The 53616-nt window shown below is 72.4% G+C and carries 44 protein-coding genes, 1 tRNA gene and 1 rRNA gene (1 of these 46 only partly in view); 18 read left to right on the forward strand and 28 right to left on the reverse strand.

Features of this window, described 5'->3' with window-relative positions; genetic code table 11:
- On the reverse strand, positions 1-916 hold the 5' portion of the coding sequence (miaA, locus tag ACH4OW_RS31455; protein ID WP_398031189.1) for a tRNA (adenosine(37)-N6)-dimethylallyltransferase MiaA. 23 nt of this gene lie to the left of the window's left edge; only the first 916 of its 939 coding nucleotides appear in the window; its start codon is at positions 914-916; its stop codon lies off the left edge, out of view.
- 182 nt (positions 917-1098) lie between these two features.
- Between miaA and ACH4OW_RS31460 the strand changes: the two genes are divergently transcribed.
- Entirely contained in the window at positions 1099-1383 is a 285-nt protein-coding gene (locus tag ACH4OW_RS31460; protein WP_398031191.1) for a gliding motility protein, read from the forward strand.
- Between the two features lie 25 nt (positions 1384-1408).
- Positions 1409-1660 (forward strand): antitoxin, encoded by a 252-nt coding sequence (locus ACH4OW_RS31465; RefSeq protein ID WP_360133358.1) that lies wholly within the window; start codon positions 1409-1411, stop codon positions 1658-1660.
- A gap of 93 nt (positions 1661-1753) precedes the next feature.
- Here the strand turns inward: ACH4OW_RS31465 and ACH4OW_RS31470 are convergent, their stop codons facing one another.
- Both ACH4OW_RS31470 and miaB read right to left on the reverse strand, forming a co-directional pair.
- Entirely contained in the window at positions 1754-2467 is a 714-nt protein-coding gene (locus tag ACH4OW_RS31470; RefSeq protein WP_360133355.1) for a class III extradiol dioxygenase subunit B-like domain-containing protein, read from the reverse strand.
- A 75-nt stretch (positions 2468-2542) separates the two neighbouring features.
- Positions 2543-4027: a tRNA (N6-isopentenyl adenosine(37)-C2)-methylthiotransferase MiaB gene (gene miaB / locus ACH4OW_RS31475; protein WP_360133352.1), complete on the reverse strand. Its 1485-nt coding sequence runs from the start codon at positions 4025-4027 to the stop codon at positions 2543-2545.
- Between the two features lie 78 nt (positions 4028-4105).
- Between miaB and ACH4OW_RS31480 the strand changes: the two genes are divergently transcribed.
- Positions 4106-5104 (forward strand): TAXI family TRAP transporter solute-binding subunit, encoded by a 999-nt coding sequence (locus ACH4OW_RS31480; RefSeq protein WP_398031193.1) that lies wholly within the window; start codon positions 4106-4108, stop codon positions 5102-5104.
- Between the two features lie 67 nt (positions 5105-5171).
- Here the strand turns inward: ACH4OW_RS31480 and ACH4OW_RS31485 are convergent, their stop codons facing one another.
- The 4 genes from ACH4OW_RS31485 to ACH4OW_RS31500 form a co-directional block, all read right to left on the reverse strand.
- Positions 5172-6599, reverse strand: a complete 1428-nt coding sequence (locus tag ACH4OW_RS31485; protein ID WP_398031195.1) for a DEAD/DEAH box helicase — start codon at positions 6597-6599, stop codon at positions 5172-5174.
- Between the two features lie 198 nt (positions 6600-6797).
- Positions 6798-7001, reverse strand: coding sequence for a cold-shock protein (locus tag ACH4OW_RS31490; protein WP_030020343.1), 204 nt, complete (start codon positions 6999-7001; stop codon positions 6798-6800).
- Positions 7002-7240: 239 nt separating this feature from the next.
- Positions 7241-8650: a HAMP domain-containing sensor histidine kinase gene (locus tag ACH4OW_RS31495; RefSeq protein ID WP_360138829.1), complete on the reverse strand. Its 1410-nt coding sequence runs from the start codon at positions 8648-8650 to the stop codon at positions 7241-7243.
- A gap of 19 nt (positions 8651-8669) precedes the next feature.
- Entirely contained in the window at positions 8670-9410 is a 741-nt protein-coding gene (locus ACH4OW_RS31500; RefSeq protein ID WP_360138826.1) for a response regulator transcription factor, read from the reverse strand.
- Between the two features lie 343 nt (positions 9411-9753).
- Between ACH4OW_RS31500 and ACH4OW_RS31505 the strand changes: the two genes are divergently transcribed.
- The 8 genes from ACH4OW_RS31505 to ACH4OW_RS31540 all read left to right on the forward strand — a co-directional run bounded on the left by ACH4OW_RS31505 (position 9754) and on the right by ACH4OW_RS31540 (position 16599).
- Entirely contained in the window at positions 9754-10539 is a 786-nt protein-coding gene (locus ACH4OW_RS31505) for an amino acid ABC transporter ATP-binding protein (protein WP_360138823.1), read from the forward strand.
- A gap of 55 nt (positions 10540-10594) precedes the next feature.
- On the forward strand, positions 10595-11503 hold the full coding sequence (locus ACH4OW_RS31510; RefSeq protein WP_360138820.1) for a glutamate ABC transporter substrate-binding protein: 909 nt from the start codon (positions 10595-10597) through the stop codon (positions 11501-11503).
- Positions 11504-11772: 269 nt separating this feature from the next.
- Positions 11773-12420 carry an amino acid ABC transporter permease gene (locus tag ACH4OW_RS31515; RefSeq protein WP_360138817.1) on the forward strand — a complete coding sequence of 216 codons (648 nt, stop codon included), beginning with the start codon at positions 11773-11775 and terminating at the stop codon, positions 12418-12420.
- A complete protein-coding gene (locus ACH4OW_RS31520; protein WP_398031196.1) occupies positions 12417-13379 on the forward strand; it encodes an amino acid ABC transporter permease in 963 nt (320 codons plus the stop codon). The genes ACH4OW_RS31515 and ACH4OW_RS31520 overlap by 4 nt, the downstream gene beginning before the upstream one ends.
- A 169-nt stretch (positions 13380-13548) precedes the next feature.
- Positions 13549-15489 (forward strand): FAD-dependent monooxygenase, encoded by a 1941-nt coding sequence (locus ACH4OW_RS31525; protein ID WP_398031198.1) that lies wholly within the window; start codon positions 13549-13551, stop codon positions 15487-15489.
- Between the two features lie 33 nt (positions 15490-15522).
- Positions 15523-15609, forward strand: a complete 87-nt coding sequence (locus ACH4OW_RS31530) for a putative leader peptide (RefSeq protein WP_324607239.1) — start codon at positions 15523-15525, stop codon at positions 15607-15609.
- A 76-nt stretch (positions 15610-15685) separates the two neighbouring features.
- Entirely contained in the window at positions 15686-16225 is a 540-nt protein-coding gene (locus ACH4OW_RS31535) for a cysteine dioxygenase (protein WP_398031199.1), read from the forward strand.
- Entirely contained in the window at positions 16222-16599 is a 378-nt protein-coding gene (locus tag ACH4OW_RS31540) for a rhodanese-like domain-containing protein (RefSeq protein ID WP_360138805.1), read from the forward strand. The genes ACH4OW_RS31535 and ACH4OW_RS31540 overlap by 4 nt, the downstream gene beginning before the upstream one ends.
- Before the next feature lie 314 nt (positions 16600-16913).
- Here the strand turns inward: ACH4OW_RS31540 and recX are convergent, their stop codons facing one another.
- The 4 genes from recX to ACH4OW_RS31560 form a co-directional block, all read right to left on the reverse strand.
- Positions 16914-17609 (reverse strand): recombination regulator RecX, encoded by a 696-nt coding sequence (gene recX, locus ACH4OW_RS31545; RefSeq protein ID WP_398031201.1) that lies wholly within the window; start codon positions 17607-17609, stop codon positions 16914-16916.
- 6 nt (positions 17610-17615) lie between these two features.
- Positions 17616-18743, reverse strand: a complete 1128-nt coding sequence (gene recA / locus ACH4OW_RS31550; protein WP_360138799.1) for a recombinase RecA — start codon at positions 18741-18743, stop codon at positions 17616-17618.
- Between the two features lie 364 nt (positions 18744-19107).
- Positions 19108-20379: an AI-2E family transporter gene (locus ACH4OW_RS31555; RefSeq protein WP_398031204.1), complete on the reverse strand. Its 1272-nt coding sequence runs from the start codon at positions 20377-20379 to the stop codon at positions 19108-19110.
- A gap of 135 nt (positions 20380-20514) precedes the next feature.
- Complete coding sequence (locus ACH4OW_RS31560; RefSeq protein ID WP_360138793.1) at positions 20515-20709, reverse strand: DUF3046 domain-containing protein; 195 nt, start codon at positions 20707-20709, stop codon at positions 20515-20517.
- Positions 20710-20966: 257 nt separating this feature from the next.
- Between ACH4OW_RS31560 and ACH4OW_RS31565 the strand changes: the two genes are divergently transcribed.
- Complete coding sequence (locus tag ACH4OW_RS31565; protein ID WP_398031206.1) at positions 20967-21893, forward strand: hypothetical protein; 927 nt, start codon at positions 20967-20969, stop codon at positions 21891-21893.
- Positions 21894-22060: 167 nt separating this feature from the next.
- A complete protein-coding gene (locus ACH4OW_RS31570; RefSeq protein ID WP_398031208.1) occupies positions 22061-23422 on the forward strand; it encodes an MFS transporter in 1362 nt (453 codons plus the stop codon).
- 65 nt (positions 23423-23487) lie between these two features.
- Here the strand turns inward: ACH4OW_RS31570 and ACH4OW_RS31575 are convergent, their stop codons facing one another.
- The 3 genes from ACH4OW_RS31575 to ACH4OW_RS31585 all read right to left on the reverse strand — a co-directional run bounded on the left by ACH4OW_RS31575 (position 23488) and on the right by ACH4OW_RS31585 (position 25623).
- Positions 23488-23796 carry an AzlD domain-containing protein gene (locus ACH4OW_RS31575; RefSeq protein ID WP_398031209.1) on the reverse strand — a complete coding sequence of 103 codons (309 nt, stop codon included), beginning with the start codon at positions 23794-23796 and terminating at the stop codon, positions 23488-23490.
- Complete coding sequence (locus tag ACH4OW_RS31580; protein ID WP_398031236.1) at positions 23793-24626, reverse strand: AzlC family ABC transporter permease; 834 nt, start codon at positions 24624-24626, stop codon at positions 23793-23795. The genes ACH4OW_RS31575 and ACH4OW_RS31580 overlap by 4 nt, the downstream gene beginning before the upstream one ends.
- Before the next feature lie 106 nt (positions 24627-24732).
- Positions 24733-25623 carry an AraC family transcriptional regulator gene (locus tag ACH4OW_RS31585; RefSeq protein ID WP_398031211.1) on the reverse strand — a complete coding sequence of 297 codons (891 nt, stop codon included), beginning with the start codon at positions 25621-25623 and terminating at the stop codon, positions 24733-24735.
- Positions 25624-25757: 134 nt separating this feature from the next.
- Here ACH4OW_RS31585 and ACH4OW_RS31590 point away from each other — a divergent pair, with 134 nt between their 5' ends.
- Both ACH4OW_RS31590 and ACH4OW_RS31595 read left to right on the forward strand, forming a co-directional pair.
- Positions 25758-30581 carry an ATP-dependent helicase gene (locus tag ACH4OW_RS31590; protein ID WP_398031212.1) on the forward strand — a complete coding sequence of 1608 codons (4824 nt, stop codon included), beginning with the start codon at positions 25758-25760 and terminating at the stop codon, positions 30579-30581.
- Positions 30582-30643: 62 nt separating this feature from the next.
- Entirely contained in the window at positions 30644-31477 is an 834-nt protein-coding gene (locus tag ACH4OW_RS31595) for an Fpg/Nei family DNA glycosylase (protein ID WP_398031214.1), read from the forward strand.
- Between the two features lie 344 nt (positions 31478-31821).
- Here ACH4OW_RS31595 and ACH4OW_RS31600 read toward each other — a convergent pair whose 3' ends face one another.
- Positions 31822-32160 (reverse strand): hypothetical protein, encoded by a 339-nt coding sequence (locus ACH4OW_RS31600; RefSeq protein WP_398031216.1) that lies wholly within the window; start codon positions 32158-32160, stop codon positions 31822-31824.
- A 332-nt stretch (positions 32161-32492) separates the two neighbouring features.
- Between ACH4OW_RS31600 and hemC the strand changes: the two genes are divergently transcribed.
- Together hemC and ACH4OW_RS31610 are read left to right on the forward strand one after the other, a co-directional pair.
- Complete coding sequence (gene hemC / locus ACH4OW_RS31605; protein ID WP_398031217.1) at positions 32493-33470, forward strand: hydroxymethylbilane synthase; 978 nt, start codon at positions 32493-32495, stop codon at positions 33468-33470.
- A 91-nt stretch (positions 33471-33561) separates the two neighbouring features.
- Positions 33562-34071 (forward strand): hypothetical protein, encoded by a 510-nt coding sequence (locus ACH4OW_RS31610; RefSeq protein ID WP_398031219.1) that lies wholly within the window; start codon positions 33562-33564, stop codon positions 34069-34071.
- Positions 34072-34187: 116 nt separating this feature from the next.
- Here the strand turns inward: ACH4OW_RS31610 and ACH4OW_RS31615 are convergent, their stop codons facing one another.
- From ACH4OW_RS31615 to ACH4OW_RS31660, 10 genes are all read right to left on the reverse strand, one after another.
- Positions 34188-34607, reverse strand: coding sequence for a PPOX class F420-dependent oxidoreductase (locus tag ACH4OW_RS31615; protein ID WP_398031221.1), 420 nt, complete (start codon positions 34605-34607; stop codon positions 34188-34190).
- A gap of 263 nt (positions 34608-34870) precedes the next feature.
- Positions 34871-35341, reverse strand: a complete 471-nt coding sequence (locus tag ACH4OW_RS31620) for a DNA starvation/stationary phase protection protein (RefSeq protein ID WP_360138760.1) — start codon at positions 35339-35341, stop codon at positions 34871-34873.
- Between the two features lie 210 nt (positions 35342-35551).
- Complete coding sequence (locus ACH4OW_RS31625; protein WP_030024638.1) at positions 35552-35935, reverse strand: helix-turn-helix domain-containing protein; 384 nt, start codon at positions 35933-35935, stop codon at positions 35552-35554.
- Positions 35936-36044: 109 nt separating this feature from the next.
- Positions 36045-36593, reverse strand: a complete 549-nt coding sequence (locus tag ACH4OW_RS31630; protein ID WP_398031238.1) for a CinA family protein — start codon at positions 36591-36593, stop codon at positions 36045-36047.
- Positions 36594-36638: 45 nt separating this feature from the next.
- Positions 36639-37328, reverse strand: a complete 690-nt coding sequence (gene pgsA, locus ACH4OW_RS31635) for a CDP-diacylglycerol--glycerol-3-phosphate 3-phosphatidyltransferase (RefSeq protein ID WP_398031222.1) — start codon at positions 37326-37328, stop codon at positions 36639-36641.
- A complete protein-coding gene (gene rimO / locus ACH4OW_RS31640; RefSeq protein ID WP_360138754.1) occupies positions 37325-38818 on the reverse strand; it encodes a 30S ribosomal protein S12 methylthiotransferase RimO in 1494 nt (497 codons plus the stop codon). The genes pgsA and rimO overlap by 4 nt, the downstream gene beginning before the upstream one ends.
- Positions 38819-38898: 80 nt before the next feature.
- Positions 38899-39717, reverse strand: coding sequence for a RodZ domain-containing protein (locus tag ACH4OW_RS31645; RefSeq protein WP_360138751.1), 819 nt, complete (start codon positions 39715-39717; stop codon positions 38899-38901).
- A 332-nt stretch (positions 39718-40049) separates the two neighbouring features.
- On the reverse strand, positions 40050-42848 hold the full coding sequence (locus ACH4OW_RS31650) for a DNA translocase FtsK (RefSeq protein WP_398031224.1): 2799 nt from the start codon (positions 42846-42848) through the stop codon (positions 40050-40052).
- A gap of 204 nt (positions 42849-43052) precedes the next feature.
- Positions 43053-43709 (reverse strand): response regulator, encoded by a 657-nt coding sequence (locus ACH4OW_RS31655; protein WP_360138745.1) that lies wholly within the window; start codon positions 43707-43709, stop codon positions 43053-43055.
- Positions 43710-43992: 283 nt separating this feature from the next.
- Positions 43993-49497, reverse strand: a complete 5505-nt coding sequence (locus ACH4OW_RS31660) for a HAMP domain-containing protein (protein WP_360138742.1) — start codon at positions 49495-49497, stop codon at positions 43993-43995.
- A gap of 288 nt (positions 49498-49785) precedes the next feature.
- Between ACH4OW_RS31660 and ACH4OW_RS31665 the strand changes: the two genes are divergently transcribed.
- Entirely contained in the window at positions 49786-52428 is a 2643-nt protein-coding gene (locus ACH4OW_RS31665; RefSeq protein ID WP_360138739.1) for a SpoIIE family protein phosphatase, read from the forward strand.
- An 88-nt stretch (positions 52429-52516) separates the two neighbouring features.
- On the opposite strand, the gene ACH4OW_RS31670 is transcribed toward ACH4OW_RS31665, so the two are convergent.
- From ACH4OW_RS31670 to rrf, 3 genes are all read right to left on the reverse strand, one after another.
- Positions 52517-52592, reverse strand: a tRNA-Thr gene (locus ACH4OW_RS31670).
- Between the two features lie 130 nt (positions 52593-52722).
- Complete coding sequence (locus ACH4OW_RS31675) at positions 52723-53409, reverse strand: DegT/DnrJ/EryC1/StrS family aminotransferase (protein WP_398031226.1); 687 nt, start codon at positions 53407-53409, stop codon at positions 52723-52725.
- Positions 53410-53523: 114 nt separating this feature from the next.
- Positions 53524-53616, reverse strand: a 5S ribosomal RNA gene (gene rrf, locus ACH4OW_RS31680); the annotation flags it as partial.

Consider the following 53616-nt stretch of genomic DNA (forward strand, 5'->3'; position numbering starts at 1 on the left):
CCAACGCCAGCGCCCGTCCCCGGAGTTCCCCGAGGTCCGTGGCGGCGCCGCTGAGCCAGTGGACGCGGGGGTCCCTGCGGAACCAGGAGTCCTGGCGGCGCGCGAACCGCTTGGTGGCCCGGACCGTCTCGGCTCTGGCCTCCTGTTCCGTGCACTCCCCCGCCAGCTGCGCGAGCACCTGCTGGTAGCCGAGGGCACGGGAGGCGGTACGGCCATCGCGCAGCCCCTCGCCCTCCAGGCGGCGCACCTCGTCCACCAGGCCCTGGTCCCACATCCGGTCCACCCGCCGCGCGATGCGCTCGTCCAGTTCGGGGCGCGGTACGTCGACGCCGATCTGCACGGTGTCGTAGACCGACTCGTGCCCCGGGAGGTTTGCGGTGAAGGGGCGTCCGGTGATCTCGATGACCTCCAGGGCGCGCACGATACGGCGCCCGTTGCCCGCCAGGATGGCGCGGGCCGCCTCCGGGTCGGCGGCGGCGAGCCGGGCGTGCAGCGCGCCGCTGCCCCGCTCTTCGAGCTCGGCCTCCAGGCGGGCCCGTACCTCGGGGTCCGTGCCGGGGAAGTCGAGGGCGTCGAGGGCGCCGCGCACGTACAGGCCGGAGCCGCCGACGAGGACGGGGGTGCGGCCGGCGGCGAGCAGCCGGTCGATCTCGGCGCGGGCCAGCCGCTGGTACTCGGCGACGTTGGCGGCGCGGGTGACGTCCCAGATGTCCAGGAGGTGGTGTGGCACCCCCTGGCGTTCGGGCACCGTCAGCTTGGCGGTGCCGATGTCCATACCTCGGTAGAGCTGCATGGAGTCGGCGTTGACGACCTCGCCGCCGAGGTGGCGGGCGAGCGCGACGCCCAGATCGGACTTTCCGGCCGCGGTGGGACCGACGACGGCGATGACCCGGGGTGCGGGAACTGCGTTGTTCACCGGCCCAGTCTCGCAAACCTCCGGGGCACATCTCGAACGAGCGACGTGACGGCTCGCCTTCGTGTTCGTTGCCTGTTGCGAGGTTCCGGCCGCCGGTTCACGGACCGGAGCCCGCGGGCGGCGCAATGGGACGCTCCGGGCGTCCCGGGATTTCGCCCACACGAGTAAGGTATGGAGCAGATATGGGTGTGTTTTCACGGTTTCGCCGTCGTAAGGACGAGTCGTCCACCGAGGAGGCGGCCGCCGCTGCGCTGACGGCGGAGCCGGAGGGCGCGGAGACCGACGCGTCCGCGGCGCGGGAGGCGGCCGGGGCCGGCCCCTCGGGGCAGCGGGACGAGCCGGCGGGCGCGGAGACGTCCGCGGAGGACGCCGGCGAGGCCGCTGCCGCCGAGGGCGTCGAGATCCCCAAGCAGCAGTCGGCCGGCGAGGCCGCCGACAGCGAGGCCGGGGAAGGCGCCCGCAAATAGCACGGCGTACGAAGGAAGGTGGCCCATGGGCCTGCTGGACAACCTCAAGGCCAAGCTCGGTCCCTTGAAGGGCAAGGCCGGTGACCTGGCGCAGCAGCACGGGGACAGGATCGGGCAGGGGCTCGACAAGGCTGCGCGCGCGGTCGACGAAAAGACCAAGGGCAAGTACAGCAGCCAGATCGGAACCGGCGCGGGCATGGCGAAGGACGCCCTCGGCCGGCTGTCCGAGGAGTCCCGCCGCTCCGGCGGCACCGGCTCCCGGGGGCCGGCTTCCTGATGTTCCCGTAGGCCCCGGCCCTGGGGGTGCCGGGCGGCCGACGCGGCGCGACGGCCGCGGAGCGACGCGCTCCGCGGCCGTCGCGCGTGCGGCCTACGACCAGGCCGCCACGAAGTAGCCCACGCCGTACGGCGCCTCTTCGCGCAGCAGTTCGCCGCGCAGACCGGCGTCCTGGGCTGCGCCCGCCAGGACCTGCCAGCAGGCCCGTCCCGACGCCTTGAGCGCGTACGCCAGTTCCGCGTCCAAGCCGGCCAGCGCGGCGGTGTCGGCGGCGCCCAGAGCGCGTGCCACAGCGGCGTCGAAGTCCTCGGCGCGCTCGTCGTAATAGCCCGGCGCCTTGACCGTCCGGCACGCGCTGCCGTCGCCCATGACCAGCAAGGCGACCCGCTCGGCCGAGGCCGCGATCTCCCGGCCGACCTGTGCGCAGCGGTCGCCGGACAGCGGTTCGCCGACGCCCAGCCCCTCGACCGGCGCGTCGGCGAAGTCCGTGCGGGCCAGCAGCCAGGCGCCGACGGACAGCGACGGCGGAAGCCGGCGTTCCGGGGCCGGTCCGGCGGCGGCGCCCAGGCTCACTTCCAGGTCCACGCCGAAACCGCGGAACGAGCCCACCGCGCCCTGCCCGTGCGGTCCGCGGCCGGCCTGTTCGGCCGGGCCGACGACGACGAGCCGGTCAGGGCGGGCCGCCGCGAGCACGCCGACCGCGTCGAGGGCGGCGGCCCGCAGGCCGTCCAGCTCGGGTGCGGCGCCGGAGGCGACCTCGGGAACGAGCACCGGCGGGCAGGGGCAGACGGCTGCGGCGACAAGCATGGCTGGAACCCTAGCAAGGCGGCTGTACCGGCCACGGAAGCTCCGGCGCTGAGCACGCCGCGCCGCCGGGGCGTGTCAGTCGCAGCCGCAGCCCGCCGCGGGGGCCGGCGACGGGGCGGGCGCGCCGATCGTCGGCAGGCCGAGCATGACACCGGCCGGCTGGGCGGCCGGCGCGGCGTTGCGCTTCTCCCAGGCGTCGCCCGCGCGCGTACGGCGGACGGCCCGGGCCGGGCCCTCGGCGAGCAGGTGGTGCGGCGCGGCGTAGGTGATCTCGACGGTCACCATGTCGCCGGGGCGCACCGGCTCCTCGGGGCGGGTGAAGTGCACCAGGCGGTTGTCGGGCGCGCGGCCCGACAGGCGGCGCGTGGCGTCGTCCTTGCGCCCCTCGCCCTCGGCGACCATGACCTCCAGCGTGCGGCCGACCTGCTTCTTGTTCTCCTCCCAGGAGATCTCCTCCTGGAGGGCCACCAGCCGCTCGTAGCGCGCCTGGACGACCTCCTTGGGGATCTGGCCCTCCATCGTGGCGGCCGGGGTACCGGGGCGCTTGGAGTACTGGAAGGTGAAGGCCTGCGCGAAGCGGGACTCGCGGACCGTGTGCATGGTCTGCTCGAAGTCCTCCTCGGTCTCGCCGGGGAAGCCGACGATGATGTCCGTGGAGATGGCGGCGTCCGGCATGGCGGCGCGCACCTTCTCGATGATCCCGAGGAAGCGCTCCTGGCGGTACGAGCGGCGCATCGCCTTGAGGACCGTGTCGGAGCCGGACTGGAGCGGCATGTGCAGCTGCGGCATCACGTTCGGCGTCTCGGCCATCGCGGCGATGACGTCGTCGGTGAAGTCGCGGGGGTGCGGCGAGGTGAAGCGGACCCGCTCCAGGCCCTCGATCTTCCCGCAGGCGCGCAGCAGCTTGCTGAACGCCTCGCGGTCGCCGATGTCGGAGCCGTACGCGTTGACGTTCTGGCCGAGCAGGGTGATCTCGGAGACGCCCTCGCCGACCAGTGCCTCGATCTCGGCGAGGATGTCGCCGGGGCGGCGGTCCTTCTCCTTGCCACGCAGGGCCGGGACGATGCAGAAGGTGCAGGTGTTGTTGCAGCCGACGGAGATGGAGACCCACGCCGCGTAGGCGCTCTCGCGGCGGGTGGGGAGCGTGGAGGGGAACGCCTCCAGCGACTCGGCGATCTCGACCTGCGCCTCCTCCTGGACGCGGGCGCGCTCCAGGAGCACCGGCAGCTTGCCGATGTTGTGCGTCCCGAAGACCACGTCGACCCAGGGGGCCTTCTTGACGATGGTGTCGCGGTCCTTCTGGGCCAGGCAGCCGCCGACGGCGATCTGCATGCCCGGCCGCGCGGCCTTCTTCGGCGCGAGCTGGCCGAGGTTGCCGTAGAGCCGGTTGTCGGCGTTCTCCCGCACCGCGCAGGTGTTGAAGACGACCACATCGGCGCCGTCGGCGTCCTTGGGCGCGGGCACGTATCCGGCGTCCTCCAGCAGGCCCGACAGCCGCTCGGAGTCGTGGACGTTCATCTGGCACCCGTAGGTGCGCACCTCGTATGTCTTCGCACTCATCTCAATCGACCAGGGTACGTGCTCCCGCCACCGGCTCGCCCCTCCCTTTCCGGTTGCGGGGCTGGCAGGATCCCGTTCATGGTCTCAGCTCTCCCCCGCACCGGCGGCCGCCGGGCGCTGCTCGCGGCGGCCGCCGCGCTGGCGGCGCTCGGCCTGCTGCTCTGGTGGCTGCTGCCGCTGGGCGGCCCGCCCGGCCCGAGCGGGCAGGTGACGCTGGCCACCGGTGTGCGGTCGGGGGTGTACGCGCGCTACGGCGAGCTGCTCGAACAGGATCTGCGCAAGGACCTGCCACGGGTGGACGTGCGGCTGATGAACACCGCGGGGTCGCTGGACAACCTGGGGCGGCTGGCCTCCGGGCGGGCGCAGTTCTCGATAGCGACCGCCGACGCGGTGGCCGAAATGCAGCGCGTCGACCCGCGGGGGGCGGCCCGGCTACGGGCCTGCGCACGGCTGTACGACGACTACATACAGCTGGTGGTGCCGGAGGGCTCCCCGGTCACCTCGGCGAAGGACCTCAGGGACCTGCGCGTCGGGGTGGGGGCGGACGGCTCCGGCGTACAGCTGGTCACCCGGCGGCTGATGGCGGCGGCCGGGCTCGACTTCGAGCAGGACATCGAGGCGGTGCGGGTCGGCATCGACCAGATGCCGCTGCTGCTGGAGGAAGGGAAGCTGGACGCCTTCTTCTGGTCGGGCGGGCTGCCGACGTCGGCCTTGCAGGAGGTGGCCGCGCGGCTGCCGATACGGCTCGTCCAGCTGGCGGACCTGATTCCGGCGCTGCACCGGCAGGGCGGGCGTGCCCGCTACTACCGGGCGGCCGTGATGCCCGCCGACGCGTATCCGCGGGTCCAGAAGGGGCAGGCGGTCAAGACGATCGCGGTCGCGAACCTTCTGGTGACCACCGACCGGCAGGACCCGGTACTGACGGAGGCCATCACCAAGACCGTCATAAGGAGCCGGGACTGGATCGGGCACAAGGTGCACGCCGCGCAGAACGTGGACCTGCGTACCGCGGTCTTCACCGATCCGCTGCCGCTGCACGAGGGCGCGCGGCGCTACTACCTGTCGGTGAAACCGTAGGAGGGCGGTGGCCGCCGGCCGGCAGCCCGGGGGCGCGCACGCAGAGCCGTACGCGCCCCGGCGCGCCTCATGCCTTGGGCGCCCTCGGGGTGCGCGGCCCCTTCGGACGGGAAGTGCGGCGGGCCGGACGGCCGCCGCCCGAGGCGCCGGAACCGGTGCCCGCCGAACCGCCGGAGCCGCCGCGGCGCGGACGCCGCCGCCCGCCGGAGCCCGCGGGCTTCTGCTGGGTCTGCTGCGCGGGGATGGCGAGCGCCACCGGCTGACCGCTCGGCGCCTGCGCGCCCGTGATGCGTATCAGCTCGCTGTCGCCCGGCCGGACCCGTGCCGTACCGGGAGTGATCTTCGCCCGGGACATCAGCCGGGTCATGTCGCGGCGCTGCGCGGGGGTGACCAGCGTGACGACGGTGCCGGACTCGCCGGCCCGCGCGGTACGGCCGCCGCGGTGCAGGTAGTCCTTGGCCTCGGTCGGCGGGTCGACGTTGACCACGAGGTCGAGGCCGTCGATGTGGATGCCGCGCGCCGCGACGTTGGTGGCGATCAGCGCGGTGGCCTGGCCGGTGCGGAACTGCTCCAGGGTGCGGGTGCGCTGCGGCTGGGACTTGCCGCCGTGCAGCGCGGCGGCCCGTACGCCCTGGGCCAGCAGGTGCTTGGTGAGGCGGTCGGCGCCGCGCTTGGTGTCCACGAACATGATCACGCGGCCGTCGCGGGCGGCGATCTCGGTCGCGGTGGCCCGCTTGTCGGTGTCGTCCACGTACAGGACGTGGTGCTCCATGGTGGTGACGGTCGCGGCCGACGGGTCCACGGAGTGGGTCACCGGGTCGGTCAGGAACCGGCGGACGAGCTTGTCGACATTGCGGTCGAGGGTCGCGGAGAACAGCATCCGCTGGCCGTTCGGGTCCACCTTCTCCATCAGGCGGGTGACCTGCGGCAGGAAGCCCATGTCGGTCATCTGGTCGGCCTCGTCGAGAACCGTGATGGCGACCTGGTCCAGCTTGCAGGCGCGGCGGTCCAGCAGGTCGGCGAGCCGGCCGGGGGTGGCGACCAGGATCTCGGCGCCCTTGCGCAGCGCCTCGACCTGGCGGTTGATGGAGGTGCCGCCGACGACCGTGGTCGTGCGCAGCCCGACCGCCGTGGCGTACGGCGCGAGCGCCTGGGTGACCTGGGTCGCCAGCTCGCGGGTGGGCACGAGGACCATCGCCAGGGGGCTCTTGCTGTCCGCGCGCCGGCCCGCCGTACGGCTGAGCATCGCCAGTCCGAAGGCCAGGGTCTTGCCGGAGCCCGTCCTGCCGCGGCCGAGGACGTCCCGGCCCGCGAGGGTGGCGGGCAGCGTCGCGGCCTGGATCGGGAACGGCTCGGTGACGCCCTGCGCGCGCAGCGCGGTGAGAAGGGCCGGGGCCAGCGGCAGCTCGTCGAAGGAGACGGCGGGCGGCTGGGTGGACGTCTGCGCGGACGTCCTCGGTGCGGCGCTCTGTCGCGGTGCGGTCGCTCGGGTCACTGAAAGCCCTTCTGTGGCGGGTGGGCCGAGCGCGAGCGGCATGGGGCCGTCCGTCTCGGGCCGCACGGGTACGGGGCGTACGCATGCGGGTCGTGCGGCTGCGGTGCTCACGTGCGGGGGGGCGCGGCCTCAGGCCGCACGGATGCGGACGGGGCCCGCACCGGCCGGTGCGGGCCCCGTCCACGGACGCTGTGTCCGTCAGGCGGGGACGATGTTCTCCGCCTGCGGGCCCTTCGGGCCCTGGGTCACGTCGAAGCTGACCTTCTGGCCCTCCAGGAGCTCACGGAAGCCCTGAGCCTGGATGTTCGAGTAGTGGGCGAAGACGTCGGGGCCGCCGCCGTCCTGCTCGATGAAGCCGAAGCCCTTTTCCGCGTTGAACCACTTCACGGTGCCGGTGGCCATGTGTTTCTCCTTCTTGGGGCGCAAACCGGAGACCGCACTGCACGGCCTCCCTGTCGCTGAGATGATCGCCCCACACCGGAGAGAAGTCCGGTAAAAACAAGGAACGCCCGGGGCTTCCAGCCTCCGGGCGCGCACAAAGTTCATGGGTACCACAACTGCAACATCTCCAACGGTAACACACGTCCGTGTTCCCGGCGGATCCGTACGGGCGGGGCGGCCCTGGGCGCGGGTGACGGCCGTCACGGCGCGGTGCGCGGCACCTCGACGGTCACCCGCAGCCCGTGCGGCCGGTGCGGCGCGAAGGTCATGGTGGCGCCCCCGGCGGCGAGCAGCGCGCGGCTGATCGACAGGCCCAGCCCCGAGCCGGAGACGTTCTGGTGGCGGCCGCTGCGCCAGAAGCGGTCGCCGACGCGGGCGAGTTCCTCCTCGGTAAGGCCGGGGCCGTGGTCGCAGACGGTGATGCGTACGCGCTCGCCGTCCGGGGCCGCGGACACGGTGACCCGCTCCCCGGCCGGGGTGAACTTCAGCGCGTTGTCCACCACGGCGTCCAGGGCGCTGGACAGGGCGATGGGGTCCGCCCAGCCGGTCGCGGCCCGCTGTCCCTCGTAGGACAGCAGCACCCCTTTGCCGCCGGCCAGCGGGCGCCAGGAGTCGACCCGTTCGGCGGCCAGCGCGGCGACGTCGATGAGCTGGAGGTCGGCGGCGGCGTGCTCGGCCAGGGCGAGGTCCAGGAGGTCGTCCAGCACCCGGGCCAGCCGCTTGCCCTCGGTGCGGACCGAGGCGATCTCGTCGTTGCCCTCGGGGAGTTCGAGCGCGAGCAGCTCGATGCGCAGCAGCAGCGCGGAGAGCGGGTTGCGCAGCTGGTGCGAGGCGTCGGCGACGAAGGCGCGCTGCTGCTCCAGCACGTTCTCGACGTTGTCCGCCATCTCGTTGAACGAACGGGCCAGGCGGCGCAGTTCCGGCGGCCCGGAAGCGGCGGCGACGCGGGACTTCATCCGGCCGGTCGCGATGTCGTGGCTCGCCGCGTCCAGGACGCGCACCGGGCGCAGCACCCAGCCGGTGAGCCGGAAGGCCGCGGCGACGGCGGCGAGCATGGCGGCGCACTCCCCCGCGCCGATCAGCAGCCAGCTGTGCAGGATGCGCGAGCGCATCTGCCCGGTGGGCGAGTCGGTGACGACGACGGCGACCACGTCGCCGTCCCGCACGACGGGCGAGGCGACGGGGATGCGGCCGCCGTCGTCCCAGGGCCAGACCTGGCGCGGGTCGTGGCTGCGGCGGCCCGCCAGCGCCTCGGTGAAGGCCCGGTCGCTCTCCCCGGTGGCGGGTACGGACCAGTCGGCGGGCGCCGCCGCCATGGGCGTGCGGTCGCGGAAGAAGACGCCGGCGCGGATGCCGTACAGCTCGTGGTAGCGCCTGAGCTCCGCGCTCAGCGTCGACTGGCGCTCGTCCTCGTCGGGCGTCTTGCCGCCGGCGCCAGGGCGGGCGGTGACGTACTGGGCGAGGGAGGCGAAGCGCGCCGCGTCGTCGATCCGGTCGACGACCACCCGCTGCTGTTCGACGCCGGCGGTGATGCCGGCCAGCGGGAAGCCCAGTGCGAGCAGCAGTCCGGCCAGCAGGACGATCAGGAGCGGGAGGAGTCGGGTACGCACGGGGAGGCGCCGCGGGCCTTCAGGACGCCGGGCCGGCCGGCGTCACGGCGGCCGGGGGTGCCACGAGCCGGTACCCGACCCCGCGCACCGTCTCGATCAGCGCGGGCATCCGCAGCTTCGCGCGCAGCGAGGCGATGTGCACCTCCAGCGTGCGGCCGGTCCCCTCCCAGCTCGTGCGCCACACCTCGCTGATGATCTGCTCCCGCCGGAAGACCACGCCGGGGCGCTGCGCGAGCAGGGCCAGCAGGTCGAACTCCTTGCGGGTCAGCGGTACGGCGGTGCCGCACACGGAGACCTGGCGGGTGGGCAGTTCGATGGTGACGGTGCCCAGCCGCAGCGCCTCCTGAGGGGCGCCCTCGTCGGCGGGCGGTTCGCCGGGGGCCGGCGGCGCCGTCGTGTTGCGGCGGCTGACGGCGTGGATGCGGGCCAGCAGTTCGCCGGTGTCGTAGGGCTTGACCACGTAGTCGTCGGCGCCGAGGTTCAGGCCGTGGATCCGCGACCGTACGTCGGAGCGCGCGGTCACCATGATCACGGGGCTGCTGCTGATCCGCCGGATGCGCCCGCACACCTCGAAGCCGTCCTGGTCGGGCAGGCCCAGGTCGAGCAGGACCACGCCGAAGGGCGACTGCTCGCCGGGGAGCACGGCCCGCAGGGCCTCCTCGCCGCTTCGCGCGTGCGTGACGTCGAAGCCGTGCCGGGACAGCACCGCGGACAGGGCGGCCGCGACATGGTCGTCGTCCTCCACGAGCAACAGCCGCATCGGCCCCCCTTTCCCGTAAGCGCATACCCGGACGCGCATATCCGGGCGCGTGGGTGCATAAGTGTGCGCCCGTACGCGGATGCGTGCGCGCGCCGGCCGTCCACCGACAGGCCACAGGGCATCTAGGACGATGGACGGTGCGCACGTCAAGAGCCTGCCCCCGGTTGGGCCGTTCCGTTATCCAGCCGGTACCGCGGCCCGCGGAAGCCCCCGCGCCCCCCTTCACGCCGCGTGCTGCCCCGCGGCCGTATCGTTATGCTCAAATCCCGCTCAGATGTAATGACGCTGGTCGCAGGCCGTTATTAGGGTCCTCCCCAACCGAGGAGGACGGAGCTGTACGCCGATGAGCGAAGTATCGGTGACCAAGAACGACAAGGGCCCCGCGCCGGCGGGCGACCCGTTGGTCGTGCTGGACAACGTGAACAAGCACTTCGGCGCGCTGCACGTACTCCAGGACATCGACCTGACCATCCGGCGCGGTGAGGTGGTCGTGGTGATCGGGCCCTCCGGGTCCGGCAAATCGACCCTGTGCCGCACGATCAACCGCCTGGAGACCGTCGACTCCGGGAGCATCACGATCGACGGCAAGCCGTTGCCGCAGGAAGGGCGCGAGCTGGCAAGGCTGCGCGCCGACGTGGGCATGGTCTTCCAGTCCTTCAATCTCTTCGCGCACAAGACGGTGCTGGAGAACGTGATGCTGGGCCAGACCAAGGTCCGCCGCACCGACAAGAAGGCGGCCGAGGAGAAGGCCCGGGCCCTGCTGGACCGGGTCGGCGTCGGCACCCAGGCGGACAAGTACCCCGCCCAGCTGTCCGGCGGCCAGCAGCAGCGGGTGGCCATCGCCCGGGCCCTGGCGATGGACCCCAAGGTCATGCTTTTCGACGAGCCGACCTCCGCACTGGACCCGGAGATGATCAACGAGGTGCTGGAGGTCATGCAGCAGCTCGCCCGGGACGGCATGACGATGGTCGTGGTCACGCACGAGATGGGCTTCGCCCGCTCGGCCGCCAACCGCGTCGTCTTCATGGCGGACGGCCGCATCGTCGAAGAGGCCGAGCCGAACCAGTTCTTCAACAACCCGCGCAGCGACCGGGCCAAGGACTTTCTTTCGAAGATCCTCCACCACTGACCACACGGCCGGTCATCATGATTGCCAACTTCCGCTGAACCAAAGGATGTTCACCATGAGGATTCGTAAGACGGCCGCGGCGGGTGCGGTGGCGCTCGCGCTGGCGGCGACGGCGACCGCATGTGGCGGCGAGTCGGGCACGGCCGGCGACAAGGCGTCCGGCGGGGAGGTCTACAGCGGGACGTACCCGGTCAACGACAAGGCGAACGTGAACTCGCCGGCCTGGAAGAAGGCCAAGCAGGCCGGGAAGATCGTCATCGGCGCCAAGGCCGACCAGCCCTACCTCGGCTTCCAGGACACCACCGGCAAGCGGACCGGCTTCGACATCGAGATCGCCAAGATGATCGCCGCCGACCTGGGCTTCTCCGAGAAGCAGATCGAGTTCAAGACGGTCGACTCCAACGTCCGCGAGACCGCGATCTCCAAGGGCCAGGTCGACTACTACGTCGGCACGTACACGATCAACGACGAGCGCAAGAAGCAGGTCGACTTCGCGGGCCCGTACTACACCGCGGGCGCGGACCTCCTGGTGCGCAGGGACGACAAGACGATCACCGGACCGGACACCCTGAAGGGCAAGAAGGTCTGTTCTATCGTCGGCTCCACGCCGCTCCAGGAGATCAAGAAGCCGAAGTACGGGGCGCAGACCACCGAGCTGGCCAAGTACTCGCTGTGCGTCAAGCAGCTCCTCGACGGCCAGGTGGACGCGGTCACCACGGACGACGCGATCCTCAAGGGGTACGCGGCCGAGCGGCCCAAGAAGCTGCGGGTCGTCGGCAAGCCGTTCACCAAGGAGCCGTACGGCGTCGGCCTGATGAAGGGCGACAAGGCGCTGCGGGACGCGATCACCGACGCGCTGGAGAAGCACATCAAGAACGGCGACTACAAGAAGGCCTACGAAGGCACCCTCGGCAAGTCCGGGACCAGCTTCGTCGCGCCGGAGACGCCGCTGCCGCGCGACTGACCCGCGCCACCCGCACCACCCGCCTTCCGTAGCCGCACGCCCCGTACGCCGCCTCGGCGGGCGTACGGGGCGTGGGTGCCTGAGGCTCCGCCCGGGGCCGCCCACCCGTACACCGTCCGGGCCCCCGCGCACCCCGACGTACCTCCGTACGCGGCGCACGGAAGCACCCGCGCACCGGACCACACCTCCGTACGCCGCGCACCGCGCACGCCCCACGCCGGGCCGTCCATCCGTCCGCCGCTGACCCTGACCGCTACCGCGGAGAACCCATGAACGTACTCCTCGACTACCTCCCCGAGTTCCGCGACGGGTTCCTCGGAACCGTGTCGCTCACCGCGGCCAGCGCGGCGCTCGCCATCCTGCTGGGCCTCCTCATAGCCGGTTTCCGGGTCTCGCCCGTGCCCCCGCTGCGCGCCTTCGGGACGGCCTGGGTGACGCTGCTGCGCAACACCCCGCTCACCCTGCTGTTCCTGGTCGCCTTCTTCGTCGTCCCGCAGGTCCTCTTCCCCGGCACCAGCCCGTTCGTGCTCGCGACCCTGGCGCTCGGCTTCTACACGTCCTCGTTCGTCTGCGAAGCCGTGCGCTCGGGCATCAACACCGTGCCGCTGGGCCAGGCGGAGGCCGCGCGCAGCATCGGGATGACCTTCGTGCAGACGCTGCGCCTGATCATCCTGCCGCAGGCCACCCGCACCGTGATCCCGCCGCTGAGCAGCATCCTGATCGCGCTCACCAAGAACTCGGCCATCGCGGGCGCCTTCAGCAACACCGAACTGTTCAACGTCTCCAAGCTCCTCAACGACCAGGGCCGGCCGATCGGCTGGATCTTCCTCTGGATCGCCCTCGCCTACTTGATCATCACGTTCGCCATCAGCGGCATCTTCCGGCTGCTCGAACGCCGCCTGGAGGTGGCCCGATGACCAGCGTCCTCTACGACGCCCCTGGGCCCAAGGCCAAGGTCCGCAACCGCGTCTACACCGTGGCGGGGGCGCTCGCCGTCCTCGGCCTGATCGTCTTCGTCGTGCTGCGGCTGTCCGCCAAGGGCCAGTTCGAGCCGGAGATGTGGAACATCTTCAACAACGCCGGCGTGCGGACCAACATCCGCAACGGCGTCCTGACGACCCTCCAGGTCTTCGCGGTGGCCGCCGTGCTCTCCCTGGTGCTCGGCGTGCTGCTCGCCGTCGCCCGGCTCTCGGACCACAAGCCGGTGCGCTGGCTGGCGACCGGATTCATCGAACTCTTCCGCGCCGTCCCCCTGCTGATCACGATCTACGCCCTGTGGGTGATCCTGCTCTCCTACAAGGAGGAGCTGGGCCTGACCGGCGACACCCCGCAGTTCTGGGCGCTGGTCGTCGGCCTGACCGTCTACAACGGCTCGGTGCAGGCGGAGGTCCTGCGCGCCGGCGTCAACTCGGTGCCCAGGGGCCAGCGCGAGGCGGCGTACGCGCTCGGCATGAGCAAGACGCAGGTCATGACGACGGTGCTGATCCCGCAGGCCGTCCGGGCGATGCTCCCGACGATCATCAGCCAGCTGGTGGTGACCCTCAAGGACACCTCGCTCGGCTACGTCATCACCTTCGAGGAACTGCTGTACACGATCCAGCAGATGGCCAGCACCATCGTCGTCAACGACGAGAACCCGTACGTACCTATGATCATCGTCGCGGGTGCGATCTACGTGGCGATGTGTCTGGCGCTGTCCGGGCTGGCCAACTGGATCGAGCGGCGCGGGCGGCGGGCCAAGACCGGCATCGTGATGGCCGGCGCCGCCGAACCGGTCACCGCGGCCGACGCGCTGGACGTGGCCGACGGCCACGCGGAAGGACCGGCCGACACCCGGCGCCCGCCGGACTTCCCCGGCGTGGGCGGCGGCACCTGAGGCCGGCGGTGTGACACCGTGGACGGGGGCAGTGACGCGTGCGCCGCTGCCCCCGTCACTTGACGCGGGCGCCCGCAATGGGTTGCATACGCTGTGTGATCGCGCACCGGGCTCCAACTGCCAGTTCCCGTACGTCCAGTAAGTACCTGCGGACCGGGAAGGCCGCGCCGTGGAACCGGTGATCGTCGTCGGGGCCGGACCCGTCGGCCTCGCGCTCGCCCTCTCCCTCGCCCGCCTCGACGTCCCGTGCCTCGTCCTGGACGAGGCCCCGGGCCCCGGCGACCCCCGGCCCGCCCGTACGGTCGTGCTGCGCCCCGACACCACCGCGCTCCTGAGCCGGCTGGGCTGCGGTCCCGCCCTTGACCAGGCCGGCACCCGGTGGACGGCCTGGCGCTCGGTGCGCCGCCGCAGGCTGCTGGAACGGGTGGAATTCGGCACCGACACCGCCTCCCCCGTACACGTGCCGCAGCACGCGCTGACCCAGGCCCTGCGGTCCGCGCTCACGCGCGAGCCCCTCGTCCAGGTCGTCGGCGGCTGCCGGCTGGACGAACTACGGCAGGACGAGCGCGGGGTCAGCGCCCACACCCGCGGCGCCAGCGGGATCTGGTGGCGCGGCAGTTACCTGGTCGGCTGCGACGGCCCCCGCTCCACGGTCCGCAAACTGCTGGAGATCCGCTTCCCCGGCCGTACGGCGGTCGAGCGCCACGCGGTGGCGGCACTCCGCACCGAACTTCCCTGGCCCGGCGAGGCGTTGCTGCACCGCGCGCCCGCGCGGCAGGGCGGCGGCGGCTCGGGCGGCGAGGTGACGGCCAGGCCGCTGCCCGGCGGGGTGTGGCGGCTGGACTGGCTGCTGCCGCCCGGCCGGGACCTGGTCACTCCTGACGCGCTGGTGGCCCGTATCCGCGATTCGCTGGCGGTGTGGACCGCCGAGGCGGCGGCGGGCACCGGGTCGGGCGCGAGCGCGGGCCCGGAGGTGCGCGCCGGCGCTGCGCCGGCGCACGCCCCCAAGGGCTCCGACGGCCCGCTCGTCCCGCCGTACGAACTGCTCGACACCGGCGTGCACACCGTCCACCACCGCCTGGCGCGGCGCTGGCGGCGCGGGCGCGCCTTCCTCGCCGGGGACGCGGCGCACCTACTCGGCGCGCTCGGCACCCAGGGCCTGGACGAGGGACTGCGGGACGCCGAGAACCTGGCGTGGAAACTGGCACTGGCCTGGCACCAGGGCGCTTCCGAAGCCCTGCTGGACAGCTACCAGGCGGAGCGCAGGGGCGCGGTCACGGCCCGGCTGCGCGCCGCCGACCAGGCGCTGCCGCTGCTGCGCGACGGCGAGCGCGGCGGCCGCTGGCGGACCGTGCTCCCCGGGGCCGCCCGCGGGCACACGGCCATGCTCACCGATGGGCACCTGGGGCGCGGACCGCTCGGCGCGCCCCCCGCGTACGCCCGCTCCCCGCTCGCGCCGGTCACCGATCCCGCCTGCACGGTGGCGGTCGGCACGCGGCCCGGCGCGCCGGTCGCCGACGTCCCGGTGACGGCCCCCGACGGCTCGCACGTACCACTGCGCCAACGGCTCGGCCGGGGACTGCTGGTGGTGCTGGTGGCGCCCGGCACGGGCGTGTGGGAGCAGCGGCACTGGAAGTCCGCCGGCCTGATGCCACGGCTGTCCAAGACGGTGACCGCACTGCCGATGCGGGCCGAAGTGCTGGTCGCGGAGGCGTATCCGGGCGCGGTCGCGCACACCGTGCTGGTCGTACGGCCGGACGGGCACCTGGTCGCGGCGCTGGGCGGCGTCCGCCCGGCGGAGCTGTACGCGTGCGCGGACGCGGTACGGGGCGGGGCGGCGGGGCCCGAAGGGCCGGGGAACGCGATGGGCGGGCCGGGGAACGCGACGAGCGGACCGGCGAACGCGACGGGCGGGCCGACGGGGCGGGCCGAGGCCGCCCTGGCTCTCCCGGCGGGCGGAGCGGGCGGTACGGCTTCCCAGGGGCCCGGGCCCTCCTTCGATGCGCGACCGGCCGACGAGCCGCCGCCTTCCGGAGAGCCGTTTCCGCATGTGGAGGGGGAGGCCGCCCGGGACGTCTCCGGGGCCGAGGTCCGATCGATCGGCGGTTGACCCTGCGGGAAGCCGCGTGCTTGACTCCGGAACGTGACGGAAAACGGTTCGCGATTCTGGCGGAGGGTCCATCTGGACCTGGTCCGCTACGCGGGCTGTGTGTGTCGTCCGTCCTGCTGATCCGCCTTCTTTCCCCGCGCGCCGCCGCGTCCCACGCCGCCCGCGCGCCCTTTCGCGATCACTCAGGACGGTTCCTGTGCCCGACGTACGTACTCCCGCGCGCCCGCGGCCTCCCGCCACCGGCGGACCCGGCGCCGCCGACCTCCTCGACTTCGTCCGCCGCACCGCCGCGGACGCCGTGCTCGTCGCCTCACTCCCCCTCGACCCCGAAGGCCGCACCTGGATCCGCCTGGACGGGCCCGGCGGCAGCGAGGCGTGGCTGATCGGCTGGCCGCCCGGCACGGGCACCGGCTGGCACGACCACGGCGGCTCGCACGGCGCGTTCGCCGCCGCCACGGGCGAACTGACCGAACAGTCGCTCGCCACCCAACTGCCCACCGAAGGCTGGAAGACGCTGGAACTGGCGGACGGCGTGGACCGGGAACGGAAGCTGGCCGACGGCCGCGGCCGCGCCTTCGGCCCCCACCACGTCCACCAGGTACTCAACATCTCCGAAGACACCCACGCCGTCTCGGTGCACGCCTACTACCCGCCGCTGCCGCTGATGCGGCGCTACAGCCGCACCGGCCCGGTCCTGCGGCTCGAAGAGGTCGAGCGCCCGGAGGACTGGTCGTGAGCGCGGTCGACGCACTTCTGGAGGCGGCGCGCGCCGAACTGGAACGGGTGACACCGCAGCAGGCCGCGACGCTCCAGCGGGACGGCGGGCTCCTGGTGGACATCCGTTACGCGGCCCTGCGTGAGCGCGACGGCACGATCCCCGGCGCGCTGGTCGTCGAGCGCAACGAGCTGGAGTGGCGCCTCGACCCCACGGGCGACCACCGCGCCCCCGAGGCCACCGGCCACGACCTGCCGATCGTGGTGATCTGCAACGAGGGTTACGCGTCGAGCCTGGCAGCCGTGTCCCTGCGCCAGCTGGGCCTGTACCGGGCAACGGACCTGGTAGGCGGCTTCCAAGCCTGGCGCACAGCGGGCCTGCCGATCTCCGCCTGAGGCACACGCACACGGGGACCGGCACACGGGGACCAGGCAAGCCTTCCGGCCCGGTCCCTGCCTGGAGGGGGGCTGGGGCTGCCGTACGAGGGCTGGGGTGGCGCTCGCCGTGCGGGGCCGGGGCGGCGCTCGCCGGGTCGGGGGACGTCCGGAGCGGGCCGTGCGGGGTCGGGGCGGGGTGCGTCCGGAACGGGCCGTACGGGGTTGGGTTACGTCAGGATGCGCCGGGCTCGGCACCAGCTTCGCCCTCACGCCCCGCCTCACACCTCGCTCCTACGCCTCTCCCCACGCCTCGCTCGTCTCACGCCTCTCCCTCACACCTCGGGCAGGTGATACTCCATCAGCTCCGGGTCCTCCCCCTCCTCCTCCAGCGCCTGCCGGACCACGCGCAGGGCCAGCCCCTCGGCGTACCCCTTGCGGGCCAGCATCCCCGCCAGGCGCCGTATCCGCTTCTCCCGGTCCAGGCCGCGGGTCGTCCGCAGCTTGCGGTCGACCAGCTCGCGGGCCGTGCGCTCCTCCTGCTCGGAGTCCAGCTGCCCGAGGGCCGTGTCCACCGTCGCCGGGTCGACGCCCTTGGTGCGCAGTTCGCGGGCGAGCGCGCGGCGCGCCAGCCCTCTGCCGTGGTGGCGGGACTCCACCCAGGCGTCCGCGAACTTCGCGTCGTCGATCAGCCCCACTTCCTCGAAGCGGGACAGCACCTCCTGCGCGGCCTCCTCGGGGATGCCCCGCTCGCGCAGGGCGTCCCCGAGCTGCTTGCGCGTCCGCGCGGACCCGGTGAGCAGGCGCAGGCAGATCGCCCGCGCCTGCTCCTCGGGCGTACGCGGCGGCCCCGCCTCGGCCCTCGACGAGGAGAAACCACCGCCGTCCTTGCGTTTCCTACGGTTCTCGGCGCCGCCCGCGGCGCTGCCGCTCCCGCCCCGGCCTTCGTCGCCGTCACGCCCCCCGACGTGACCGGCTCCGCCACCGTGGCCGAAGCCGTGGTCGTCGGGCCATTCCGTTCGCCGCGTCACGGTGGACTAGCTCTTGGCCGCGGCGGCCTTGGAACCCTTGGCGCCCTTGGCGGCCGGTGCCGGTACGGACTTGGCCGGGGCCTCCGCGCCGGCCTCCGCACCCGCCGCGTCCGCGCCGGGCTCCGCCAGTTCCTGCGGCTTCACGCCGATGCCCAGCTTCTCCTTGATCTTCTTCTCCACCTCGTTGGCGAGGTCGGGGTTGTCCTTGAGGAAGTTGCGGGCGTTCTCCTTGCCCTGGCCGAGCTGGTCGCCCTCGTAGGTGTACCAGGCGCCGGACTTGCGGATGAAGCCGTGCTCCACGCCCATGTCGATCAGGCCGCCCTCGCGGCTGATGCCCTGGCCGTACAGGATGTCGAACTCGGCCTGCTTGAAGGGCGGGGCGACCTTGTTCTTGACGACCTTGCAGCGGGTGCGGTTGCCGACCGCCTCGGTGCCGTCCTTGAGGGTCTCGATACGGCGGATGTCGATGCGCACCGAGGCGTAGAACTTCAGGGCGCGGCCACCGGTCGTGGTCTCCGGCGAGCCGAACATCACGCCGATCTTCTCGCGGAGCTGGTTGATGAAGATCGCGGTGGTCTTGGACTGGTTGAGCGCGCTGGTGATCTTCCGCAGCGCCTGGCTCATCAGACGGGCCTGGAGACCCACGTGGGAGTCGCCCATCTCGCCCTCGATCTCGGCCCGGGGCACCAGCGCGGCGACCGAGTCGATCACGATGAGGTCGAGCGCGCCGGAGCGGACCAGCATGTCCACGATCTCCAGGGCCTGCTCGCCGTTGTCCGGCTGGGACAGGATCAGCGCGTCCGTGTCCACGCCCAGCTTCTTGGCGTACTCGGGGTCGAGCGCGTGCTCGGCGTCGATGAAGGCGACGGAGCCGCCGGCCTTCTGCGCGTTCGCCACCGCGTGCAGGGTCAGGGTCGTCTTACCGGAGGACTCCGGGCCGTAGACCTCCACCACACGGCCGCGCGGGATGCCGCCCACGCCGAGGGCGACGTCGAGGGCGGTCGACCCGGTGGGGATGACCTCGATGGGCTCGTTCGGGCGCTCGCCCATGCGCATCACGGCGCCCTTGCCGAATTGCCGTTCAATCTGTGCGAGTGCGGCGTCCAGCGCCTTCTCGCGGTCAGTGCCTGCCATGGCTTCCACCCGGTTTGCTTGAGTCGATCGCTTCACGTCCATGACGCTAACGCCTGCCACTGACAATGCGCCCGGACCCGGCTCCGGCCTGTGGATAACTCCCGGAAACTCGGGCGGAAACACGGGTCGGACGTCCCATAAGAATAGACGTTCGATTTTGGTGTCAAGCGCACCACGCCCGCCCCGCGCGCCGCGCGCTGATCGCGGAGTTCGCAAGCCGCACCAAGCAGCCCGTACGAGGACGCCTCGGCCGCCCCCGAGGCCGTGCAGCCCATCGTCGATATGCCGCCCGGGACGTCACCGTCACAGGCGGCGGCAGCGGGATCGCGGCCGCGGCGCCGCGGCCATCGGCCCTCGCACTCCCCTAGGCATCCTTCTTGCCGTCCCTGCCGTCCCTGCCGTCCCTGCCGTGCTTGTCCCCCTCCTCGCCGGTACCGCGCTCGTCCAGCGGCGCGGCCGGCGGCTCGGCGTGCAGGGAGTGCCGCAGCCGCCGCAGGGCCGAGGAGGCGCGGCGGCGCCGCGCGCCGCCCTGTACCCGTACGTCGTCCGTGACCTCGTACCGCTTCACGTACGCCCCGAGGAACGCCTGCAGCGTCGCGGTCGCCGGGATGGCGATCAACGCGCCGACCGCGCCCATCAGAGCCGTACCGGCGATCACCGATCCGAAGGCGACGGCCGGGTGGATGTCCACGGTCTTGGCCGTGATGCGCGGCTGGAGGAGGTAGTTCTCGAACTGCTGGTAGACCACGACGAACCCGAACACCCACACCGCGTACCAGGGATTGACGGTGAAGGCGATCAGGATCGGCAGCGCGCCCGCGAGGTAGGTGCCGATGGTCGGGATGAACTGGGAGACCAGGCCCACCCACATGCCGAGCGCGGGGGCGTACGGGACGCCCAGGATCTCCAGCAGGACGTAGTGCGCGATGCCGGAGATCAGCGCCATCAGACCGCGGGAGTACAGGTACCCGCCGGTCTTGGCGACCGCGATCTCCCAGGCGCGCAGCACCTCGGCCTGCCGGGACGGCGGCAGGACGGAGCACAGGGCGCGGCGCAGCCGGGGGCCGTCGGCGGCGAAGTAGAAGGAGAAGAGCGCCACGGTCAGGAGGTTGAACAGGCTGCCCAGGACGGTCGCGGAGACGGCGAGGACGTTGTTGGCGCTGTCCTGGACGTACTTCTGCAACCAGTCGGATTTGAGCAGGTTGTTCTGCACCTCGACCCGCGAGAGGTGGGTGTGGAAGGTGGTGTTGATCCAGCTGATCACCGAATCCAGGTACTGCGGGAACTCCTGCACCATGGTGGCGATCTGCCCCGCGAGCATCGAGCCGAGGAGCGCGAAGAAGCCCGCGGTCCCGACGAGTATGCCCAGGAACACCAGGCCGGTGGCGGCTCCGCGCCGCAGGCCGCGGGCGGCCATCCAGTCCACGGCCGGCTCGACGGCCAGGGCGAGGAAGAAGGCGATCAGCACGTTCAGCAACAGCGAGATCAGTTGGTGGAACGCCCAGCTGGCGAGCTGGAAACAGGCCACGAGGGCGAGCGCCAGCACCATGGCGCGGGGCAGCCAGCGTGGCATCCGCGCTGCGGGCTCGCCGGGTCGTCGGTCGTCGTGGCTGGTGGGATTCTCGGTCGCTGGCACGGGCCAAGTGTCGCGCACGGGACTGACAACCCCCGCCCTGCCCCGCTCGCCGCGTCCGTCCGGTACCGCTCGATACCTCCGTGCGGGCGCTTCCCGGCCCTCCCGGCCCTCCCGGCGCCCCGCCCGCCCCGCGGCTCAGCGCTTGTCGTACGGAACGTCCATCGTCACGCAGACCACCCGCCAGACCTCCTTGGCGTCCCATCCGGCCGCCAGCGCCTCGTGGACGGTCCGCCCGCCGAGCCCCGACATCACGTGATCACGCGCGAAGGAGTCGGCGTAGGACTCGCCGAAGTGCTCCGCCATCCGCTCCCAGAAGTCCGTCAACCGCATACGTTCCGCTCCCGCACTCACTCTGACCTGCACGTTCCTCGTACCGCACCGCCCCCGTCGCCATGCCGGCGCGACGTCGTGTCCGCACGTCGGGCATGGAGTGCGTGTAGGTACGCAGCGTAAAGCCCGGGCCGGTGTGCCGAAGCCGCGCCCGCTGCCGGAAGGCCGTCAACCGCGTACCTCCCGCCCCCCGCCCCTGAGAGTGCAGCCGCGCCGCTGCCGGTGTCGGTGGGCGGCCGCGGCCCTACCGTCGGGGCATGGCGGAAAACGGAGCACCACAGCCGACCTCACTGGCGCGTGCCGAGCGCTTCATCTGGCTCACTGCCCGGGTGCTCGAACAGCGCCGCTTCGCGTACCACTTCCTGGACGGGACGGCGGACGGCGTCGAGGCCGCGCTCGCCGCGTACGCGAACCCCGACGGCGGCTACGGGCACGCCCTGGAGCCCGACCTGCGAGGTCCGGTCAGCCAGCCGCTGCACGCGGCGCACGCTCTGTATGTCCTCGACCTCATCGGGCGCTGCGGCGGGCAGCGGGCCGAACGGGTCTGCCGGTACCTGACCGAGGTGTCGACCGCGCAGGGCGCGCTGCCCGCCGTGCACCCCTCCTTGCGCGGGTATCCGGCCGCCCCGTGGCTCCCGGTGCCCGACGCCCCGCCGAGCGATCTGCTGGCCACCGGGCCCGTCGTGGGTCTGCTGCACCGCAACGAGGTGTGGCACGCGTGGCTGTTCCGGGCCACGGACTTCTGCTGGCAGGCGGTGGAGTCCCTGGAGAGCACCCATCCGTACGAAGTCGAGGCGGCGCTCGCCTTCCTGGAGGGCGCGCCGGACCGGCCGCGTGCCGAGGCGGCAGCGCACCGTCTGGGCGTGCTGGTGCGCGGGCAGGGGCTGGTCCTCCTGGAGCCGGACGAGGCGGCGCACACTCCGGTCTCCGAAGGCTACGCACCAGGTGAGCACCACTTCGCGTACGACTACGCGGCCGCGCCTGACGCGCTCGCCCGCCGCTGGTTCACGGACGCGGAGATCGACCGGGCCCTGGGCCACCTAGCCGCCCTCCAGGAGGAGGACGGGGGCTGGCCCTTGAACTGGCGTGTGTGGACTCCCGGGACGGCCCTGGAAGCCCGCCCGATGGTGACGGTCAAGGCACTGCTGACCCTGCGCGCGTACGGACGTCTCACTGTCCGGTAGCGCGCTGGACGCCGAACCCGTTCACGTCCCACAGCAACAGCGCGGTCGAAGTCGCCTAGCGCGGCGGCCGCCCTCGCGGCTGCCGGGACACCAGACTCGTGCCATCGGGGCCGGCCGGGGGTTCCGGCCCGGCACGGGTGTCCGGCGCATGTGAGGAGCCGTTCGGCATGGCGGATGGCAGTACGCGGCACAGTCCGGACGCGGACGGTGCCGGGGGCGCGCCCAGGGCCGCCGGAGCATGGCGCACCACCTGGCTGTTGATCGCCTTCATGATGATCAATTCTGCCGACAAGACGGTGCTGGGTCTGGTCGCCAACCCGGTGATGGCCGACCTGCACCTCACCCGCGAGCAGTTCGGCACCGCGTCCGCCGCGTTCTTCGCGCTGTTCAGCCTGGCGGCGCTCGGCGGGGCGTTCCTCACCCGCACGGTGCGCACTCCGGTTCTCCTGCTCGCCATGGCGCTTCTGTGGTCGGCGGCCCAGTTGCCGATGCTGTTCGCCGCGGCAGGCTTCGGCGTCCTGGTCGCCACCCGGGTGCTCCTGGGCGTGGCGGAGGGGCCCGCGACTCCGGTGGCCGTGCACCACCTGCACGGCTGGTTCGAACAGCGGGACCGTACGCTCCCCACCGCCGCGCTCCTGGTGGGCGCGACAGCGGGCGTCGCCGTCGCGGCGCCGGTACTCGGGGCGGTGACCCACTCCTGGGGCTGGCGCTGGGCGTTCGGTGTGGTCGGCCTGGCGGGGCTGCTGTGGGCGGCGCTCTGGCACCGGTACGGCAAGGAAGGGCCGCTGGCGCCCCCGGTGGGGCGGCGGCCCGCCGGTGCCGTCTCCGAGGACGGCAACCCGGTCCCGTACCGGAAGCTGCTGCTCTCCGGTACCTGGCTGTCGGCCGCCGCCGGCACCTTCGCCGCCTACTGGACGGTGTCGGCGACGCTCACCTGGGCCGCCGACTATTTCCAGGAGGTCGGCGGGCTCGGGCTGCGGCAGGCCAGCCTGCTGATCATGCTGGCCGCGCTGGCCAAGGGCGCCGCGATGCTGGTCCACGGCCTGCTCGTCCAGCGCGCCGGCCGGCGCGCGGCAGCCGGCCTGCGCCCCCACATCCCGCTCCCCTCAGGGGTGAAGAACGGGTTGGTGCTGCTCCTCTCCGGGGCGGCCACCCTGGCCTTCGCCGCGACGGACGTGCTGTGGCTGAAGGCCGTCCTGCTGCTCGGGCCGATGGCCGTCTCGGACATCATCGTGACGGTGGCGCAGACCTCGATTTCCCGGATCTCCCCCGCGGAGCGGCGCGGCGTCGCCCTCGGCACGCTGACCTGCGTCTTCGCCCTCGCCGGCATCCTGGCGCCGCCGCTCACGGGGCGGCTGGCGGACGCCGGGGAGACGGTCGCGGACGGGTACCTCCGCGCGTACGGGGTGATGGCGGGCCTGGTGATCGCGGCGGGTGTGGTCGTGGCGCTCTTCCTGCGCCCCGAGCGGGACGCACGGCGGCTGGGGGTGCCGGAGGCCACGCTTCCGAGGGCCGGGGAGGCGGCCTAGGAAGGAGAGCCGCCGTCATCCCCAGAGCCGCCGCACCCCTGAGACACCGTCACCCTGGGCCTCCGTCACCCGCCCAGCGCCCGCACTCCCGCCGTAACCGCCACCGCGACCGCCACGACCAGCAGGAACGGCGCGCGCAGCAGCAACGCCACCACCGCGGCTCCGATGCCCGCCACCTTGGCGTCGACCAGGAGGTACTGCCCGTCGCTGAAGGTCTCCTGTGCGGCGAGTGCGGCGAGCAGGGCCACCGGCAGCAGGGCGGCGAGGCGTTTGACGAGCGGCCGTTCCAGGGCGCCGGCCGGCACCAGGAGGCCGAGGTATTTCACCAGGTAGCAGCCCACGGCGGTGACGCCGATCGCGATCCAGACGCTCACCGTGCATCCCCCTCTCGCACGTCCTTCTCTCGTATGTCCGTCTCTCGCGCGTCCGTCTCTCGCGCGTCGCCGGCCGCTGCCTCCCGTGCGCCCGCCCGTCCCGCATCCGGGGTACGCGTACGGCCCCCGCGGCCCTCCAGGCAGAGGACGGCGGGCGCGGCCAGCGCCGCGACGAGCACCGGAACTCCCGCCGGCAGCAGCGGCATCGTGACCAGGAGGAGCACGATCGCGAGCCCCGCCGCGACCCGCTCGACGACCTGCTTGAGCATGGGCGCGAGCAGCGCCACGAAGACCGCGGGGCCGGCCGCGTCCAGCCCCCAGGCGTCCGTGTCGCCGAGGGCCTCCGCCCCCATCGCGCCGGCGAGGGTGGTGAGGTTCCACAGGGCGTACAGGGAGAGTCCGGTGACTGTGAACCCGAGGCGCGCGCTGCGCCGGTCCGGCTGGGCCAGGGCGACGGCCGAGGTCTCGTCGATGATCCAGTGGGCGGCGAACGGCCGGACCGCCGCCCGGTAGCCGAGGAGGCCGGACAGCCGCAGCCCGTAGAACGCGTTGCGGGTGCCCAGGAAGAACGCCCCGGCCGCCGCGGTGAATGGATTGCCGCCCGCGGCCAGCGCGCCGACCAGCGCGAACTGCGAGGCTCCGGTGAACACCAGCAGGCTCAGCGCGCAGGATTGCAGCAGTGTCAGGCCCGCGCCCGCCGAGGTCACCCCGAAGGCGAAGCCGGAGAGGCCGACGGCGACCCCGACGCCGAGCGCGTCCCTGACGACGGCGGAACCGGGCTTGTCCGCGGCGCGAAGCGGCTCACCTCCCGCTTCGCGCCCAGGTATCAGTGGCTGCTCCGCCTGCTCTATCTGCTCCGTCTGCTCTATCCGCTCTGTTGGCTTTATCTGCTCTGTTGGCTCTGTTTGCTCTGTCTGTTGTGGCACGCGTCGGACACTAGGAAGGCGCGTGGTCCGCGGTCTTGTACGTTCTTGCGCCCACCGCCCGCTCGCGCCGGTACGCGCCCGGCGGCACGCCCACGATCCGGGTGAAGTGCCGGTTCAGGTGCGGCTGGTCGGTGAAGCCGACGGCGACGGCCGCGTCCGCCGGCGCCGTTCCCGCGTCCAGAAGGCGGCGGGCGCGGCGCACGCGGGCGTCCGTGAGCCAGGCGTGCGGCGGCATCCCGTACGCCTTCTTGAAGGCGCGAAGCAGGGCGAACGGGCTGGTGCCCAGCTCGCGCGCCAGCTCCTCCAGGGACGGCGGCGCCGTCAGCCGTTCTTCCAGGAGGGCCCTGGCGCGTCCGGCCGTGCGCGCCCCTGCCGCGGTGGGCGTACGCACCGGCAGCGGGCCGCCGTGCCGCCGCAGCAGCCGGGCGACCACGATCCGCAGCAGGCTGTCGGCGGCGAGCGCGTTGCCCTCCTCGGCCGCGCGGTGCACTCCGTGCACCAGGCGTACGGCCTCGGGGTCGTCGGCGACCGTCTCGGCGAACCCGACGGTGCCGGTCAGCGTGGTCGTCTCGGCGGCGATATCGGCGACGAGCCGCGCGGAAGGGTAGAGCGTGAAGTACGCCCACCCTTCCGGGGCGCCGGCCTGCGCGGTGTGCGGCACCTCCGGGTTGATCATGACGATGCCGCCGTGCCCGGCTTCCAGGACGCCGTCCGGCAGCCCGACGCGTTCGACGCCGCCGGTGACGCCACCCAGGACGTAGCCGTCGTGCGAGTGGCGGGGGAAGGCGTGCCGGACGTAGCGGGCGCGCAGCAGGTCCAGGCCCGGCAGCCCGGCGTACTGCCAGTGCCGGGCCCACTCCCCACCCGTCCGTCCGGTGTCCTCCGCCCCGTGTCCGATCATGGCGTCATTGTGCTCCCGCGCGGCGGGCCGCGGGCCGCGCGTCCAGTCGCCGGACGGGCCGGGACACCCGCCATCACCGCTGGTCAACGGCGGGTCACCGTCGATTGTCAGTGGTCCGTAGCACGATGGGGGGCATGGCCAAGGCAGCGCTCGACTCGTTCTCCCCCGCGACCCGCGACTGGTTCACGGGGGCGTTCCGCGCGCCCACCGCCGCGCAGGAGGGCGCCTGGCGGGCCATCGGCGAGGGCTCCGACGTGCTCGTGGTCGCGCCGACCGGCTCCGGCAAGACCCTGGCCGCCTTCCTGGCCTCGCTCGACCGGCTCGCGAGCGTGCCCCCGCCCGCCGAGCCGAAGAAGCGCTGCCGGGTGCTGTACGTGTCCCCGCTCAAGGCCCTCGCGGTCGACGTCGAGCGCAATCTGCGCAGCCCGCTGACGGGCATCCGCCAGGAGTCCGTCCGCCTCGGGCTGCCCGAGCCCGACATCCGGGTGGCCATCCGCTCCGGCGACACCCCGGCCGCCGAGCGCCGTGCGATCGCCACCAGGCCGCCGGACATCCTCATCACGACCCCCGAGTCGCTGTTCCTCATGCTGACCTCCTCGGCCCGGGAGGCGCTGGAGGGCGTCGAGACGGTGATCGTGGACGAGGTGCACGCCGTCGCCGGCACGAAGCGCGGCGCCCACCTCGCGCTCTCCCTGGAGCGGCTCGACCGGCTGCTGCCGCGTCCGGCCCGCCGTATCGGCCTGTCGGCGACGGTGCGGCCGGTGGAGGAGGTCGCCCGCTATCTGTCGCCGCAGCGCCGGGTGGAGATCGTCCAGCCGCCGTCCGGCAAGGAGTTCGACCTGTCGGTCGTGGTCCCTGTCGAGGATTTGGGCGAGCTGGGCGGCTCCCCCGTCAAGGAGGGCGACACCGGAGAGAAGCCCTCCATCTGGCCGCATGTCGAGGAGAAGATCGCCGACCTCGTCCAGGCCCACCGCTCGACGATCGTCTTCGCCAACTCCCGGCGCCTCGCCGAGCGCCTGTGCAACCGGCTCAACGAGATCGCGTACGAGCGCGCCACCGGCGAGGCGCTGCCCGAGGACCACTCCCCCGCCGAGCTGATGGCCGAGGCGGGCGCCGCCAAGGGCGCGCCCGCGCTGCTGGCCCGCGCGCACCACGGCTCCGTGTCCAAGGAGCAGCGCGCCCAGGTGGAGGAGGACCTCAAGGCGGGCCGGCTGCCCGCCGTGGTCGCCACGTCCAGCCTGGAGCTGGGCATCGACATGGGCGCGGTCGACCTGGTGGTCCAGGTGGAGTCCCCGCCGTCGGTCGCCTCCGGCCTCCAGCGGGTGGGGCGCGCCGGCCACCAGGTCGGCGCGGTCTCGCGGGGCGTGGTCTTCCCCAAGTACCGCGGCGACCTGGTGCAGGCCGCCGTGGTCACGGAGCGGATGCGGTCGGGTTCCATCGAGTCCCTGCGCGTCCCCGCCAACCCGTTGGACGTGCTGGCCCAGCAGCTCGTCGCGATGGCCGCGATGGACACCTGGGACGTGGCGGAGCTGCTGGCCCTGGTGCGCCGTGCGGCCTCCTTCGCGACCCTGCCCGAGTCGGCGTTCAACGGCGTCCTGGACATGCTCGCGGGCCGCTACCCCTCCGACGCCTTCGCCGAGTTGCGGCCCCGCGTCGTGTGGGACCGCGTGGCGCAGACGGTCACCGGGCGGCCGGGGGCGCAGCGGCTGGCCGTCACCTCCGGCGGCACGATCCCCGACCGCGGGCTGTTCGGCGTCTTCCTGGCCGGTGCCGACCCGAAGAAGGGCGGTGGCCCATCAGATGCTGCGGCGCGAAGCGCCTCCACTCGGGGTGGCGGCGGGCGACGGGTGGGCGAGCTGGACGAGGAGATGGTCTACGAGTCCCGCGTCGGCGACGTCTTCACGCTCGGTACGACGTCCTGGCGCATCGAGGACATCACCCGTGACCGGGTGCTGGTCTCCCCCGCCCCCGGGGTGCCGGGACGGCTGCCCTTTTGGAAGGGCGACCAGCTGGGCCGCCCCCTCGAACTGGGCCGCGCGCTGGGCGCGTTCCTGCGCGAGATCGGTTCGCTCTCCCCGGAGGCCGCCCGCGAGCGGCTGGCCGCCGCCGGCCTGGACGACTGGGCGGCGGGCAACGTCCTCGCGTACCTCGCCGAGCAGAAGCAGAGCTGCGGCCATGTGCCGGACGACCGCACCATCGTGGTCGAGCGCTTCCGTGACGAGCTGGGCGACTGGCGGGTGGTGGTCCACTCGCCGTTCGGCGCGCAGGTGCACGCTCCCTGGGCGCTCGCCCTCGGGGCGCGCCTCGCCGAGCGGTACGGCATGGACGCGCAGGTCATGCACGCCGACGACGGCATCGTGCTGCGCCTGCCCGACGCGGACCTGATGGGCCTGGACCTGCTCGACAGCGACACCGGCGACTTCGACCCGGCGGCCCGCGGCATCGAGTACGACCCCGAGCAGTCCCCCGTCGGCGCCGCCGACGTCGTCTTCGACAAGGGCGAGGTCGACCGGGTGGTCACGGACCAGGTGGGCGGCTCGGCGCTGTTCGCCTCCCGGTTCCGCGAGTGCGCGGCCCGCGCCCTGCTGCTGCCCCGCCGTACCCCCGGCAAGCGCACGCCTCTGTGGCAGCAGCGCCAGCGCGCCTCCCAGCTCCTCCAGGTGGCAGGCGAGTTCGGGTCCTTCCCGATCGTCCTGGAGGCCGTCCGCGAGTGCCTCCAGGACGTCTTCGACGTGCCCGGCCTGGCGGAGCTGATGGGCGACGTGGAGGCCCGCCGGGTCCGCCTCGTCGAGGTCACCACCCCGGAGCCGTCCCCCTTCGCGCGCTCCCTGCTGTTCGGCTACGTCGCCCAGTTCCTGTACGAGGGCGACTCCCCGCTCGCCGAGCGCCGGGCCGCCGCCCTCTCCCTGGACTCCCGGCTGCTCGCCGAGCTGCTCGGCCAGGCCGAACTGCGCGAGCTGCTCGACGCGGACGTGCTGACCGAGCTGGAGAGCGAGCTCCAGTGGCTGACCGAGGACCGCCGGGTCAAGGACGCCGAGGGCGTGGCCGACCTGCTGCGGATGCTCGGGCCGCTCACCGACGCCGAACTGTCCGAGCGGGGCGCCGATCCCTCATGGGTACGGGAGCTGGCGGCCGCCCGCCGGGCCATCACCGTCCGCATCGCGGGCCAGGACCACTGGGCCGCCATCGAGGACGCGGGCCGGCTGCGCGACGCCCTCGGTACGGCCCTGCCGGTCGGCGTCCCCGAGTCCTTCACCGAGCCCGTCAAGGACCCCCTCGGCGACCTCCTGTCCCGCTACGCCCGTACGCACGGCCCGTTCACCTCCGACCAGGCCGCCGCCCGCTTCGGCCTCGGCACGGCCGTCACGGACGGCGCCCTCCATCGGCTCGCCGCAGCAGGCCGCGTGGTCCAAGGGGAATTCCACCCCTCCGGAATCGGCCAGGAATGGTGCGACGCCCAGGTGCTCCGCCGCCTGCGCCGCCGGTCCCTGGCCGCGCTGCGGCACGAGCTGGAGCCCGTACCGCCCGCCGCGCTGGCGTCCTTCCTCCCGCAGTGGCAGCAGGTGGGACACCTGCTGCCCCCGGCGCAGCACGGTGCGGCGGCGCGGCGCGGCGGGTCGTACAGCCTGCGCGGCATCGACGGCCTGGTCCGCGCCGTCGAGCAGTTGCAGGGTGCCGCCGTGCCCGCCTCCGCCCTCGAAAAGCTGGTCCTGCCGTCCCGGGTCGGCGACTACGCCCCGGCGATGCTCGACGAGCTGACCTCCACCGGCGAGGTGCTGTGGGCCGGCGCCGGCGCGCTTCCCGGCAAGGACGGCTGGGTCTCCCTGTATCTCGCCGACACCGCCCCGCTGCTCCTGCCGCCACCGCACCCGCTGGAGCTGTCCCCCCTGCACCACTCCGTCCTCCAGGCCCTCGCCCCCGGCTACGGCCTCTTCTTCCGCCAGCTCGCCGACCAGGTCCGCGCCACCACCCACCCCGAGTGCACGGACCCCCAACTGGCCGACGCCCTGTGGGACCTGGCCTGGTCGGGCCGCCTCACCAACGACACCCTCGCCCCGCTCCGCGCGCTGCTCGGCTCGGGCCGCACGTCCGGTTCCACCGCCCACCGGGCCAAGCGCGCCGTCCCCCGCGGCCGGTACGGCACGCTGTCCGCCGCCACCGGCCGTACGGGCCGCCCCACCGCCTCCCGCTCCGGCCCGCCGACCGTCGCCGGACGCTGGTCGCTGCTCCCCGACGCCGAACCGGACCCCACCCACCGCGCCCACGCCCTGGCCCGCACGCTCCTGGACCGCCACGGCGTCGTCACCCGCGGCGCCGTCGCCGCCGAGGGCGTCGAGGGCGGGTTCTCCGCCGCGTACCGGGTCCTGGCCGCCTTCGAGGAGACCGGCCAGGCCCGGCGCGGCTATGTGGTCGAGGGGCTGGGCGCGGCGCAGTTCGCGATGGACGGCGCCGTCGACCGGCTGCGCGCGGTCAACACCAGCCGGGAGCGCAGCGCCGACGAGTTCGCCCAGGACGATGCGCCCACGCAGGGAAGCCGCCGTACGACCGGGCCGCAGCGGGCGCTGGTGCTGGCCGCCGCCGACCCGGCGAACGCGTACGGTGCCGCCCTGTCCTGGCCCGAGCCGCCCGACGGCTCGACGCACAAACCGGGCCGCAAGGCGGGCTCGCTCGTCGTCCTCGTCGACGGCGAGCTGACGCTCTACATGGAGCGCGGCGGCAAGACGCTGCTGGCCTGGACGCAGTCCGCGCCGGACGCCGCGCCCGATGGCGGCTCACCGGCCGGCACCCGCATCCGGCTCGCCCTCGAAGCCCTCACCGACGCCGCCCGCGCGGGCGCCCTCGGCACGATCACCGTGGAGCGCGTGAACGGCGCCGCCGCCCTCACCGCCCCGCTCGCCCCCGCCCTGGAGGAAGCCGGCTTCCACCCCACCCCGCGCGGCTTCCGCCTGCGCCCCTGACCCCGCAGGGCCGCGCCCGCCCGCGCCCGGCCCTGCGCCCCCGTACCCGGCACAATGGCCCCATGCCCGAAGGCGACACCGTCTGGCGCACCGCCCGCCGCCTGCACGAAGCGCTGGCCGGTAAGCCGCTGACCCGCTGCGACCTGCGTGTGCCGAAGCTGGCCACCACCGACCTGTCCGGCCGTACGGTTCTGGAAGTGGTACCGCGCGGCAAGCACCTGCTCACCCGCGTCACGGGTGGCCTGACCCTCCACTCGCACCTGCGCATGGACGGCGCCTGGAAGATCTACGCACCGGCCGAACGCTGGCGCGGCGGCCCCGCCCACCAGATCCGCGCGATCCTCGCCACCGCCGACCGCACCGCCGTCGGCTACCGCCTCCCCGTCCTCGAACTCCTGCACACCGCCGACGAGGCGGACGCCGTCGGCCACCTGGGCCCCGACCTGCTGGGCCCCGACTGGGACCCGGCCGAGGCCCTGCGCCGCCTGCTCGCCGACCCGGACCGCGCCCTCGGCGAAGCCCTCCTCGACCAGCGCAACCTGGCGGGCATCGGCAACGTCTTCAAGTGCGAGCTGTGCTTCCTGCTGCGCGCCTCGCCGTGGCTGCCCATCGGCCGGCTGCCCGCCCCGGAGCGCGCGACCGCCCTCGCCAAGAAGCTCTTGGAAGCCAACAAGGACCGGCTCGCCCGCGTCACGACGCCGAGCGCCCGCCCGGACCGCCGCCAGTGGGTGTACGGCCGCGCCGGCCGCCCCTGTTTCCGCTGCGGCACACCGATCCGTACCGGGGAGCAGGGCCCGGCCACCCAGGAACGCGTCACCTTCTGGTGCCCCGCCTGCCAACCGGACGACACCACCCCGCCGAACGGCAGCAGCCCGCCGGACGGCGGCAGCCCGTAACGGTCAGCCCCAACCTGCTCGACACGCAGGCCAATTCTCGACACGCAGGCCAATTGACGGGATCGCCGAGACCGGGATCGCCGAGACCGGGGCCACCGTGCACGGCGCCGACCGCGCCCAGGTCGCCGCCTCGCACCGGTCCGGGTCCGCATGCCCATGACCGCCCGGCACATGACCGCCCGGCACACGGCCGGAGAACGGCAGCACGCCGGAGCGCCATGATCCGCAGAACTCCCCTGGGCCGGGTGGGTGAGGCCGCCGACGCCGCCCACGCCGTCCGACGCCGCCCACGCCGTCCTACGTCGCCCACACCGTCCCGCATCCGGCCTCGGACGCCTCGGCCCTCACGACCGGCCGGATCCGCCGCCCCAACGGCGGCGTCGCCATGCCCTGGTGACGCCGTCCCGCAGCACGTCCTCGGCGCGCCCGAGAACCCGCCCGAGGAACCCGTCGTCCCGGTGCCCGCTTCCGGCCCGCCCGCGCTCCGCCCACGGCACGCAGTGCACCGGCAACAGGCTCAGCCCCCATCCCCCCGCCGCCACCGCCCCCTCGACGATCCCGGGCGTACCGGGCCAGAGCGTCAGCCGCAGTACCGCCCACCACCACAAGCCCCCGAAAGCGGCCCCGGCCACCAGCCGGGCCGGGGATATGCCGGACCGGGCAAAGAACGCGTGCCAGTTCATGGCTGCCTCCTCCGGTCGACGCTAGACGGGCGCAACCGTCCAGCGGGAGGGCGCACCGGGGCACAACCGGCGCGAACGGGTGGACGAGGCCGGCTCGTCCCTGCTCGTCCTCAGTGAGCTCCGCTGATCTCTGTCTTCCCGGCATTTTCGCCCGGCTCCGCACGCGCCGCATCCAGGCCGCCCGCCCCGGCCGCGTGCCGGGCCCGGCACGCGGACCGTTCCGGCTCCGGCCCGTACCTCCCCGGTCCGCCGTTCGTCTTCTCATACGCTGCACTGAGTGATCACCGCCCCGACGGCAGGCACAGCCGAGATCCACCGAACGGAGACCGTCCGTGAGCGCCGATTCCCCCGCCCGCGAGCTGCGCATCGGGACCCGTACGAGCCCTATGGCCCTCGCCCAGACCGCCCACGTCGCGCAGCTGCTGCACCGGCTGGACCCGGCGCTGCGGATCGAGACCGTCCCGGTGCAGACCGAGGCCGATCTCTGGCACGGCGACCTGTCCGGCACCGGGGGCAAGGGGCTGTTCGTCAAGGCCATCGACGCCCGGCTGCAGAGCGGCGAGATCGACCTCGCCCTGCACTGCCTCAAGGACGTGCCCGGCGACGTTCCGCTGCGTGAGGGCCTGGTCGTCGCCGCCCATCTGGAGCGCGCCGACGTCCGGGACGCCCTGGTCGTGCCCGAACACGCGACGGCCCGCGGTCTGGACGACCTCCCGTCCGGTGCCCGGGTCGGCACCGCCTCCGTACGCCGCCGGGCCCAGCTCCTGCGCGCCCGCCCCGACCTGCGGATCGTTCCCGTACGCGGCGCCGTCGGCACCCGGCTGGAGCTTCTGGACGGCAAGCGGGAGGACACCGGCCCCGGGCTGGACGCCCTGGTCCTGGCGGCGGCCGGACTGCACCGGCTCGGCCTGGACCACCGGATGCGGCAGGTCTTCGAGACCGACGCGATGCTGCCCGCGGTCGGCGCCGGCGTCCTGTCCCTGGAGTGCCGCCGTCAGGACACCGCCGTCGCCGCGCTGCTCGAACAGCTCAACCACGAGCCGACCCTCACCGAGGCGACCGCCGAGCGCGTCATGCTCCAGGGCCTGCGGGGCCACTGCAACAGCCCCATCGCGGGGTACTGCGTCACCGGCCCCGACGGGCGGCTCTCCCTGCGCGGCATGGTCTTCTCCCCGGACGGCGCGGCGTTCGCCCAGGTGCATCTGCGCAGCGACCCGCCGCACGACCCGGCCGCCCTGGGCGCACACGCCGCCACCGAACTCCTCACCCAGGGTGCCCGCGCTCTGATCGACACCGGGACACCCCTGTGAAAGGGCGGCCATTCGGCCGGGCAATTCCGCGATTCCCGGTTTCCCCAACCCCGGCGCCGGGGTGCCGCGGGGCCGGGCGTACGCTCCGATCATGGAGGGGCGTAGAGCGCTTCGGCGCCGTATTCGTATCTGGTTGGTTGTTTTCATTGTCGGTCTCGTGCTGAGCGGACTGACGGCTTTTCCGCTCGTCACCGAAATCCGGTGGGCCGACGAACTGCTGCGGTCCGACGCCGCCCCGATCGCCGGGCAATGGCCCGGGCTGATGGAGTGGATCGGCCGGGCCCGTGAGGGGCTGGAGGCGACGGATTCGCGGTACCCGTTCATGCTGTACGGCACGGACTGGCTGGCCTTCGCGCATCTGGTCATCGCGGTCGCGTTCTACGGGCCGTTCCGGGATCCGGTCCGCAATATCTGGGTCGTCGACTTCGGCATGATCGCCTGCGCGGGAATCATTCCGCTGGCCCTCGTCTGCGGCCCGATCCGCGGAATTCCCTTCTACTGGCAGCTTATCGACATGTCGTTCGGGATTTTCGGGGTCATTCCCCTGCTGATGGTCCGCCGTATGATCAAACGGCTGGAGGCGTACGAACTCGCGGCTTGAGGGTGTGAGCGACGCGACAGCAAGGAAATTGCGTTCGTCGGTCACGGGCGGCCTTTCCCGGCGGTGCCGCCGGGGAAAGGCCGCCCGTTGCTGCCCTGCCGCCTCTCAGGCCGCCGTCACCCGGCCTGGTTGCTGTCCTTGTGGGAGCCCCAGCCGTGCCAGCGGTCGATCTCGATCCAGGCGCTGACCCGCCCGCGGTCGCGCTGCGGGTACCGGTCGCCCGTGTAGTGGCGGGCCAGCCGGTCGATGTCCGAGAGGTCCTTGTCCTCGCGGAACTCGGTGACGCGGCCGATGATGCTGATGTGGGTGTACCAGCTGTCCTTGTCGAGCACGGTGATCGTCACCCGGGGGTCGTTGCGCAGGTGCTGCAACCGCTTGCGGCCCTCGTCCATGTTGACCAGCACGCGGCCGTCGTCCCAGAGGTACCAGGTGGCCGTGGAGACCGGCTGCCCGTCCGACCGCAGGGTCGTGATGACGGACGGGTTCGCCTCCTTCAGCATGGCGACCGCTTCTTGCGGCAGCGGGGGTTTCGACATGGCGGACACTCCTCCATACGTAGCGGATCTGTCGTTCGGGTCGCTCGGGCCTGTCCGGCCTGCTGCGTCCATCGGGTCTATCACCATGATCGTCCGCTGCCTCGCCGCGGGGCCACCGCCACGCCACCCGGCGCCCCGCGAACCGGCCGCGGCCCGCTCGCCACGGCGGCAGCCGAACCGCCGACGCCCCCCTGACCATGGTCAGGGGGGCGTCTCGGCTCTTCACGCGCCCGGGGTCGCACGCCCACGAGGCCGCGGCCGGCTCAGGCGGACTCGGCCTGGAACATCCAGTGGTGCTTCTCCAGGTCGGCGGTGAGGCCGATGAGGATGTCCTGGGAGACCGGGTCGGGCTCGTCCGTGACGCGGATACGTTCGCGCATCCGGGCGATGATGGCGCCGAGCGCGTCGGTCACGACGCGTACGACCTCCGCGTCCTTGATCCAGCCGTCCTGGACCGTGTCGATGCCGCTGGTCTTCGCCACCGTCTCGGCCCGGCCGTCCGGGGACACGCCGATCGCCGAGGCGCGCTCCGCGACCGTGTCGGCGTACGCGCGGGCGGTGTCCACGACGTCGTCGAGCTGGAGGTGTACGGACCTGAAGCGCGGGCCGATGATGTTCCAGTGGACCTGCTTCGCCACGAGCGAGAGATCCACCAGGTCGACGAGGGCTCCCTGCAGTGCGTCCCCGACCACCTTGCGGTCGTCGTCGGACAGCGTGCTCTTGACGACAGACATCCATTTACTCCTTTTCAGGCGAAAGGTTCTGCTTCGCCCATCGTACAAACGATTGTTCCTGTCTGTACGGATCGGGTACCCGCGACGGCCGCAGTAATGCATGGCGGCCTGCCGATTCCTTCCGGAACAGCACCGAGCCCCGCCCGGCTGCTGCCGGACGGGGCTCGGAGAAGTCTTGTGGGGCGCGCGCTCGGCGCCGGGGCCGCGGGCTCAGGCCGCGACGACGTCGACGGCCTCCGCGGGCGCCTTGATCGTCACCCGGTCCTCGGGGACCCCGGCCAGGGAGGTCACGGACACCGAGTTGAGCTTCGGACGGACCGGTGCGGGCACCGGGTCGCTCGCGGCCGCGGACCGCGCCAGCTCCGCGAGCGCCAGCTCGTCGCTGACCTCCCGCATCAGTTCGGACATACGCACGTCCAGCGCGTCGCAGATCGCCGAGAGCAGTTCGGAAGAGGCTTCCTTCTGCCCCCGCTCGACCTCGGACAAGTAGCCGAGCGACACCCGGGCGGAGGAGGAGACCTCGCGCAGGGTGCGGCCCTGGCGCTGACGCTGTCGGCGCAGCACGTCACCCAGCAGGCGACGAAGCAGAATCATCGCTGGCTCCCTCCTCGGACCTCGGATCCGGATCCTTCTCGCCCCACCGTACCGCCTTGAGCCTCGGCCGTGCGGGGCGCAAGTTCGTGTTCACTCAGGGCTGTAAACATCAAAATTCCCCCCGTTGTTCCGTATCCTGTGCCGCCGCATTCTCTGTCAGTTCGCTCACCAGCAGCCGGAGCACCGCCACGACGGTGTCCCGGCGGATCCGCTCGCGGTCGCCGTCCAGTGCGAGGCGCAGCACGGCGTCCGCACCGCCGGGCCCAGCGGCCGCGACGAATACGGTGCCTACGGGCTGTCCGTCCTGGGGATCGGGGCCTGCGACCCCTGTAGTGGCGATACCCCAGTGCGCGCCCAGCACACGCCTTACACCATGGGCCATCTGCCGGGCAACTTCCCCGTCCACGGCCCCACGGGCGTCGAGCAGCGGGCCGTCCACGCCCAGAACGTCCCGTTTGAGCTGCGTCGCGTACGCCGTCACCGAGCCCCGGAAGGCCCGCGAGGCTCCGGGTACCCCGGTGAGCGCCCCCGCTACCAGCCCACCCGTCAGGGATTCGGCGACCGCCAGGCTCTGCCCGCGCGCCACCAGCGCGTCGAGCGCCCGCGCGGCCGTGGCCGGCGCCTCGGAGGCCGCCTCCGTACCGGATTCAGCGCGCATTTCCGCAGCCACTTCGGAAGGTCGCCCCGGCGGCCGTGACCGGTCTCACCGTGCGGGCTTCCCGTCGCCGCGCGCCTCGGCGGCCGTCCTGGCCCGCTCCTCGGCCTGTACGGCCCGAGCCTCGGCCAGCCCGGCCCGCCGCAGGGCGACCGCCTGCCGTACGTAGTCCAGGCCGGTCACGACGGTCAGCACCACGGCCACCGCCATCACCCACCACCGGAACGTCGCCAGTGGCCCGGTCATCACGAGTACGTACATACCCACCGCAGTACCCTGCGCGAGCGTTTTCAGCTTGCCGCCGCGGCTGGCGGGGATCACCCCGTGCCTGATCACCCAGAAGCGCATCAGCGTGATGCCCAGCTCCCGGAAGAGGATGACGCCCGTCACCCACCAGGAGAGGTCGTCCAGGACGGACAGGCAGATCAGCGCCGCGCCCATGATCGCTTTGTCCGCGATCGGGTCGGCGATCTTCCCGAAGTCCGTGACCAGGTTGTACTGGCGCGCCAGGTGGCCGTCGAACAGATCGGTGATCATCGCGATGGCGAAGGCGGCCCAGGCGAACGAGCGCCAGGCCGGGTCGTAGCCGTCGCCGTGCATCAGCAGCAGCACGAAGGCCGGCACGAGCATCAGCCGCACCATCGTCAGGACGTTGGCGATGTTCCACAGCCCGGCCGTCCGGACGGCCGGCGCAGGGCGCTGGTGCCCACCGGCCGCGGAAGCCGGGACTCCGGTCATCTGCCCGCCTCCTCAGAACACGGCGCGCCGTCCACCGACAGCACCTCGGCCACCAGATCGACGCCCTCGCTGGCCACGACCTTTGCTTCGACCATACGACCCGGCGCAAGGCCGGCGGAGGTCCGCAGCAAGGTGACACCGTCGGTCTCGGGCGCCTGGTGCGCGGCCCGGCCCACGACGCCGTCCTCCTCGTCGACGCTGTCCACCAGCACCGTGAGGGTCTCGCCGAGCCGCTCCTCGGCGCGCTGCGCGGTCAGCTCCTCGGCCAGCCGCGAGATGCGCGCGAGCCGCTCGGCGACCTCCTCGGGGTCCACCTTGCTCTCGTACGTGGCGGCCTCGGTGCCGTCCTCGTCCGAGTAGCCGAACACGCCGATCGCGTCCAGCCTGGCCCCGGTCAGGAAGCGCTCCAGCTCGGCGACGTCGTCCTCGGTCTCGCCGGGGAAGCCGACGATGAAGTTCGAGCGGGCGCCGGCCTGCGGCGCCTTCGAGCGGATCTGCTCCAGCAGCTCCAAGAAGCGGTCGGTGTCGCCGAACCGGCGCATCGCGCGCAGCACGCCCGGCGCCGAATGCTGGAAGGACAGGTCGAAGTACGGGGCGACCTTCTCCGTCCCCGTCAGCACGTCGATCAGGCCGGGGCGCATCTCGGCGGGCTGCAGGTAGCTGACCCGGATCCGCTCCAGTCCCTCGACGGCCGCCAGCTCCGGCAGCAGCGTCTCCAGCAGGCGGATGTCGCCCAGGTCCTTGCCGTAGGACGTGTTGTTCTCGGAGACCAGCATGATCTCCTTCACGCCCTGCTCCGCGAGCCAGCGCGTCTCGCCGAGCACGTCGGAGGGCCGGCGCGAGATGAAGGAGCCGCGGAAGGACGGGATGGCGCAGAAGGAGCAGCGCCGGTCGCAGCCGGACGCCAGCTTCACGGAGGCCACCGGGCTGGTGCCCAGGCGGCGCCGCAGCGGCGCGCGGGGCCCCGAGGCGGGCGCCACGCCCTCGGGCAGGTCGGCGGGGGCCGGGGCCGGCTCGGTGTCGCCGTGTCCGGGCAGCGCCACACCGGCGGCGTCCTGCCGCTCGGCCGGGCTGATCGGCAGCAGCTTGCGGCGGTCGCGCGGCGCGTGGGCCTCGACGCTGCCGCCGCTCAGGATCGTCTGCAGCCGGCCGGAGATGTCGCTGTAGTCGTCGAAGCCGAGCACGCCGTCGGCCTCGGGCAGCGCCTCGGCCAGCTCCTTGCCGTACCGCTCGGCCATGCAGCCGACGGCCACGACGGCCTGGGTGCGGCCGTGGTCCTTCAGATCGTTGGCTTCGAGCAGGGCATCGACGGAATCCTTCTTGGCGGCCTCGACGAATCCGCAGGTGTTGACGACGGCGACATCGGCATCGGCGGCATCCTCGACGAGGTCCCAGCCGTCCGCTGCCAGGCGGCCTGCGAGCTCCTCCGAGTCCACCTCGTTACGGGCGCAGCCAAGAGTGACAAGGGCGACGGTACGGCGTTCGGGCATGGAGTCAGCCTACTTTGTCCCGGCAACCTCCCTCGCTGCCAGGGTTGCCCCGTCCGCCCGGCGCCCCGGGCCCGGCCTGATCAGCCCGCCTGCGGGCCCGCCGAGTAGCTCAGGCGCTCGACCGCACCCTTGTCGCCCACCTTCTCGACCTCTTTGCCGTTGACGAACAGCTGTACGGCGCCGGCGTTGCCCACGACGAGGTCGATCCGCTTCTTGTCCGTGAAGGTCTTCGACTCGCCCTTCTTGAGCAGGCCGTCCTCCAGCAGGCGGCCGTTGGAGTCCTTGGCGGAGATCCAGCTCTGCCCGTCCTTCGCGGTGATCTTGACGGTGACCCGGTCCTTCGGCACGCCCGCGACGGCGCTCTCCGAGGGGCCAGGACCCGGCACGGTGGTGGGTTTGTGCGCCTTGCCCGACTTGCCCGCGTGCTGGGACGCCGACGGCTGCACCGGGGCCGCCGTGTTGTCGCCCTCGGCGACCGCGCTGCCCTTGCCGCCGCCGCTGAAGAGGGTGAAACCCACGAAGCCGACGACCGCGACGATGGCCGCGACCATCGCCGCCGTCCAGTTCGGGCGGCCCCGCTCGGGCCGGATGCGCTCGGCCTCGAAGAGCGGCGCCGCGGGGGTCGGCTCGGGGCGCCCGCCGCGGTCCCCGTCGAAGCGCGCGATCAGCGGGCCGGGATCGAGGCCGACGGCGCGCGCGAGCGTCCGGATGTGCCCCCGTGCGTAGACGTCGCCGCCGCAGCGCGAGAAGTCGTCCTGTTCGATGCCCTGCACGATGGGCACGCGCACCCGCGTGGTCGTACTGACCTCGTCGACGGTCAGTCCTGCGTCGATGCGGGCCTGCTGGATGGCGCGGCCGATGGAGGGCCGGTCGTCTTCGGAGGAGTTGCCGATGGACACGGGGGCGCCTTTCGAGCGTGAGCCACCTGCTGGGGGTTCAGTCTAGGGGTGTACCGAAAGGGTCGGGCAAGCGGAAGAGCGGACTTTGTACGCCATCAGAAGGCCACGTGAGGCCGCCGGACACCCGGTCCGGGTCCAATGGTGCGACATCCTCCCACCACCTCCCTCAACTTGACGTATCGACGGAAGAAACGGTTGCTTACGATCTCTTACGAGTGACCCGGAAGCCTCATTCGAGTGATCGGGTTGCGAGACTCCCGGACTTCTCCCACGACCGCCGGCCGCCCACCCGCCGGCCACCCGCCCGGTGCCGGACCGGGCGAAGACGGTCTTTAGGCCGTCTCCCCCCGGATGACCGCCAGTACGCCTTCCAACTCGTCCGGCTTGACCAGCACGTCGCGCGCCTTGGAGCCCTCGCTCGGCCCGACGATGTTGCGCGACTCCATCAGATCCATCAGCCGCCCGGCCTTCGCGAAGCCCACCCGCAGCTTGCGCTGGAGCATGGACGTGGATCCGAACTGCGTCGACACCACCAGTTCGGCGGCCTGGCACAGCAGGTCCAGGTCGTCGCCGATGTCCTCGTCGATCTCCTTCTTCTTGGCCGTGCCGACCGTGACGTCGTCACGGAAGACCGGCGCCATCTGGTCCTTGCAGTGCTGGACGACCTGCTGGACCTCTTCCTCCTGCACGAACGCGCCCTGCATGCGCACCGGTTTGTTGGCGCCCATCGGCAGGAACAGGCTGTCGCCCTTGCCGATCAGCTTCTCCGCGCCCGGCTGGTCGAGGATGACCCGGCTGTCGGCGAGCGAGGACGTCGCGAACGCCAGCCGGGACGGCACGTTCGCCTTGATCAGACCGGTCACGACGTCGACGGACGGGCGCTGGGTGGCGAGCACCAGGTGGATGCCGGCGGCCCGCGCGAGCTGGGTGATGCGGACGATGGAGTCCTCCACGTCGCGCGGCGCGACCATCATCAGGTCCGCCAGCTCGTCCACGATCACCAGCAGGTACGGGTACGGCGACAGGTCGCGCTCGCTGCCCTCCGGGGGCTTCGCCTTGCCGCTGCGCACCGCCGCGTTGAAGTCGTCGATGTGCCGGTAGCCGTACGCCGCCAGGTCGTCGTAGCGCAGGTCCATCTCGCGCACGACCCACTGGAGGGCCTCGGCGGCCTTCTTGGGGTTGGTGATGATCGGGGTGATCAGGTGCGGGATGCCCTCGTACGCCGTCAGCTCGACGCGCTTGGGGTCGACCAGCACCATCCGCACCTCGTCCGGCGTGGCGCGGGCCATCACGGAGGTGATCAGGCAGTTGATGCAGGACGACTTGCCGGAGCCGGTGGCGCCCGCGACGAGGATGTGCGGCATCCGCGCCAGATTGGCCGTCACGTACCCGCCCTCGACGTCCTTGCCGAGCCCGACCAGCAGCGGGTGGTCCTCGCCCACCGACTCCGCCGAACGCAGCACGTCGCCGAGGTTGACCATCTCCCGGTCGCTGTTGGGGATCTCGATGCCGACCGCGGACTTGCCGGGGATCGGGCTGATGATCCGTACGTCCGGGCTGGCGACCGCGTACGCGATGTTCTTCGCCAGCGCGGTGATCTTCTCGACCTTGACCGCGGGGCCCAGCTCGATCTCGTAGCGGGTCACCGTCGGGCCGCGGGTGAAGCCGGTGACCGCCGCGTCGACCTTGAACTCCTGGAAGACGGTGGTCAGCGACGCGACGACGGCGTCGTTGGCGGCGCTGCGGGTCTTGCCGGGGCCGCCGCGGGTGAGCAGGTCCAGCGACGGCAGCGAGTAGGTGATGTCGTTGGACAGCAGCAGCTGCTCGGCCCGCGAGGGCAGTTCGCCGGACGGTTCCGGCGCGGACTTCGTGAAGTCGGGCACCGGGCCCGAGGGGGTGTCCTCGCGCTGGTACCCCGCGTCCCTGGCCGGCGGCACCGAGCCGCTGTCCTGCCACTGCCCCGACGCGTCCTGCGCGCCGTCGTCGCCGCGGTCGCCGGAGATGCCGCTGCTGAGGTCGGCGACCAGGGGCGAGGGCTGCACGCCGTGCAGGACGGCGCCGTCCAGCGAGGCGGCGGCCGCGGCCGCCACGTCCACCGCGTCCATGGGCCGCTCACCGGGCTGCAAGGGCGTACGGCGCCCGCGGCGGCGCTTGGCCAGCGCCGCTTCCTCCACGGCGTCCGGGTCGCCGCTCGGGTCCGGTTCCGCGGCGGCGCGCCGCGCGCCCCCCTTGGGCTGCGCGCGCCACTCCTCGGCGAACGCGTCCGGCTCCGCGGCCACCGGCTCGGGCTCGTACACCTCGACCAGGCCCAGCCGGGCGCCGAGCTGCCGCAGCCGCTGCGGGATGGCGTTGACCGGCGTCGCCGTGACGACCAGCAGGCCGAAGACGGTGAGCAGCACGAGCAGCGCCACCGCCAGGGTCTGGCCGACGGTGAAGATCAGCGGCTTGGACGCCACCCAGCCGATATAGCCTCCGGCGTCCTGCACGGCCGCTATGCCCTCGCCCCGGCCGGGCGACCCGCACGCTATGGCGACCTGCCCCAGGACGCCGATGACCAGCGCGGACAGGCCGATGACGATCCGTCCGTTGGCCTCGGGCTGCTCCGGGTGGCGGATCAGGCGCAGCGCGATACCGCCGAGCAGGATCGGCACGACCAGGTCGAGGCGGCCGAACGCGCCGGTGACCAGCATCTCGACGAGGTCGCCGACCGGGCCGCTGAGGTTGGACCAGGTGCCGGCCGCGACGACCAGGGCGAGGCCGAGGAGCAGCAGCGACACGCCGTCCTTGCGGTGCGCCGGGTCCAGGTTCTTCGCGCCGCGCCCGACGCCGCGGAACATGGCGCCGACGCCGTGCGCCACCCCGAGCCAGCACGCCCGCACCAGCCGGTAGATGCCGCCGGTGGGCGACGGCGCGGGTCTGGGCGGCGCCTTCTTGGCGGCCGCCTTCTTGGCCGGCGCGCGCTTCGCCGGGGCGGTCTTCTTGGCGGGCGCCCTCTTGGCCGCGGCCGGCGCCTTCTTCGCCGGTGCTTTCTTCGCGGCGGCCTTCTTGGCGGCGCCCCCGGGCTGTCCGGCGCGCTGCTTCGAGGGGCCCGCCGTGCTCTGGGAACCCTTGCCGGACGTACGTGAGGCCATGGTGACGAGATTACAGGCGACGGCCACAGTGACACGAGCGCTCGGGCTTTCACCCATTCGTGTCGCGCCACCCGCCGGTGACTTCACACCGACGGCTCACTACGGTCGCCGCACACGCGGCTCATGACGGCACGTCAGGGGCGCGCCGGGCGCCGGCCCCGCCCGTGCGGCCCGCAGGCCGCACAGCGGTCTCTGGAGCGCCCCTCAGGCCGCTCCGTTGTCCGTCCCCGGCTCCAGCGCGTCCAGCGCCCGCCGCAGTCCGGTGAGCTTGCGCTCCAAGTGGGCGGCGGTCGCGATGGCCGCCGCGTCCGCCGACTCGTCCAATTGCTTGGACAGCGCCTCGGCCTGCTCCTCCACCGCGGCCAGCCGGGCCGACAGCTCGGCGAGCAGCCCCGCGGGCTCCCTGGCCTCGTCCGCCGCGCGACCGCTCTCCAGCTGGAGCCGCAGCAGCGTCGCCTGCTCCCGCAGCTGACAGTTCTTCATGTACAGCTCGACGAAGACCGAGACCTTGGCGCGCAGCACCCACGGGTCGAAGGGCTTGGAGATGTAGTCGACCGCGCCCGCCGCGTAGCCGCGGAAGGTGTGGTGCGGGCCGTGGTTGATGGCGGTCAGGAAGATGATCGGGATGTCGCGGGTGCGCTCGCGCCGCTTGATGTGCGCGGCCGTCTCGAACCCGTCCATCCCCGGCATCTGCACATCGAGCAGAATCACCGCGAAATCGTCGGTGAGCAGTGCCTTGAGCGCTTCCTCCCCGGACGATGCCCGCACCAGCGTCTGATCGAGCGCGGAGAGGATCGCCTCCAGCGCCAGCAGATTCTCCGGCCGGTCATCGACCAGGAGGATCTTGGCCTTCTGCACCATGGCCCGTCCTCCTCGCCCCGGCGTGGGGCCTCCCCTGTCCGAAGGACTCGGGGAGGCACCGGACGCCGCCCCAGGGGACGGCTCCGTCTTGCCGCCCGTCCTTGTGCCGGTCATGGTAGCCGCACCCCGCCTGTCGCCACACCCTGTCACCGCGATGTCACTGTGCACGTAGCACAAACGCAGTGAGAGACCAGAAGGTTCCCCGAATACCGCTCTCCCACACGTGGTCGGCCACACTGAGTCAACATGCGGGGAACCTTACGAGCCTCATTTGACGAACGTGTCACCGCGTGCGCATCCATTGCTCCATCACCGTCAGCAGGTGGTCGGTGTCCACCGGCTTGGTCACGTAGTCGGACGCCCCGGACTCGATGCTCTTCTCCCGGTCGCCCTTCATCGCCTTCGCGGTCAGCGCGATGATCGGCAGCCCGGCGAACTGCGGCATCCGCCGGATCGCAGCCGTGGTCGCGTACCCGTCCATCTCCGGCATCATGATGTCCATCAGGACGAGCACGACGTCGTCGTGCTGCTCCAGGACCTCGATGCCCTCCCGGCCGTTCTCCGCGTACAGCACGGACAGCCCGTTCTGCTCCAGCACGCTGGTCAGCGCGAAGACGTTGCGGATGTCGTCGTCGACGATCAGCACCTTCTCCCCGTGGAAACCGCCCTCGAAACCGGGCGACACCAGATCCTGGCCGTTGCCGATCCAGGGCTCCTCGGCGGGCGCCTGCGGGGGCTGCGCGGCCGGCTGCGGAGCCGGCGCGGTCCTGGCCGGCAGCTCCGGGCGCCGCGCGGCGGCCGCGACCGGGCGGCGCCGGCGGCCGGGCCCCGAACCGTTGTCGGCGGCCGGCGCCTCGGCCGGCTGCGCGGCCTCCTCGGCCAGCTCCCGCCCGATCTCCGCGTCCCGCGCCTCGGCGTCCATCGCGAGCCCGCCCGCGACCAGTTGCGGATAGCCCTGCGGCGGCAGCCCGCCCGGGTTGTGCGGCAGGTAGAGCGTGAAGGTGGAGCCGCGGCCCGGCTCACTGGCGGCGTGGATCTCGCCGCCGAGCAGCCGCGCGATCTCCCGGCTGATGGACAGGCCGAGGCCGGTGCCGCCGTACTTGCGGCTGGTCGTGCCGTCCGCCTGCTTGAACGCCTCGAAGATCACCCGCATCTTGCTGGAGGCGATGCCGATGCCGGTGTCCGTGACCGAGAACGCGATCATGTCGGCGTCCGGGTCGCGCAGCGCGCCGTGCTCCAGCAGGTGTTCGCGGATGGCCGCCGGCACGTCGTCGCCGGCCGGCCTGATGACCAGTTCGACGGCGCCGCTGTCGGTGAACTTCACCGCGTTGGCCAGCAGGTTGCGCAGCACCTGCAGCAGCCGCTGCTCGTCGGTGTGCAGCGTCGCGGGCAGCTCGGGGGAGACCCGTACGGAGAAGTCGAGCCCCTTCTCCGCGGTCAGCGGCCGGAACGTGGCCTCCACGTAGTCCACGAGCTGGACCAGCGCGATACGCGTCGGGCTGACGTCCATCTTGCCCGCCTCGACCTTCGACAGGTCCAGGATGTCGTTGATCAGCTGGAGCAGGTCCGAGCCCGCGCCGTGGATGGTCTCGGCGAACTCGACCTGCTTCGGGGAGAGGTTCCCCTCGGCGTTGTCGGCGAGCAGCTTCGCCAGAATCAGCAGCGAGTTCAGCGGCGTGCGCAGCTCGTGCGACATGTTCGCCAGGAACTCCGACTTGTAGCGCATGGAGACGGCCAGTTGTTCGGCGCGCTCCTCCAGCACCTGCCGCGCCTCCTCGATCTCGGTGTTCTTCACCTCGATGTCGCGGTTCTGCGCGCGCAGTTGCTCGGCCTTCTCCTCCAGTTCGGAGTTGGACAGCTCCAGCGCCTTCTGCCGGCTCTCCAACTCGCCCGACCGCTCCTTGAGTTGCTCGGTCAGCTCCTGCGACTGCTTGAGCAGCACCTCGGTCTTGGTGTTCACCGAGATGGTGTTGACGCTGGTCGCGATCATCTCGGCGATCTGGCTGAGGAAGTCCTTCTGGATGTGGGTGAACGGCTGGAAGGAGGCCAGCTCGATCACGCCGAGCACCTTGTCCTCGAAGAGGACCGGCAGCACGATCACGTTCGCCGGCGGCGCCTCGCCGAGCCCGGAGGCGATTTTCAGGTACCCGGAGGGCACGTTCTCCACCAGGATCGTGCGCTTCTCCGCCGCCGCCGTGCCGATCAGGGTCTCCCCCGGCCGGAACGTCGTCGGCATGCTGCCCATCGAGTAGCCGTACGAGCCCATCAGCCGCAGCTCGTAGGCGCCCGGCTCGCCGCCGTCCGCGCCGATCTCGTTGCTGTCGCCGGGCTGCGCGGCGAGGAAGAACGCGCCGTGCTGCGCCGAGACCGCCGGGGACAGCTCGCTCATGATGAGCGTCGCCACGTCCTTGAGGTCGCGGCGGCCCTGCATCAGGCCGGAGATGCGGGCCAGGTTGCCCTTGAGCCAGTCCTGCTCCTCGTTGGCCAGCGTGGTCTCGCGGAGCGTGGCGATCATCGTGTTGACGTTGTCCTGGAGCTCCAGGATCTCGCCCGCCGCGTCCACGTCGATGCGGACGTTGTGGTCGCCGAGGGTCACCGCGGCGGCGACGGCGGCGATCGCGCGCACCTGGCGGGTCAGGTTGCCCGCCATCTCGTTGACCGACTCCGTCAGGTCCTTCCAGGTGCCGGCCACGCCGCGCACCTGGGCCTGGCCGCCGAGCTGACCGTCCGTACCCACCTCACGGGCCACCCTGGTGACCTGCTCGGCGAAGGAGGAGAGCTGGTCGACCATCGTGTTGATGGTCGTCTTCAAGGCCAGGATCTCGCCCCGCGCGTCGATGTCGATCTTCTTGGTGAGGTCGCCCTTGGCGATGGCCGTGGTGACCATCGCGATGTTGCGCACCTGGCCGGTCAGGTTGTTGGCCATCGAGTTCACGGACTCGGTCAGGTCCTTCCACGTGCCGGCGACGCCGGGTACGCGGGCCTGGCCGCCCAGGATGCCGTCGGTGCCCACCTCGCGGGCCACCCTGGTGACCTCGTCGGCGAACGACGACAGCGTCGTGACCATCGTGTTGACCGTGTCGGCGAGCTGCGCGACCTCGCCGCGCGCCTCGACCGTGACCTTCTTGGTCAGGTCGCCGTTGGCGACCGCCGCCGAGACCTGGGAGATGTTGCGCACCTGGATGGTCAGGTTGTTGGCCATCAGGTTGACGTTGTCGCTCAGGTCCTTCCAGATGCCGGTGACGCCCGGGACCCGGGCCTGGCCGCCCAACTGGCCTTCCGTACCGACCTCACGGGCGACGCGCGTCACCTGCTCTGCGAATAGCGACAGCTGGTCGACCATCGTGTTCACGGTCGTGACCAGTTCGAGGATCTCGCCCTTGGCGTCGACGGTGATCTTCTTGGACAGGTCGCCGCGCGCGACCGCGGTGGTCACCTCGCCGATGCTGCGCACCTGGGACGTCAGGTTGTTCGCCATGAAGTTGACGGACTGCGTGAGGTCCTTCCACGTACCGCTGACGCCCTGCACCTCGGCCTGGCCGCCGAGGATGCCCTCGGTGCCCACCTCGCGCGCCACCCGCGTCACCTGGTCGGCGAACGAGCCGAGCTGGTCGACCATGGTGTTGAGGGTGTTCTTGAGCTCCAGGATCTCGCCGCGCGCGTCCACGTCGATCTTCTGCGACAGGTCGCCGCGCGCGACCGCCGTCGCGACCTGCGCGATATTGCGCACCTGGGCGGTCAGGTTGCCCGCCATGCCGTTCACCGAGTCGGTCAGATCCCGCCAGACGCCCGCGACGCCCGGCACCTGCGCCTGGCCGCCGAGCCTGCCGTCCGTGCCCACCTCGCGGGCGACCCTGGTGACCTGCTCGGCGAAGGCCGAGAGCTGGTCGACCATCGTGTTGATGGTGTTCTTGAGCTCCAGGATCTCGCCGCGCGCGTCCACGTCGATCTTCTGGGAGAGGTCGCCGCGCGCGACCGCCGTCGTCACCTGGGCGATCTGCCGCACCTGGGACGTCAGGTTGCCCGCCATGAAGTTGACGGAGTCGGTCAGTTCCTTCCACGTGCCGCTGACGCCCGGCACCTGGGCCTGACCGCCCAGCCGGCCCTCCGTGCCCACGTCCCTGGCCATCCGCGTCACCTGGTCGGCGAACGAGGACAGCTGGTCGACCATCGTGTTCACGGTGTTCTTCAACTGGAGCATCTCGCCGGAGACGTCGACCGTGACCTTCTGCGACAGGTCGCCGTTGGCCACCGCCGTGGTGACCTGCGCGATGTTGCGCACCTGCCCGGTCAGGTTGCGGAAGGCGGTGTTCACGGAGTCCGTGAGGTCCTTCCAGGTGCCCGCCGCGCCCGGCACCGCGGCCTGGCCGCCCAGCTCGCCCTCGACACCGATCTCCCGGGCGACCCGCGTCACCTCGGCACCGAACGAGGAGAGCTGGTCGACCATGGTGTTGACGGTGTTCTTCAACTCCAGCATCTCGCCGGAGACGTCGACCGTGATCTTCTGGGACAGATCACCGTTGGCGACCGCCGTCGTCACCTGCGCGATGTCGCGCACCTGGCCCGTCAGGTTGCGGAAGGCGTTGTTCACCGAGTCGGTGAGGTCCTTCCACGTACCGGCGGCGCCCGGCACCTGCGCCTGCCCGCCCAGCTGGCCCTCGGCGCCGACCTCGTTGGCGACCCGCGTGACCTCGTCGGCGAACGTCCGCAGCGTCTCGGTCATCGTGTTGATCGTGTCGGCGAGCTGCGCGACCTCGCCGCGCGCGCTGACCGTGACCTTCTGCGACAGGTCGCCGTTGGCCACCGCCGTGGTCACCTGGGCGATCCCGCGCACCTGCGCGGTGAGGTTGCCGGCCATCAGGTTGACCGAGTCGGTGAGGTCCTTCCAGACCCCCGCGACGCCCGGCACCTGGGCCTGGCCGCCCAGCTCGCCTTCCGTACCGACCTCGCGCGCCACCCGGGTCACCTCGGAGGCGAACGAGGAGAGCTGGTCCACCATCGTGTTGACGGTGTTCTTCAGCTCCAGCATCTCGCCGGCGACGTGGACGGTCACCTTGCGCGACAGGTCACCCTTGGCGACCGCGGTGGTGACCAGGGCGATGTCCCGCACCTGGGCCGTCAGCCGGGACGCCATCGTGTTGACGGACTCGGTCAGGTCCTTCCAGGACCCGGACATGCCGCGCACCCGCGCCTGCCCGCCGAGCTTGCCCTCCGTACCGACCTCGCTGGCGACCCGCGTCACCTCGTCCGTGAAGGCCGAGAGCTGGTCGACCAGCCCGTTGACCGTCCGGCCCACTTTCAGGAACTCGCCGCGCAGCGGATGCGCGGACGTCCCGTCCGTGCCGCGCGAGCGCAGGTCCATCCGCTGTTCCAGATCGCCCTCGGACACCGCCGAGAGCACCCGGCCCACCTCGGACACCGGCCGTACGAGATCGTCGACCAGGGCGTTCGAGGCGTCGATGGCCGCGGCCCAGGAGCCCTCGCAGGCGCCGACCTCCAGCCGTTCCGTGAGTTTTCCCTCACGTCCCACGACCCGGCGCACCCGCGCCAGCTCTCCCGTCAGGTGCAGATTGCGATCCGCCACCTCGTTGAAAACAGCGGCGATCTCCGACATCGCTCCGTCGCCGGAGACCGTCAACCGCTTACGGAAATTCCCGTCCCGCATCGAGACGAGAGCAGCCAGCAGCCGGTTCAGCGCAGCCGTATCCACCTCAGTCGTCCCGTTGCTCCGGGAACGTCCGCCTTTCGCGCGCGTGCTCGTGCCCCGCGCCGCTGCGCCAGACTCCACCGTGTCCCTCCCGCAGGGTCGACCGTTCTACCCGGGCCTTCTCTTTGAGCTTGCCCAGTGTTTCACCATGGCCCAACCAGGCCATAACAGTTCGGCAGCATCGCATACCGTCCCGAGCACGATCGGGGCGGAAACACACGTGACCGGCATCCGCACGCGCGGCGAAGGTAAGTAACCTGGCATCCGGCTGTCCACCCGCCCTGGCCGTCCAGCACGGGCAGTGGGCGAGCACACCAGGTTTTCGTAAGGGGCGCCGCCATGGTGGGAGAGCAGATCACCGACACACGCATGAGGAGACCAGTGATCACCGCGCGGGCCGCTGCCACGTTCGAGCCGGTCGGCCGCTCGGTCGCCACCGCCCGCGCCTTTGTGCGGGACACCCTCCAGGGCTGGGGCTACGGCGACATCGTCGACGACGCCGTCGTCCTGACCAGCGAACTGGTCACCAACGCCGTCGTCCACGCGGGCACCGCCGCCGACGTACTGTGCCTGCGCTCGGAGGACGGCGTACGCATCGAGGTCGCGGACCGCTACCCGGAGCGGGAGATCCCGCTGCAGAACACCGGCCGCGCGTTCGCCCACCCGGACCGCGAGGGCGGCCGCGGACTGCTGCTGTGCGGCGCGCTGGCCAGCCGCTGGGGCGTGGAGTACACCGCGGCGCAAAAACACGTCTGGTTCCAGCTCGACCTGCCCGAACGCCCCGCCGGCACCCGCTCCGCCGGCCCCGCCCTCCCGGTGGACTCGCTGCCCGTCGCCGACAGCCGGGTCCGCGTCGCCGTCGTCCAGATCGACCGCGGCGGCTGCATCAGCTTCTGGAACGACGACGCCAAGGACCTCTTCGCCTACGAGCCCGAACAGGTCATCGGCAAACCGCTCACCGACTTCGCCGCCTGGCCGCACACCCCCGGCACCGGCACCGGCATCGCCGAGGCACTCCTGCTCTCCCGCTGGGAGGGCTCGTACGGCATACGGGGCGCCGACGGCCGGGTCGTCCCGGTGTACGCCTCCCACCTGCGCGTCCGTGACGCCGACGGCGAGCCGTACACGGTCTGCCTCCTGGTGCGCGACCACGAGCGCGCCGTCCTGCAGAGCCCGCTGCGCTCCCCCGCGCCCGACACCGCGGCGCAGCGGCCCGAGGGCCGCGGCCCCGCCGACCCGTTCGAGGTCTTCATCGGCTCGCCGGCCCCCGACGACCTGGACGGCCTGCTCCAGCGCACGGTCGAACGCGCCCGCGACATGCTCGACGGCGACGCCGCGTACCTCCTGCTGGCCACCGACGACGAGACCGAACTGGAAGTACGCGCCTCCACCGGCCTGCCCTCGGCCCGCCAGCGCTTCGCCCGGGTCCCGGTCGAGGCGGGCTCCGGACGCTACGGCTCCGCCCGCATGCCGGCCGTCCACGAGGACCTGACGGCCGTCCCCGGCGCCGTCCCCCTGCTCTCCGGTACGGGCATGCGCTCGGTCGTCACGGTCCCGTTGAAGGTCGAGGGCCGCCTGACCGGCTCCCTCGGCGTCGCCGCCGAGGCCGCGGGACGCTACACGAACGAGGAGGCCCTGCGCCTCCAGTTCGCCGCCGACCGCATCGCGCTCGCCGTGGAACGCGCCCGCCTGACCGAACTGGAACGGCTGCGCCGCGGCTCCCTGTCCTTCCTCGTCGAGGCCTCCGACCTGCTCGCCGGCACCCTCGACCGCGACCAGACGCTGGCCCTGATGGCCCAGATGACGGTCCCCACCCTCGCCACCTGGTGCGCCGTCTACACCGTCGCCGACCAGGCGTCCGAGCCGGAGCTGTCGTACGTGCTCCACGAGGACGAGGACCGCATCGACGGCCTCAAGACGCTCCTGATGAAGGTCGACCCGCCGGAGCCGGTGCCCACGCCCGGCGCCCGGCTGTGGAACGCGCCCACCGACGCCGCACACGACGCGGCCCTGCGCACCTCGCTGCGCAGCCTGGGCCTGGGCAACTCCGCCCGCCCGGCCAAGGGCCCCGGCGCCTCCCTCGCCACCGCCTCCGCGGTCGGCGGCGAGACCGTCGTGCTGCCGCTGGTCGCCCGCAACCGCGTCATCGGCATGCTCACCCTCGGCAAGCCCAGCGAGGAGCACTTCCGCCAGGAGATCCTGGAACTCGCCGAAGACCTGTCCCGCCGGGCCGCCCTCGCCCTGGACAACGCGCGCCTGTACTCGGAGCGCACGGCCATCAGCCAGTCGCTCCAGCGCAGCCTGCTGCCGCCCGAGCTGCCCGAGGTCCCCGGCGTCGAGGTCGAGGTCATCTACCGCGCGGCCGGCGAGGGCAACGAGGTCGGCGGCGACTTCTACGACCTGTTCCCCATCCGGGACGGCGCCTACGGCTTCGCCATCGGCGACGTCTGCGGTACGGGCCCGGAGGCCGCCGCCGTCACCGGCCTGGCCCGGCACGCGCTGCGGCTGCTCGCCCGCGAGGGCTTCGGCGGCCCCGCCGTCCTGGAGCGCCTGAACGCCGCGATCCTCGACGAGGGCGCCCGCAGCCGCTTCCTGACGCTCCTGTACGGCGAGCTGTGGCCGCAGCGGGACGGCAGCGCCGTATTGAAGGTCGTCTGCGCGGGCCATCCGCTGCCGCTGCGCCTGCGCCAGGACGGCACGGTCGAGCCGGCCGCCGAGCCGCAACCGCTGCTGGGCGTCATGGACGACCTGGAGCTGTACGAGCAGACCGTCACCCTCGACCCGGGCGACGTCCTGCTGTGCGTCACCGACGGCGTCACCGAACGCCGCGAGGGCACCCGCATGCTCGGCGACGACGGCCTCACGGACGTGCTGACGACGTGTACGGGCCTGACCGCCGGCGCCGTCGCCGCCCGCATCCTGCGCGCGGTGGAACGCTTCGCCGCCGAACCGGCGTCCGACGACATGGCCATCCTCGCCATGCGCGTCCCCGAGGTCGCGCTCAACGCGTGACCCCGGGGGCCCGCCGGGCCCCGCCGGTCCCTGCTGATCCCCGCTCAACGCGAAAAGGCCCCCGCCGAATGGCGGGGGCCTTTTGCTCTGGAGCCCCAATACGGAATCGAACCGTAGACCTTCTCCTTACCATGGAGACGCTCTGCCGACTGAGCTATTGGGGCGCGGCAACGAGATAGATCATACAGGAATTCCGCCCGCAGCCCGAATCGCGTCCCACTCACTCGAAAGAGGGCCCCCCGCTCCCCCGCAAAAGGGACACACAGTCCCTCGAAAGGGGTACCCACCGCGAGCTCAGAACGCCGGTTGCAGCAACCCGCCGAGCGCATTGCAGGCCGCGGCCATCCGCTGCAGCTCCCGCCGCGACAGCTCCGCACGCACCGGAAGCGCCAGCGTCTCGTCCACCGCCCGCTCGGTCTGCGGCAGGTACACATCACGCCGGATCACCGGCAGCCGGTACACCGGGGCCTGTACGGGCACGCGGCACGCGACGCCCCGCGCCCGCAGCGCACGGGCGAAGGCGTCCCGGTCAGGGCGCCCGTTCCCCGGCACCCGCACCACGTACTCCTCGTACGTGTGCCCCGCGACGGCCGGCGGCGTCAGCACACCGGTCAGCCGCCCGTCCAGGTAAGCCGCCCGGTCCCGCCGGCGCCGTACGCAGTCCTGGTCCGCCTGCCCGGCGCCGGCGTCGTCCGCGGAGACCACCAGCAACCCGTGCCGCTGCCCGATCTCCCGGATCCAGCCCATGTCCGCCGGCCGCCCGAAACGGTGTACGGCGACGACGGCCGCCGTCCGCGGGGTCACCGCGTCGGCCACCGCGGCCGGGTCGAGGCAGAAACTGTCCCCGTCGACCTCGGCGAAGACCGGCAGTGCTCCCACTTCCAGCACCGCCTCGGCGACTTCGGGGTTGCCGTACGCCGGCACCACCACCTCGTCGCCACCGCGGACACCGGCCGACCTGAGCGTTCCCACTGTCCCCATACCGGGATCCTGACCACATAAAGTGAACATAAAGTTACGCGACGGACTGCACGGCCAAAACAAAAAAGCTCCGGTCCCTGAACCAGAAGGTTCAGGGACCGGAGCTGAAAAATTGTTCGGCGGCGTCCTACTCTCCCACAGGGTCCCCCCTGCAGTACCATCGGCGCTGAAAGGCTTAGCTTCCGGGTTCGAAATGTAACCGGGCGT

The organism is Streptomyces sp. NPDC017056, assembly GCF_044332485.1.
Classification (GTDB): domain Bacteria; phylum Actinomycetota; class Actinomycetes; order Streptomycetales; family Streptomycetaceae; genus Streptomyces.

Excerpts from the sequence above, each read along its gene's own strand:
- ACH4OW_RS31460 (WP_398031191.1), top strand. The coding sequence starts at position 1,099 with ATGGGTGTGTTTTCACGGTTTCGCCGTCGTAAGGACGAGTCGTCCACC.
- ACH4OW_RS31465 (WP_360133358.1), top strand. The coding sequence starts at position 1,409 with ATGGGCCTGCTGGACAACCTCAAGGCCAAGCTCGGTCCCTTGAAGGGC.
- ACH4OW_RS31470 (WP_360133355.1), bottom strand. The coding sequence starts at position 2,467 with ATGCTTGTCGCCGCAGCCGTCTGCCCCTGCCCGCCGGTGCTCGTTCCC.
- miaB (WP_360133352.1), bottom strand. The coding sequence starts at position 4,027 with ATGAGTGCGAAGACATACGAGGTGCGCACCTACGGGTGCCAGATGAAC.
- ACH4OW_RS31480 (WP_398031193.1), top strand. The coding sequence starts at position 4,106 with ATGGTCTCAGCTCTCCCCCGCACCGGCGGCCGCCGGGCGCTGCTCGCG.
- ACH4OW_RS31490 (WP_030020343.1), bottom strand. The coding sequence starts at position 7,001 with ATGGCCACCGGCACCGTGAAGTGGTTCAACGCGGAAAAGGGCTTCGGC.
- ACH4OW_RS31500 (WP_360138826.1), bottom strand. The coding sequence starts at position 9,410 with ATGCGGCTGTTGCTCGTGGAGGACGACGACCATGTCGCGGCCGCCCTG.
- ACH4OW_RS31505 (WP_360138823.1), top strand. The coding sequence starts at position 9,754 with ATGAGCGAAGTATCGGTGACCAAGAACGACAAGGGCCCCGCGCCGGCG.
- ACH4OW_RS31510 (WP_360138820.1), top strand. The coding sequence starts at position 10,595 with ATGAGGATTCGTAAGACGGCCGCGGCGGGTGCGGTGGCGCTCGCGCTG.
- ACH4OW_RS31515 (WP_360138817.1), top strand. The coding sequence starts at position 11,773 with ATGAACGTACTCCTCGACTACCTCCCCGAGTTCCGCGACGGGTTCCTC.
- ACH4OW_RS31520 (WP_398031196.1), top strand. The coding sequence starts at position 12,417 with ATGACCAGCGTCCTCTACGACGCCCCTGGGCCCAAGGCCAAGGTCCGC.
- recA (WP_360138799.1), bottom strand. The coding sequence starts at position 18,743 with ATGGCAGGCACTGACCGCGAGAAGGCGCTGGACGCCGCACTCGCACAG.
- ACH4OW_RS31560 (WP_360138793.1), bottom strand. The coding sequence starts at position 20,709 with ATGCGGTTGACGGACTTCTGGGAGCGGATGGCGGAGCACTTCGGCGAG.
- ACH4OW_RS31565 (WP_398031206.1), top strand. The coding sequence starts at position 20,967 with ATGGCGGAAAACGGAGCACCACAGCCGACCTCACTGGCGCGTGCCGAG.
- ACH4OW_RS31570 (WP_398031208.1), top strand. The coding sequence starts at position 22,061 with ATGGCGGATGGCAGTACGCGGCACAGTCCGGACGCGGACGGTGCCGGG.
- ACH4OW_RS31585 (WP_398031211.1), bottom strand. The coding sequence starts at position 25,623 with ATGATCGGACACGGGGCGGAGGACACCGGACGGACGGGTGGGGAGTGG.
- ACH4OW_RS31590 (WP_398031212.1), top strand. The coding sequence starts at position 25,758 with ATGGCCAAGGCAGCGCTCGACTCGTTCTCCCCCGCGACCCGCGACTGG.
- ACH4OW_RS31595 (WP_398031214.1), top strand. The coding sequence starts at position 30,644 with ATGCCCGAAGGCGACACCGTCTGGCGCACCGCCCGCCGCCTGCACGAA.
- ACH4OW_RS31600 (WP_398031216.1), bottom strand. The coding sequence starts at position 32,160 with ATGAACTGGCACGCGTTCTTTGCCCGGTCCGGCATATCCCCGGCCCGG.
- ACH4OW_RS31610 (WP_398031219.1), top strand. The coding sequence starts at position 33,562 with ATGGAGGGGCGTAGAGCGCTTCGGCGCCGTATTCGTATCTGGTTGGTT.
- ACH4OW_RS31615 (WP_398031221.1), bottom strand. The coding sequence starts at position 34,607 with ATGTCGAAACCCCCGCTGCCGCAAGAAGCGGTCGCCATGCTGAAGGAG.
- ACH4OW_RS31620 (WP_360138760.1), bottom strand. The coding sequence starts at position 35,341 with ATGTCTGTCGTCAAGAGCACGCTGTCCGACGACGACCGCAAGGTGGTC.
- ACH4OW_RS31625 (WP_030024638.1), bottom strand. The coding sequence starts at position 35,935 with ATGATTCTGCTTCGTCGCCTGCTGGGTGACGTGCTGCGCCGACAGCGT.
- ACH4OW_RS31630 (WP_398031238.1), bottom strand. The coding sequence starts at position 36,593 with ATGCGCGCTGAATCCGGTACGGAGGCGGCCTCCGAGGCGCCGGCCACG.
- pgsA (WP_398031222.1), bottom strand. The coding sequence starts at position 37,328 with ATGACCGGAGTCCCGGCTTCCGCGGCCGGTGGGCACCAGCGCCCTGCG.
- rimO (WP_360138754.1), bottom strand. The coding sequence starts at position 38,818 with ATGCCCGAACGCCGTACCGTCGCCCTTGTCACTCTTGGCTGCGCCCGT.
- ACH4OW_RS31650 (WP_398031224.1), bottom strand. The coding sequence starts at position 42,848 with ATGGCCTCACGTACGTCCGGCAAGGGTTCCCAGAGCACGGCGGGCCCC.
- ACH4OW_RS31655 (WP_360138745.1), bottom strand. The coding sequence starts at position 43,709 with ATGGTGCAGAAGGCCAAGATCCTCCTGGTCGATGACCGGCCGGAGAAT.
- ACH4OW_RS31665 (WP_360138739.1), top strand. The coding sequence starts at position 49,786 with ATGAGGAGACCAGTGATCACCGCGCGGGCCGCTGCCACGTTCGAGCCG.
- ACH4OW_RS31675 (WP_398031226.1), bottom strand. The coding sequence starts at position 53,409 with ATGGGGACAGTGGGAACGCTCAGGTCGGCCGGTGTCCGCGGTGGCGAC.